This is a genomic window from Gemmatimonadaceae bacterium, from assembly GCA_016720905.1.
In the GTDB taxonomy this organism is placed as follows: Bacteria; Gemmatimonadota; Gemmatimonadetes; order Gemmatimonadales; family Gemmatimonadaceae; genus Gemmatimonas.
This window is the reverse complement of record JADKJT010000034.1, coordinates 230,687-288,357: the sequence shown is the minus strand read 5'-3', so window position 1 is coordinate 288,357 and position 57,671 is coordinate 230,687. Positions and strand designations below refer to the sequence as shown.

Below are 57,671 nucleotides of genomic sequence, written 5' to 3'. Positions count from 1 at the left end.
GACGCCCAATTTCTATGTGGTGGATGTGCCAACGAAGCAGAGCACCAAGGTGCAGCTGCCGGTGCGTTTCAACATCGCCAACATTGCCGGCTCCACGCGCGACTCCACGTGGGCGCCGGGTTCGGACAAGCTGTACATCAGCGGGTTGGCGCGTGCGTCGAAGGCGACGTATCTGGTGGAAGTGGATGCGGCCAGCGGCAAGGGCTCCCTCATTGCCAAGGACACCGGCAAGACCTACGTGGAGATTTCGAGTCCGCGTGATCCGGAAAGCTGGTATGTGCTGAAGAGTGGCGAGACGATCTGGTGGTCTGAGCGGGATGGCTACGGCCATTTGTGGTTGCTCAACCACGACGGCAGTGTGAAGAACCAGATCACCAGCGGCCCCTGGCAGGTGGGCGCGGTGGTGCATGTGGACGAGACCACGCGCACGGTGTGGTTCAGCGGTCGCGGTCGCGAAGACGATCAGCTGGTGTACAACACGCACTTGTACAAGGTGGGCCTGGACGGTGCGGGATTGACGCGACTGACGACTGAAGCCGCTAATCACGAACTGACGATGAGTCCGAGCGGCAAGTTCGTGGTGGACAAGTACAGCACCATCAACTCGGCGCCGGTATCCGTGCTGCGCGATGCACTCACGGGACGAGTGATTCGTCCCCTTGAGAAAGCCGATGTGTCGCAGCTGTCGGCGCTGGGATGGAAGGCGGCCATTCCGTTCACCACCAAGGCGCGTGACGGCCTGACGGACATTCATGGCGTGATGTACCTGCCGCCCAAACTGGACAGCACCAGGCGCTATCCGATCATCTCGCACATCTATCCCGGACCGCAGGTAGGATCGGTGGGGGCGTGGACCTTCAAGAACAGCGGTGAGCCGTTCGCGCTGGCCGAACTGGGTTTTGTGGTGGTACAGATCGATCATCTGGGCACGCCCGGCCGCTCGAAGGCGTTCCACGACAACTATTACGGCAACTTCACCGACAACGGCCTGCCGGATCACATTGCGGCCATCAAGCAACTTGGCGCGCGCTATCGGTTCATCGACCTTGATCGGGTGGGGATCTTCGGCCATTCGGGCGGTGGTTTTGCCAGCACCGACGCGATGTTGCGCTATCCCGAGTTCTTCAAGGTGGCGGTGTCCGGGTCGGGCAATCACGACAACCGCAGCTACAACATCTACTGGTCGGAGAAGTATCAGGGATTGCTGTCGCGCGACACCCTGCGGCGCGGCGATGACAACTTCACGCCGTCGGCCAACAAGTCGTATGCGTCGAATCTGCGCGGCCACTTGCTGCTGATGCATGGCGACATGGACGACAACGTGCATCCGGCCATGACGATCCAGCTGGTGGACGAACTGATCAAGGCCAACAAGACCTTCGACCTGATTATCGCGCCCAATCGTCCGCACTCGCTGAACGAGCCGTACTTCATTCGCCGTCGCTGGGACTACTTCGTGCAGTATCTGCTGGGCGCGATGCCGCCGGACAACTACAAGATGACGCCGGCGGGTGGGCAGGGCACCTTCGGCGCCGATGATGGGGCGTACGACAACGCCGCCCTGGACGACTTGTGGAATCGCAACGCCTTCGATGATATATGGCGAATGGGGCCGGTGATCACGCCGAACGGTGACGGCTGATGCGCAACCTGTACGCCGTGCTGGTGGGCATGATGTTGGCGTTCGCCCTGGTGGCGGTGGGTGATTCGCTGGCCGGCATGTTGTTCCAGATGCCCAAGGGGCTGGACCCCTACGACCCCGCCACCAAGGACGCGTTCAAGGCGGCGATGGCGCAAGCACCTTTGAGCGCGATGCTGGTGATGGTGGCGGGCTACTTCGTGGCAGGGATGGGGGGTGGGTATCTCGCGCGGAAACTCGTACGGACGCCAACCATGCGTCCGTCCATCATGGTTGGCGTGCTGCTGACCGCGGCGACGATTGCGAATTTCGTGATGATCCCGTCGCCGTTGGTCATGGTTGTGTTGGGAGTGCTGGCACCGGTGCCGGGGGCTTTTGCGGGTGGCAGGCTGGGTGGGGTGAAGACGGGAGACGGGAGATTGAAGACGGGAGACGGTTAGGGGTAGCTGCAACTTGGATCGGGCGAAAGATTGAGACATGCCAGAGATGTCTCCGACTTCCGACCGTGAAGCGCGCATTCTCGCCGATCTGCAGGACGCTGTCGGCCGGATGCACGTGATTGCCCAGGTACCACGTCTTGTCGTGGCGACCGGAACTCGCACGGAAGGTGCGCGTCCGATGGCTTGGCAGGTGCTGTTTGAGCGAAGCTTTGGTGGCGACGGGCCCAAATTGGAATACCGCGGCGTTCGCGCGGGGGCGCTGATGGACGTGCTGCACCAGGGCTTCGACAGCGAGCCCACGCTCGACGCCGGATGGTCACACGCGCGATTGGTGGACGCGATGGCGATGGGGCCGGTGATCCAGGCCTTTCGCGCCGACCGGTTGCCGGATGATGTGGCGCGAGCGTTGGTGGGGGTCCTGGTGTTCGAAGAAGACGGCTTGCGTCTGGACGGCGTGCGGGCCATCGCCGGCGAATTCGGGCTGCGCTGACCGGTGGCCCTCGTACCACTCTTTGATCACACGCTCCTGGGCGCGCCAACGCGCACCGCGCTGGACGCAGATACCGTTGCCGGCGAGACCCGCACATACACGTTTGGCGATCTTGAGCGGCGCAGCAACCACCTGGCCCAGGTGCTGCACGATCGGGGTATCGTGCGCGGCGACCGCCTCGCGTTCCTCCTGGCCAATCGCGTCGAGATCATCGATCTGTGGATCGCCTGCGCGAAGCTGGGTGTGATCGTGGTGCCCATCAACGTGCTGTATCAGTCCCGCGAGATTGCCCACATTGTGGGCGACGCGGACCCAACGGCGGTGGTAACGACCGCGGAGCGTGTTGCCGACCTGCCGGCTGGCGCGCGCGTGTGGGATGTCGACGCGCTTTCCGCGGCGGCCGAGCAGCTCACCGCCATGCACGAGCGTCCGGCGGTGGTGCGCGACACGGTGTGCGACGCTGATACACCGATGGCGTTGGTCTACACCTCAGGCACGACCGGTGCCTCGAAGGGCGCGATTCTCACGCACGGCAACTTTGCGGCCAACGGTCTGGTGCTGAACGCCGCCTGGGGCATGCACGCCGACGATCGGCTGCTGACTACCCTGCCGCTGTTTCACGTGCATGGACTGGGTAACGCGGTGCACAGCTGGCTGCTGTGCGGGTGTCACATGAAGCTGGTGGCGCGATTTGACGCGTCGAAGGCCGGCGAGTGGTTTTCGCGCTATGCGCCAACGGTGTTCTTCGGCGTGCCGACCATGTACGTGCGCTTGCTGGATCTCGATGCGGTGCTTGCCCGCGCGATCGGGTCGCGCACACGGCTGTTCGTCTCCGGTTCGGCGCCGCTGCCGTCGCACGTGCTGGAGGCGTTTCGTGATCGCTTTGGCCACGTGATTCTCGAGCGATACGGCATGACCGAGACGCTGATGAACGTGAGCAACCCCTACATCGGCGAACGTCGTGCCGGCACAATCGGCTTGCCGCTCGCGCTCACGGCGGTGCGCATTGTCGACGAGCAGGGCGCGGATGTGGCCGATGGCACGAGCGGTGAACTGTGGGTGCGCGGCCCCAATGTGTGCGCGGGGTATTGGCGGCGTCCGGACGCGACACGCAGCGCTTTTGCCGACGGATGGTTTCGCACCGGTGACATCGGGGTGCGCGCCAGCGACGGGTACATCACGCTGGAAGGGCGACGCAGTGAACTGATCATCTCGGGCGGATTCAACATCTATCCGCGCGAGATCGAGGAACTGTTGATGGAGCAGCCGGGGATACGCGAGGCGACCGTGGTGGGCGTGACGGACGTCGTGCGCGGGGAAGTGCCGGTGGCCTACGTGGTGAGTGACGAACCAATCGACGTGGACGGCCTGACCGCGTTGCTGCGAACACAGTTGGCATCGTTCAAGGTGCCACGCGCCTTTGTGCGTCTGGATGCTTTACCGCGCACCGCGCTCGGGAAAGTGCAGAAGCATCTCCTGCCACCGGTTTCGTGACATGAACCCTGCGGTCCTCTCGCTGGTGGCACTGCTGCTGGTCATTGCCGGCAGCCTCACGTCCCGCATCAACGTGGGCGTACTGGCGGTCGCCTTCGCGTGGCCCATCGCCGTGTTTGCAGCGGGATGGAAGGTGGACGCGGTGATGGCGACGTTCCCCAGCTCGTTGTTCCTGACACTGCTTGGCGTGAGCGTGCTGTTCGGTGTGGCGCAGGCGAATGGCACGATGGAAGCCGTGGCGCACGAAACGGTGCGGTTGTTGCGCGGCCGGGCGGCGGCCTTGCCGTTCCTGTTCTTCGCGTTGGCGTGTGTGATTTCCACGGCGGGACCCGGTGCGATCTCGGCCACGGCGCTGATGGCGCCCATTGCCCTGGGCATTGCGGTACGCGCGAAAATGCCCGTGCTGTTGGCCGCGCTGATGGTCGGCAACGGAGCGAACTCCGGAAATCTGTCGCCCGTGGGCGCCATCGGCATGATTGTGCACACGCTGATGGCGAAGGCCGGCCTGCAGGGGAACGAGTGGAACGTCTACGCGGCCAATTTCACGGCGCACGCCTTGGCCGCATTGCTGGCGTGGGTGCTGTTTGGCGGACCGGCGTTGCGCCGCGCCGCGGCAGTGGATATCAACGAGCGCATCGCGCCGCTCACTGGCCGACACTGGGGAACGCTGGGCACGATTGCGCTGTGGATTATCGCGGTCGTGGTCTTCAAGGTAAGTCCGGGACTGTCCGCATTCGTGGCCGCGAGCATCCTGATTCTGACGGGACTGGGCGATGACACGACGGCGATTGCCCGGGTGCCGTGGTCGGTGATCATGATGGTGTGCGGCGTGAGTGTCCTGATCGGGGTGCTGGAGAAGACGGGTGGCATGGACCTCTTCACCACCCTGTTGGCGCGTATTGCGACGCCGGGCACCGTGAATGGCACGATTGCCGGCATCACCGGTCTCATTTCCACGTACAGTTCCACGTCGGGCGTGGTGTATCCCGCGTTCTTGCCCGCCGTGCCGGGGCTGGTGCAGAAGCTGGGCGGTGGCGACCCCATGCAAGTGGCCATGAGCATCAACGTGGGTGCGGCGCTGGTGGACGTGTCTCCGCTGTCCACCATTGGTGCGCTGTGCATTGCCGCGCTCCCGCACGGTCAGGACAGCAAGCGACTGTTCCGACAGTTGCTGTTCTGGGACTTTTCCATGACCGTTGCCGGCGCCGTGTTCTGTCAGCTGTTCATCAGGTTCTTTGCCTGATGCCCATCACTCGTCGCGCTGTCTCTCGTTGTCGGAGATGAGCAGCGCCCCGAGGATCATGCTGAGCACGCTGACGCACACGGCGCCCAGCAGAGCCGGCACAAATCCACGGACGGTGAAGGCGATGTCCAGTCGCGCGGCGATCCACGCGGTGAGCATCAGCATGAGTGCGTTGATGACCAGCGTAAACAGCCCGAGCGTGAGGACCGTGATGGGAAACGAGAAGAAGCGCAGCACGGGCCGGATGAACGTGTTCACGACGCCGAACACCAGCGCCACGCCGACGAGTCCCGGCCAACTGCCCGAATAGCTGATGCCATCGATGAAGCGCGCCGCGCACCAGAGGGCTGCGGCGTTGATCAGCAAGCGAAGTAGTATCGTCATGCCCAAACATGCCGATTGACCGGCTGCCGCGCGAGTTGCGGAGCTACCGGGTGTGGTCCATCGCCCATCGGCTGCCCGACGGCGTGCGGGATGCGGCCTTTCGACAGCTCGTCCAACAGATCATGCGGGGACCACTGCACGAGAGCGAGGGGGTGCGCCTGCTCGTGGACGGCGAACTGGCCTTCCGCGCCATGCTGACGGCGATCGACAACGCGCGTGAGGAGGTGCTGCTGGAGACCTACATCCTGCGCGACGACAAGATCGGCGCGTCGGTGCGGGGGGCATTGGCGCGCGCCGTGGGTCGCGGCGTTCGTGTGTATGTGCTGGCGGATGCGGTGGGTTCGATGGAAACGAAAGAGGCGTTCTGGCAGGGACTGGAGGCGGACGGAGTCACGTTGCGGCACTTCCATCGGCTACGGTACTTGCCGTTCGAAGCGCTGCGACGTGATCATCGCAAGATTGTGGTGGTTGATCGCGCCATTGCGTTGACCGGAGGCATGAACATCGGCGAGGAGTACGGGTCATCGATCCGTCGTGGTGCCGGGGCATGGCGCGACACCCTGGTGCAAGTGGAAGGGACCGTCGCGGAAGCACTGGCTGCGGTGTTTGCGGAGGGGTGGGATCGCGCGCAGGGGCCACCGTTGCCGGGCCTCGAATACATCTCGTGGGCCGAAACTACGGACGCTGCGCCAGCTGCGGCCGCGGACGCCACTACTCGTGCCTGGAGTGCGCGCGCGCTACGCTCACGAGTGGAACGACGGATTGCGCTGCGGCTCGGGCAGCGACGTGATCGGCGTCGCGGGCGCCGTGTCCGGCGACCGACGGATGCTGCCGCCGAAGACAGTCCATCGACCGCACTCGTGCTCGACTCGCGTCCCGGCCGAGGCCAGCGCGAGGTGTTGGCGGTGCTGGCGGGTCTTGTTGGTGGCGCACGCAAGCGACTGTGGATTACCACGCCCTATTTCGCGCCACCGACACGCGCCTTGGCCCTGCTTCGCGCGGCGGCGCGTCGCGGCGTCGACGTCCGCTTGCTGGTGCCCGGCGAACAAACCGATGTGGCCCTGGTTCGCCATGCGGCGCACGGCGCCTATGCGTCGTTGCTGGATGCGGGCGTACGCGTGTTCGAGTATCAGCGCGCCACATTGCACGCAAAGACCGTGGTGGTGGATGGCCACGCGGGAGTCGTGGGCTCAACCAATCTCGATTTCCGGTCGTTCTGGTTGAACGCCGAGTGCAACGTGCTGATGTTCGACGATACGCTGGCGTCGGCGTTGGAACGCAGCTTCGGTGAAGACTGTGCACAGAGTGTGGAGATCACCTCGGGGACGTGGGCCACGCGCTCGTGGCGGCATCGGATTGGTGACTGGCTGGCGCGACAGATGCGGTGGGCGCTGTAATCGCGACCAAGGAGGCGTCTATTTTCGGTCCTCTTCGTCCGGTTTTCCCCGACATGTCCCACCAGTTACCCCGATAGAGCGCGGGAAGACCGGGGGCGACCATACCACTGTCGCCTACCAAGTTCGGGGAGCCTGCCGCTCCTCTGGTTGGACGGACGTGCCAGCACCCGGAGTCCCTACCTATGTCCGTCAACGCCAACGCCCCTGTGCCCGACGCCCTTGCCGTCCGCCCTGTGCACCAAGGTCCGGTGCTCGTCGCCTGCGACGGGTCGCCAGCCGCACAGGAATCACTTTTCAACGCGGCACGTCTGGCCGGCGAAGCGTTCGTCGGGCAGATCGAAATTCTGGGTGTCTGCGAGCCGACGCCGGCGGTGTCGGCCGGCATGGACGTCATTCCAGCACCGGTGGAGTTGGACGATCTGCGACGCGCGTCAATGCTGGATGACATTCGGCGCACGCTGTCGGTGTCGGTCGCCGGTGATCCGCAGTGGGCGGCGGAGGTGAAGATCGGGTCTCCCTCCCGCACGCTGGCCGAGGAAGCGCGGCGACGCGATGCATCGGTGCTGGTGATGGGGCTTGGACGACACAACCCGCTCGACCGATTGTTCGGGACCGAAACGACGTTGGCGACCCTGCGGGAATCGGCCGTGCCGGTGCTGGCGGTGGGAATGAACTTCCCGAGCGCCCCGAAGCACGCGGTGGTCGGAATGGACTTCAGTGCGGCGAGTCTCTACGCCGCGCGCATGGCGATGCGACTGGTGGGCACCGACGGTCGCATCACGCTGGTGCATGTGCGTCCGCGATTCGAGCATCCGTCAGCCGACTGGCAGGCGTGGGATGCGGACTACGGCAAAACACTGCCGCCACTGTTCGATCAGATTCGCGCGCAGCTTCACGCGCCTGATACCCTGCAGATCGAGACGGTGACGGTACGCGGCGATCCCGCGCCAGCCATCCTGGCGTTTGCCCAACAGGCCAACGCCGAACTGATTGCACTCGGCACCCAGCGGCACGGGTTCATCGAGCGCATGGTGGTGGGGTCGGTGGCCACGCGTGTCATGCGGACTGCGCGGTGTGCCGTGCTGGCGGTGCCGGCGGCCGCCGCCGTGGCGAATACAAACGCGGACGCCGGGAAAGCGGCCTAACGCGACGGGTTAGAACACCTTCACGTTGAAGTACCGCTTCGGGTTCTTCTTCACATCCGCCAGCAGCGCGCGCAACTCGATCACCAGTGAATCGCTGTTGCGATACAGCCGGGCGTCGTTCACCAGCAGGCCCAGCGAGCCCTGTCCGCTGTTCACCTTGGCGAACACGGAATCGGCGCGCGACACGGCACTGGCCAATCGCGAATCGGTCCGGTTGAGGCTCTCGGCGATTTCACGCAGCCGGGTGGCGGTGGCTACCAATTCGCGAGCGGCACTCTGTGAATTGGTGACGATGGTTTGCAACTCGCCCCGGCTGGTCGCGGAATCCACGCGGCTCGAGAATTCATTCAGCCTGTCGGCCGCGGCATTCACGGTCTTCAGCCCCGACTGCACATCGGTGCTGATCCGATCGAGGTTTTTCGACTGCGCATTGACGGTGCGCGCGAGGTCGCTGGAGAGCTGCGCGAAGTTGCGAATCGACTCGCGCAACTCCTTGGCCGCCTTGTCGTCGAAGGCCACCTGCACGCGATCAGCCACCTTGGCGACGTCTCCGGAGATTCGACCGGCCACCGAAGTGAGTTGCGCGATATCCGGCAGCATCGCACCGGCCAGTGTGTCTCCCGCAGTGCGTGCTTCGGCGAGCGCGGCGCGCAGTTCACGATCCGGGGGCACGCCCGCAAGCCCACTGACGGTGGCTTGCCACTCCCCGAAAAGACTTGACGCTACGAGCAGCACGACCGGATCGGCGGGCAGTTGAATGTCCCGGTCGATGGAGAGGGTGAGTACCACCCATCCGCGTTCCCCCAATGCGATGCTCTGCACCTGACCGGCGCGCACGCCTCGAATCACCACCGGGTTGCCGAGCGCCACACCGCCGACATCGCGTGTGCGGACGGTGAGCTCCGTCTTTCCACTGCCGAAATCAGCTTGTTTCACCCACAACACGACCGCAACGAGCACCGCCGTCACGATCAGGACGGTGGCACCTACCAGAAAATCCGAACCGCGTTTGTGGTCAGGCATTGGCGTTGAGTCTGATACACCACGAAGGCAGCATGCGATGCTACCGGATGGTGCGGCCGGCGAGCCACACCAGGGCCCAGAACGCATCGAGGACGAGGATCATTACCGCACTGATCACGACAGCGCGAGTGGCGCTGCGACCGACGCCCTGCGCGCCACCCTGTGTGGTGAGTCCCGCACGACAGCCAATAAGTGCCACCGCCGCACCAAAGCTGGCGGATTTCACCAGACCATACCGGACATCGAATTCGGTGAAGAAAATCCGCACACCCTTGAGAAACTGCGGTGTGGTGATGTCCAGCAGGCTGAGCGATGCCAACCATCCCGACGTCACCCCGACCAGCATGGCGGTGCCGACGACGATGGGGAACATGAGCGTTGACGCCCACACGCGCGGGACCACGAGGTAGCTCATCGGATCGAACGTCAGTGTCTCCAACGCATCGATCTGTTCCGTCACGCGCATGGTTCCCAACTCGGCGGCAATGTTCGCACCGACACGACCGGCCAGCGCGAGTCCGGTGAGGACGGGCGCGAGTTCCAGCGTGACCGTCTTTTGCACGAGCGTACCCACGAAATACGGCGGTACGAGGTCTCCCACGGAATAGCTGGCGAGCAGCGCGAGTACAATCCCGGTGAAGAGCGCGATGAAGATGCCGATAGGCAGCGACTCGACGCCCAGAATGCGCGCGTGCGTCGAGAACTCTCCGCGCCAGCTTGGCCAGTCGCCCGTCGCGCGGACCACATCGATTGCGAAGCGCGCTCCACGTCCAACGGCAGACATCCACCCCGTGAACAGGCGTCCGACCAACGTGATCAACGCGGCCGGCGCCGATTGCGCGCGCGCTTCGCTGTTGCTCACCATTGCCACCACAACGCGGCGCCGGTACTCGCGGCCAGCAGTAACAGGGCGAAGGCCGCGCGTAGTCGGAACCGCTCGCTCCCCAGCACGACCACGAATACCGTCTTCAGCAACGAGTTGGCGATGACGCCGATGGCGATGGCCAGTCCTGCCACGTGTCGCTGCGCGGCATCGTCGGCGAGACGCGACATCGACAGTGTGAGGGCATCCATGTCGGTGAGCCCCAGCAACGCGGCCGACGCGAGCACGCCCGGACTGCCAATGGTCGCGTGAACCCAGGCGATAATGAACAGCACGAACTGGAACGCGATCGCCATTTGTACCGACGTTCCAAGCGCGAGCGGATTGGGCAACGCCCGATCGGCGGGTGCCACCGTCGACTGACCGCTTGCCGTGGCGGCTGTCGGCAGCGGACGCGTTTCGCGCTCACGCCAATAGGCCACGGCGAGGACGACAACGCCGGCGACGAAGGCGGGCGCCAGCAGCGGCAGCAGTTCGACCAGCATACCGGGCTGCAGCACGCTGGCCATGATGAGCACGCGCGGCAACAGCACGGTGCACGCCGCGACGACACCGAACGCCAATGGCAGCGCGAGTGCCGCTTCGTGCCGACTGCGTCGACTGAAGGTGAACGTCACGGCCGTGGACGACACCATGCCGCCCAGCAGTCCGGTGATGCCAAGGCCTCGCGTTTCACCAACCAGACGTCGGGCGATATAGCCGGCAAAGTTGAGGGCACTGAACAGCAGCACGACCGACCAGAGTTGGCGCGGCTGAAAGGCGCCATACGGTCCGTACGCGCCCGCCGGAAGAATTGGCAGGACGACCAGGGCGAGCACTGCGAATTGCAGCGTGGCGCGCAGTTCGGCCGCGTCGATGCGTTGCAGCCAACGTTGGAGAGCGGATTTCTCCGCGAGCAACAACACGGCAAGCGCCCCGACCGCGGCGGCCAGCGTACGGCTGCCTGTGCCTGAAGCAATGCCGGTGGCCACGACCAGCATGGCCGCGACCTCGGTGGTGCCATCGGATGTCGTCCCGGGCCGGCGCATCGTGGCGGCGTACGCAATCGCAATGAACAGGATGGCGCCACCGATCACACAGCCGGCGATCACCGGTTGATTGAGACGGATGAACCAGCCGCCGAACCCGCCGATGGCCCCCAGCAGGGTGAAGGTGCGTAACCCGGCAAAGCGGGCATCGGGGCCGGTGGTGTGGCCCGACCATTCGCGCTCAAGCCCGACCGCCATTCCGACCAGAGCGGCGACGAGCAGGTCGAAGCCGAGAGAAGAGTCCATTGACAGGGAAAGTAAGGGGGATTGGGGGCTGGAGAAGGGAGACGGGGGAAGGGAGACTGGAGACGGGAGACGGGAGACGGGAGACACTGGGGGGGGAGGTGGGGGTTTGACAGGTTGCCGTCGCCTATTATCCTTTTATCCGGATACACGGATATGACTCAACCACGACTCTCCATCCACGAACGGCTGGCCGAATTGGCCGATGCCACCCGGTGCCGGCTGTTGCTGGCCTTGGAGCGCCATGAGCTCACGGTTGGTGAGTTGTGTTCCGCGCTGCAGTTGCCGCAAAGCACGGTAAGTCGGCACCTCAAGATTCTGGCCGATGAGCAGTGGGTGACGTCGCGGGCCGACGGGCCGAGTCGGTGGTATCGGTTGTCGCCCTCATTGGATGTCGAGGCGTCGTCGTTGTGGGCGTTGGTGCGTGCGCCGCTACGCGACGCGCCGGTGGCAGCGCAGGACGTGGCGCGACTCGACGCGGTGCTGGTGGCGCGTCGTTCGCGCAGCGAAGCGTTCTTCGCCACGGCGAGTGCGGAGTGGGATACGTTGCGCACGCAGATGTTTGGCGCGCGCGCCGACCTGCTGGCGACGCTGGCACTGCTGGACGCGTCGTGGGTGGTGGGCGATTTGGGGTGCGGCACGGGCGCGCTCACCGCAGCATTGGCCCCGCACGTGGCGCACGTGCATGCGATCGATGCCTCATCGGCGATGCTCTCGGCTGCACGCGCCCGGCTGTCTTCGCTGTGCAATGTGAGTGTGCACGATGGCTCGCTTGAGGAGTTGCCATTGGCTGATGCCTCCTTGGACGTGGCCGTCATGATGCTGGTGTTGCACCACGTGGCCGATCCCGCACGGGCGCTGCGAGAGGTGCGTCGCGTGTTACGTCCGCACGGGCGCGTGTTGATTGCGGACATGCGTGCCCACTCGCACGAGGAGTATCAGCCGCAGATGGGCCACGTCTGGCTGGGTTTTGACGCGCCGACGTTGGAACGATGGTTGTTGGAGGCGGGGTTCACCGGCATGCGTTTCACCCCACTGCCGGTCGATCCCGATGCCGCAGGACCCGCGTTGTTCACCGCCGTAGCCCGCATTTCACCCTAGAGGATTCGTACCGATGGTTACTGAAGTCATGACCGAGCACGGCGTGTCCACGCTCGCGGCCACCAATCGTCCGGCGTTCGCCGTGCGCGACCTGTCGCTGGCCGAATGGGGGCGCAAGGAAATTCGTCTGGCTGAGCAGGAAATGCCGGGACTCATGTCATTGCGCGGCGAATTTGCCGGCAAGGCGCCACTCAAGGGCGCGAAGATCATGGGCTCGCTGCACATGACGGTGCAGACCGCAGTGCTCATTGAAACGCTGGTAGCACTGGGTGCCGACGTGCGCTGGGTGTCCTGCAACATCTTCAGCACACAGGATCATGCGGCGGCCGCCGTGGCCGTGGGACCGCACGGCACGGTGAGCGCGCCCAAGGGCACGCCAGTGTTTGCGTGGAAGGGTGAGACGCTGGAGGAGTACTGGTGGTGCACCGAGCAGGCGCTGATGTGGAGCGACGGCACGGGACCGAACCTGCTGCTGGACGACGGTGGTGATGCGACGCTGCTGGTGCATCGCGGTGCGGAGTTTGAAAAGGCCGGAACGATACCGTCATTTGACAGCGACAACGAGCCCGAAGAGTGGGGCGTGATTCTCGATCTGTTGCGCGCGGAGCAGGCCAAGAACCCGGGCCGTTGGACGAAAGTGCTGGCGGGCATTCGCGGCGTGTCCGAAGAAACCACCACGGGTGTGCATCGCTTGTATGAGATGGAACGCGCCGGCACACTGGCGTTCCCGGCCATCAACGTGAACGATGCCGTGACCAAGTCCAAGTTTGACAATCTGTACGGCTGCCGTCACTCCATTGTGGACGGTTTGAACCGAGCCACCGACGTGATGCTGGCTGGCAAGATTGCCGTGGTCATGGGTTATGGCGATGTGGGCAAGGGCTGCGCGCAGGCGCTGAAAGGACAGGGCGCGCGTGTGGTGATTACCGAAATCGATCCCATCTGCGCGCTGCAGGCGGCGCTGGAAGGGTATCAGGTGACGACGCTGGAAGACATTGTCGACACCGCCGACATCTTCATCTCGGCCACCGGCAACAAGAACGTCATTGCGGTGGAGCACATGAGCCGCATGAAGGACAAGGCCATTGTGGCGAACATCGGCCACTTCGACAACGAGATCGACATGGCCGGTCTCAAGAAGGTGGAAGGGATGAAGCGCATCAACATCAAGCCGCAGTACGACGAGTTCGTGCTACCGAACGGCCGCTCGATTCTCATTCTGGCGGAAGGCCGCCTGATGAATCTGGGATGCGCGACGGGTCATCCGAGTTTCGTGATGAGCGCGAGCTTCACCAATCAGGTGTTGGCGCAGCTGGATTTGCATGCGAACGCCGACAAGTATGAGAAGAAGGTATTCACGCTGCCCAAGCATCTGGATGAGAAGGTGGCGCGGTTGCACCTGGACAAGCTTGGTGTGAAGCTGACGGTGCTGACGACCGAGCAGGCGGCGTATCTGGGTGTGGACAAGAACGGGCCGTTCAAGGCGGATCATTATCGGTATTAGGAAGTACTCAGTACCTGTGCAGTACCTAGTACCTAGTACCTGGTACCTGGTACCTGGTACTTGGTACCTGGTATCTGGTACCTCTCAACTTCCAACCTTTGGCTTGTTATGCACCAGCGGTACCGGGTGACCGAAGTACCATTGCGAGTCCTTGCGGTCCTCCTTGGTGACTGACGTCATGTTCTTGATAAAGGGCAGCAACTCCTTCTGCTGTGGCGTGACAATCTTGTCCGCCACATCGGCCTGATCCCAGAAAATGGGCCAGAAGCGTTTGGTGGCGGCGGTGACACTGTCCAGCGCCGCCTTGCCCACGGCGCCTTCGGGCTGCGTGGCCAGGAAGCGGCCCAGAGGGACATAAATCGCGCGCACCTTGTCTGAATAGAGCGAATCGGCGGTGATCAAGGCGGCAATTTGCGCTGCGTTCAGGAACAGCGAATCGCTTTCCGACAACAGGAGGCGATGCACGTTGGACGTGTTGCGCAAATAGATGTCGGTGATGGAATCGGCGCTGCGCCGCTCCCATCGTCCCTTGGTCTTTACGGGCTCGAGCGCCCGACGCAACTGCTGCATGTCGTACGGGACCGAAAAATCGAGTGAGAAGTCGACGGTGACCCGAAACGGTTGCCGACTGAGGGTGCGAAAGGCGCGGGTGTCACCGAAGCGTGGATTGACGTCGTACCGAAACCGTTGCGCGCTGGCGTCGAACGCTCGCGGGACAAGCAAGACGGGATCGGGAAGAGCGCGTGTGCCCCAGCCACGAAGGTTGTTGCTGCCATGCAGTGCCTGGTCGAGCCCGGCCAGCGGGTTTTCGAAGATCACGTTGGATTCAAGGCGGCGCCCGCGCACCTTGATCGGCAACCGCGGCTTGTATTGCAGGTTGAGCTGCTGGGTCCAGGTGCCACGGCAACTATTACGGCCCGCCACCGCACCCAGTTGACGCTCCAGGCACTCGCGCACATTCGACGGAGACGCGCCGAGCAACGCACGCATCTGGCTGGCTGTGCCGACATCGGTGGCTGTGGCCGGGTTGGGCATGAACGCGCGATCGTTGGCGCGGCCGTCACCGTTGATGTCGCCCTGAACAATGGGTGTGAACGGCAGTCCCGACTGCAATCGCGAGTACAGGGTGAACGAACCGACGTGCTTGACGCTCACGCCACCCTGCAGCACCACGGCGTGCCGCGCATCGTTCAGTCCAACCGCCCACTCGGTGGCGCGCGGATCGCCAAAGCCGGCGCCGTCGAATCCGCGGTACTGTTGTTTGAGCGATTGCAGGGTATACGACGCCGACGTGAAGAACTCCAACCTGGACCGCACGCGAAACACGTCGGGCATGACCGTGGCCGTCACTTGTCCACCGTAGCCGCGCAAATCACTGGTGCGCATGGCGACACGACCGAAGTCGTTGGAACGTCGCGACTCGCGCGCGGACACCGCGCCAGTGCCGGCATCAATTGCCGCCGTGGTCACGTACATCGGACGTTGGCTCTCGCTGGCCAACTGAAATCGCGAGATACCGGCGAAGTTGGCGTCCAGCGTGCTGGGTTGCGACAGGTCGTACGAGGCAAGGGCGTCCAGCTTGGTGACCACCTTGCCGAAGTTGCTGCCCCAACTGAGTGACGCGCGCCAACTGCGCGGCACATCGAACGACGGATCGACCAGCGTCACCGATGGCGCGCGCTCTGCCAGCGCTGCTCCACCATCGGTGCACGCGGTCGGCAGCACCGCACCCGGTGCAAGCAGCGACTGCCAGTTGGGTGTGGGGACGGCCGCACCGACGCAATTGAGCGTGAGCGTGCTGCCGGCGAGTCCGGCACCCACAATGGCGTCAGCGAGTGTACTGGGACGATACAGATCGCGAAACTCGCCAATACCTCCACGCACGTAACCCATGGTGTTGCGATAGAACACGCCAAGGCTGTTCATATTTGTGCCGTTGCCGTTGTCCTTGGCACGGCTGTACGTATACGAGAACCCCACGCGGGGTGACACGTGAACCCGGGACGGGGCCAGCCCACTGCGCACGCCGAGTGCGGTGTTCAGCGCCGCATTCACCGGCGGCGCGTCACCAAACGCATTGGCTTCCAGGCGGGCGCCGTACAGCATGCTGAAGAATTTTGACTTGTTCCACTGGTGCGCCATGGCCAATGCGCCATTCCATGAGGTGGCGTGGCGGTCGGGTTCTGTGAGGGTCCGTGAGTATGACGATGGCCGATTGGCTTCGAGATCGGCCAGTGAGTTGAACGTGTACTGGCCCAGCGCGTTGGGACGACCAACCTGCGACAGTCCATCGCCACGAAACCACGCCTGGGTTTTGAAGCGATGCTTGCTGCCCCGCACGTTCCACATCGTTTCGTTGGAGCCCTCCAGCGTCCACCGGCGATCATCGGTGGCAAGAAACGGATTGCCGCCCAATTGCAGCGCTGCAACATCGCTGGTGGCGGCATCGGAGGCCGAGCGCACCAGCACCGTTGCACCGGGGGCGTCGAGATACGGCGCGGTGACCTGGTGCACCCCGCTGACGCCGAGTCGATTCTGCGTGAGGATGTGATTGCCCACGCCGAAGTACTGACCGTGCACGAGCTGCGCCCCGGCCGTCTGCTCGGTTTGCTCACCACTGGACACCGGTGCCACGAGCGGTCCGAACCCGAGGGCGCCCTCTTGTGTGCGCGTCGCATACGTGGTCAATGAGAGCGTGCGCATGGTGTCGCGCACATCGTCCAGGCGACCCAGCCAGGTGATGGCATCCCGCCGACGTGCGGTGGGCGCACCGCTTCCGGCAATGGGCAGCCCGAGTGCGTTGGCGACTTGCTTGACGCGCGCCACGGAATCGGGCGCGATGCCGGCGCGTTTCCACGCGTCGACATCACTCGCTAGCAGCGACGCCGGGTCGCTGGCCGTACGGCCGACATCGAGTGCGACGTTGTAGGTGAGGATTTGGCGAATGGCTTCGCCATCGGCACCGAGACTGGCGCGAAATCCGCCGTTGACGAGTCCCAGCGATCGGCCGATCGCATCGGTCATTTGCAACTGGGGAGCATCGAATGTGGCGTAGCCGTTGCGGCGCTGAAAGTCGCGCGATCCGCCGCTGAGGCGGGAGTCGATGTTGGCGCCGGAAAATCCGCCGCGGGTGGGATCGAAAGTCGCGCCGGTGACGCGTGTATCAACGCGCGCAGCGCGGGGCAGTGATCCCCCGGGCAGGGCCATGCCATTCAACGTGACCAGATTCGAGGAACTGGCAGCGCCCAGCATGGAGGGACCGCCCGGTGTCATCGTGACGCCCGGCATGGTGCCGGCAATTGCGTTCAGGTCGCCGGCGGAACCGGGCGTGACGCGACCGTTCACGCCATCATCCCAACGTTCGCTGGCCCCGGTTTCCGGATTGTAGGGCGAGGCCGCATTCGAGGCGCGTACCGGTTTGTCCGCCTTGACCTTGACCGTGGCCAACAAGGTCAGGTCTCGGCCCAGTGTGAAATCGGCGACGAGTTCCCGCTCGTTGGCCAGGGCCTGCACGCGACGCCGGGCAGAGCGGAAGCCCGTGGCGGCCACGTGTACCAGATAGTCGCCGGTGCCCGGGTCGAAGCGACCGCTGTAGCGACCATCGGCGTCGGTGGTGGCGGTTTGCACCAACCGATCGGGGCCGCGCGTGATGGTCACCGTGGCACCGGCAAGCGCGTGTGCCGAATCGTCGAGCACTCGCCCGCGGATGGTTTCCGGAGCCGACTGGGCGGCCAGCGGACCTCCCGCAGCGAACAGCAGGGCGATGATGAATGCCCGCAGATGATGGGAAGCCATGCTGGGTAGGACGTTGGATGGTCCTGAATGGTTGCATGGTCTCGGGTGGCTGGTCTCGGTCCGTATGGTGTACGAGCTTTCAGGAGGCAGGCGATTCAGCCTGTCGTGCACTTCACTCGATCCCGCTCGATCATGATGCAGGCGTTGCGTACCATGCTGGGCTTCGCTGCGCTGTTCGCCAGCACGGCCAGGGCGCACGCGCAGGCGCCGGTGGCCACACCACACCGGGTTGTCCCTGGTGATACCAGCCTGCGTGCTGGCGACCTTCGGGTGGACACGCTGACGTATGCGCTGACTGGCTATCGCGACGGCGATGAGATCCCGGTGGGCACCATCACCGATATGATCACCCGCGAAGGCGGTGCCACGCCGCTGTTGCGGCGCGTGTTGATTGTGCAACGCGGCGATGCGCGCCTGATTGATTCCACGTTGTCGGATGCGCAAACGCTGGCGCCGCGCCAGCACCGTTCGTGGCAACCGCAGCGCCACCTGCAGTTGGATTTCAGCGGACTGCGCGTCCGTGGCAGCATCGGGCCACCGGACGCGATGGGTGCGGCGATTGACACCACCATTACGCGCTCCGCGTTTGACTCGGGCAACTGGGACCTGGTGCTGCGCGCGCTGCCGTTGGACTCAGGCTACGTGGCGACCTTTCCCGTGTACGATCTTGGAAACGGGTTTGCATCTGTATCAAGTGCGAGTGACTGGCGCCACCACCATGTATGGCGAGCGCGCCCACGTGGTGCTGTTCCTGTTGGGTGGGCAACAGGAGGTCACGGTGTGGATTGGCGCCACTACGCGGCGATTGCTGCAGGTGGAAACGCCGGTGGGGCCGACAACGATTTTGCGGCAGACGTTGCGGGTGGCGCGCACGCCGTAAGCGCTGTTAGCACACGCGTCAACGATTGGGCAGGAACGTGATAGGCAGTCGAACGCCAACATCCGACAGCGCCGCGTCGATGACCCAGGCGCGATAGAACGGGTCATCGAATATCACGGTGGTGTCGTCGCGCAGCAACACGGCGCGCTCGGTCAGCGCTTCGATGGTTTTGGAGATTCCACTCGCCTCGCCGAGCCCGTACTTGTCGCGAGTGTCCCGCTTGGTCAGTCCGGTGCCTTCAGCGGCAACCGCGCGCAGCACATTCTGCTGGAGACGGGTAAGCGATTTCCAATCGGCTTCGTAACTGGGATGACGTTGTCTCACGACGGCCCGCACGCCGTCATCGATGAGTGCCTCCGTTACCACAGCCCGCTCGCGAGCCAGTTCGGCGATCGACTCGGCCAGGGTACGCACATCCCGGGTACGTGGACCGGCGACATCGATAATGCGAAGACCCGCGCCGCTGCCATCAATCCCCATGATACGAAACCGCCGTTCGATCCACTTCGCAAAGTGATTCGATTCGATGGGGCCGATGTCGTACTTTCGTCCCAGATTATGCAGCGCGCCGCCGTCTTCAGCGTGCAGCTCCTGAATGAGACGGCGATCGGATCCGGCGAATGCATAGGTGACGTGTCTGTGATGCTGAATAGCCGCTCGCACCTGGCGCATCGCACTGACGCGCTGATTGCCCCGCCCTTCGCTGCCCAGTCGTTCTATCTCCTGAAACTCGTCGATGATCACGCTTAAGTGCGCCTTCTGACTGGTGGCAAGCTGTTCGAGCAAGTCAAGCGTTTCCACCAGCCGCTGCCGTTGCGTGCCAATCGGCGCGCCACGGAACTCAAGCTTGGGAACAGGAATCATGAGTCCGGTGGGAGATTCCGTGACTTCAAAGCCGAGTCTCAGCGTTCGACCCAACCGTGTGACGGTGTCTTGCCAGCGTCGGCCGAGCGTTGCGGCGGCGGCAGACGCAAGTCGCGTGGTCATGTCCTCGATGGTGGACGCCGTCCAGAGATCGACGTACAGCACCGGATGGCCAGCCTTGACCAGTTCGTCGCGGACCGCGAGCAGGATAGAGGTTTTGCCCATGCGGCGGAGCCCCGCGACCACGATATGACCGCGTGGTGTGCGCAGGCTTCTCGCGATTTCGGCGCGCTCCGTTTCGCGATTGGTGAAGTCCTCGCCGAGCACCGCCACACCGCCGCCGGCAAAACGGTTCGGCGCGGTGAGGGGATTGGCTTTCGCGGGGACGGCGCGGGGTTTCATCGGCAAAGGCGTAAACGTTCAATTAGAATAGGGCGTAACGTATCACTAATATTAGGTCGTAGTTAGGAAGGGCGCAACTACGACCTAATCTGACGGACCCCTCAGCGGCCCAGCTGGCCGAGCACCTCAGTGGCGACGCGTCGCACCCGTTCCTGCGCGGCCGCAATAGCGGCATCGAAGCCCACCGCGTTGACGGCCATGTCGGGGATCTTGGTCAGCGCTGCAACATAGTAGTCGCGCCACGCCTCAATGATGACGCGTTCGGCGGCCGCGGTCGATCCACTCTGGATGGCCTTGGCCGACAGGTCCCCTTGTGTGCGCAGTTCACGCACCGCCACGTCGGCCAGTTCGGTGAGTGCGGCCTTGGTAACGCCGGGTGTACCCGCCGTGAGCAGGAGGCCGGTGTTGAGCGCGCAGTTGCCGACATTGGTGAGGGTGGTGGCACTCACCATGTCCAGCCGATCGAGATCGGTGTGGTAGAACTGATCGGTAAAGTGCCAGAGTAGCACCGCGGGGATTTTCGCATTGAGAAACGGCGTGTGATCGCTGCCGCCCTCAAAGGGATTGGACTTGACCACCCAGCCGGTGGTGGCGGCACGATCGAGACAGCGTTGCCGCACAAAATCGTTGAACCAGTAGGCGCGAATGGCCGACGCGGCAATCGGACTGCCGCCCCATTCGGAGTGCTGATCTTCGCCACGTACCCACACGGCCGACGGGTCGGGCATCTTCTCGATGAGGAACGTGCCGCCGGTGAGGGCGGTGTTCTCGCCCACCATATCCAGCGACATGCCCCACTTCACGCCGGCCCGCCGCACGCTGTCTTCCTTGAGAAAGCGGTCGGTGGAACGAATTTCGTCGCCCCACAGAAACGTGAGTGTGCGCGCCGGATTGACCTGTCCGCGCTTGAACATCACGGCGGCGGTGCGTGCCATCTCGGCCAACAGTCCCACGCCGGACGCATTGTCGTTGGCACCAGGTTCCTGCACGTGCGCTGAATAGACAAAGCGTTCGGCGGGACGCAGCGCACCGCGAATTTCTGCCACCACGGTGCGTTCGGGACGCGACTCGAATTGTGCCTTCACCATAGCGCGCACTTGCACGGGGCCAGCGGAGAGCGCGGCCTTGAGTGAATCGCGCGACGCGGACGACACAAAGATCACGAAGCCACGATTGACCGTGTCCCGGGTGACGCTGGTGAATTGAATGGCCGTGGTGTTCTTGGTTTGCTGATTGTAGGCGGGCAGTTTCTGCGCGGCCAGCATACCCAACGCGCCCCGTTGCATCACCTTGGGGAATACCGCGCGGAAGTTGCCGTCCACCAGCGCGATGGCGCCGGTGAGATCCTGCTTGGCCAGCTCGGCGTCAGTACCGGCGCCAATATCAATGACGCGCGCGGTCACGCCGCCCTCGGGCGTGGACCACGAGTTGATGGCGATCATGTTGTGATTCGTGGCCCAGGTCATCAGCGGCGCGTTGCGTCCGATAATGGTGAGCGACGCATCGTCGGGCGTCCACGCTGGCGCGGTCATGGGTCGCGACTCCACGCGGAAGACGAGCCGATCTTTCGTTGTCGCGCGCGACTCGGGCACATAGCCGGCTGCCGTGAGCAGTGCCGCGACGGTATCGATAGATGCATCGAACCCGCGGTTGCCGGGGAGTCGGAAGAACTGCTCGACGAATCCCACCGTGGTGCGTGCACGGTCCCCGGAGAGCTCGCGGCTTATGGGCCCGCTGAGCGTGGCGAATGCCGGTGGCACGACGCGCTTGCTGGCGCTCGGTGTTTGTGCGGCGAGCGGACTGGTGCTCACGATACACGCCAGAAGCACCGCAGCAAGCGCACTCACCCGAAACGGCAACACGGAAGGATTTGTCATCCGCCACCTCGGCGGTTGAAAGACTCGTTCGTGGTCAGCGTTTACTGACAATCACGAAGCGCGTCCAGTTGGCAGGTACGTCTTCTATCGAGCGCGCGAGAATTTCGAGACCGTATCGCTGTGCGGCCGATTCGCCGGCCACCGCGCCGATGGTTCGATCACCCTGTGCTGCCACGTCGCAGGCCGCTCCGGCCGTGTCGGCGTGCGGTTCCGGGGCAAGCCATCCATGACGAGCACAAAAGATACGACACTGGGCAAGTGCCATGGGATGGCTTCGAATGACTCGCAGGTTGGCGAGTGATGCGCCAGGCGGCGCCATCAGGCAGAGATGGATGACCACCCGAAGTTCGCCGTGGCGGACCAACTGTGCCTCATGGGTGTCGAGCGCTTCGAGCGCGATGTGCACGGGTCCCGCGATGGCATTTTCTACGGGAATTGCAGCAAAGTCAGCGTTGTCGGACAGTACGCATTGGACAGTGCCTTCAAACGTGTCATTGGGAACCGAAACGGCGCCATCGGGCCATTGCTGTTGAATTGCCAACTCACTGAACGCGCCGAGTGCGCCCTGGAATGCCACACGGGGCCGCGGTGCGGCAGTGTTCACGATGCCGTCGTGGGAAACGGGAGAGGAAAGACGTGAGAATGAAGATGGGAGCGCTGCGAGTCAGCGAAGTACGCGCAGGTCTTCATCCAATTGGGCGCGCGGTCCCTTTGGGCACCACGGCGCGCCCGATTGTCCCGCGATCACTGCCGAACCAGATGGATCGCGTTGCCTTGTCGAACACCATGTGTCGCACCGTATTCGGCGTGGCCGGCCCAAGGTCGGTGCGCGAAAAGAATTTCGTCGAGCGGGGATCGAATCCCACCAGGCGATTGGGTTGCGAGCCGGTTTCGACAAACCACAAGCGGTCCTCGTCGTCGACCGTCATGGCGTAGGGGAGTGACACCGCGCCACCGGGCATGGGCCATTCGCGCACGTTGCCGCTGACGGGATCGAGCCGGCCCAGAAACCCGCGCGTGTAGTCCACGTACCATACGCCACCGTCGCTGGTGAGGGCGATGCGTCGGCCGCGGGCACGCGCGTCGGGCAGGACATACTCACGCACACGCAACGATGTGGGATCGATGGTGCCGATCTTGTTGGTGCCGAACAGGTTGAACCACGGGCGTCCGCTGCGATCGATGACAATGCCGTACGGTCGTGCCGCCGGTGTGGACATGGTGAGCAGCGAGACTTTGCCGGTGGCCGGCACGAGATGACCCACCATGTTGCTGTTCTGCAGCGTGAACCACAGATCACCCTTCGCGTCGAAGGCGATCGTGTGCGGGTCTTTGGCGGCGGGGTCGGGCATAGGATAGCGCGTGATGACCCCGGTGCGTCCATCGATGCGGCCGATCATGCCGTTGCGATTGCCGGTGTACCAGGCGTTGCCACGCTCGTCTATCGAAACGGAGTGTGGGTACGTTCCGCTGTCGATTTCAATGCGGGTGAAGGCGCCGGTTTTCGGATCGAGTCGGGCCACGTAATTGCCCGCTTGTCCTACAAACCAGACGCGACCGCTGGCATCGAGTGATGGATCCCGCGGGGTGGTCTTCTCCCACGGCACCGTCCATTCGGTGAGGCGCACGGTGTCGGCCGTTGTCGCCGTCGTCGGTTGCGCCGAGATCGCGCCTGGTACCATCAGCACGGCGCTGCATGAAAGGATGGCGAGGCGAGCGGGCAACGCAGTCATGAGTGAGGCCCTCGGTCAGGCGGTAGGTCGTGTGCGGGCACGTCTATTCGGGCGCCGTTGAAACCCGCTGGCACTAAGATAGAACTCGCCCGTACCGTGTGAAGGGGTGTCTGGCGTAACAAACGGACGTGCGACTGCGGTTAATCGCGCCGCAAGGTTGACCGGTTCTATTCAAGGGGTCTGGATCGCGCGATGGCGGTGCAGGCCCTTGGGATTCACTCCGGTGTACCAGACCCTCATGACCCATCCGGCAACCGCCGAGTCGCTTCCGAGCGCGTCCTCGTTGCACGGCGAGTCTGTCGCCTGGCGTCGCTGGCTGCTTCCGTTGACGTCACTGGTCATTCTCGTCATTGCCGGGATTGTCGTGCGCGATGAATTGCACACCACGACCTATCACGCCGTAATGCACACGCTGTCGACGTGGTCGCGTCGATCACTGCTGGACGCACTGGCGCTGACCGTGGCATGCTATGCGGTGCTGCCCCTGTATGATGTGCTCGGGCTGCGCTACGCGCGCACCCCGATTCCGCTGCGCAAGTCGCTGCAGGCATCGCTCTTCGCATACGCGTTCAGTCAAACGCTGGGTTTCGCGGCGATTACCGGCGGGGCGTTTCGATTGCGATTCTGGACCGAGAGCGGACTGACCACATCCGACGTGGCGCGCGCCGCGACGTTCTCCGCCATTGGTTTCTGGATCGGCTTGCTGGGCGCGTCCGGACTGGCGCTGACATTCGAGCCGCTACCGTCGGCCGCCATTGCGTATGCCTCGTCCACCGTGTTCCGCGCGATCGGTATCGGCCTGCTGGGTGTTGTCCTGTCGTATCTGGTCCTGGCCAGCGTTCGACGACGACCCATCGTCATTGGCGGTGTCGCACTCGCCCCGCCGGGGGTCGTCCTGACGGCGCTGCAGGTTGCCGTGGCCGCGGCGGACTGGACCCTGGCTGCTGCGGTGCTGTGGGCGCTGCTCCCAGCCACACCCGGTCTGGGATTCGTGGCATTCCTCGGCTCCTTTGCGTTGGCGCAGGCGATCGGCCTGGCCAGTCACGTGCCGGGCGGTCTGGGCGTGTTCGACTCCCTCATGGTTGTGTTGTTGACACCGGTGATTGGCGCACCGCTCGCGATTGCGGCGCTGGTCGCGTATCGCGCGGTGTACTACCTGCTGCCGTTCATGATCGCGGCGTTGATGCTGGCGGTCATGCTGGCGCGTCGACGTCAACGGGATCTCGCCAATGCCGCGCGGTTCACAGCACGACTGGCGGGGCGATGGGGGCCGACGGTCCTCCCGACAATCCTCAGTGCGGCGACTTTCATTGCCGGGCTGATTTTGCTGCTCTCCGGTGCCACCCCGGCGGAACGTTCGCGCGTGGCCGCGCTCGAGCGCATTCTGCCGCTGGGCGTCATCGAAGTGTCGCATCTGACCGGCAGTCTCGTCGGTGCGGCGCTGGTGGTGCTGGCGTGGGCGCTTCGTCGACGTCTCGACGCGGCGTGGGTACTGAGTGTCATTGCGTTGAGCGCCGGCATCGTCGCGTCGCTGCTCAAAGGTCTCGACATCGAGGAGGCGTTGATCCTGGCGACGGTGCTGACGGTTCTGATCCCCAGTCGGGCGGCATTTCACCGACGTGCCGCGCTGCTCGCCGAACCACTCGAGCCCGAATGGGTTGTCGCGATTGTGGCGGCCATTGGCGCGAGCGTGGCGTTTGGATTGTTCGCGTACCGACACGTGGAATACGACAGCGATCTCTGGTGGCGCTTCAGTCGGCACGCGGACGCGCCGCGATTCCTGCGTTCGACGTTCGTGGTACTGGGCAGCACGGTCATTCTGGCGTTCTGGCGCCTGATGCGACATGCGCCGGCCGATCCCGTGTTGCCAGACGCCGTTACCCTGATGCGTGCCAAGGGTATCGTGCTGCGCGCGTCCGATACGCGCGCGAATCTGGCATTGTTGGGCGACAAGGCGCTGCTGATGGACGATGCGGATCGATCGATGCTGATGTATGGCGTGGAAGGTCGAAGCTGGGTTGCGCTTGGGGATCCGATTGGTGATGTCGACGCCGGTGACGAGTTGGCGTGGCGGTTTCGCGAGTTGGCCGATCGACACGGCGGCTGGACGGTGTTCTACGAGGTCGGCACGTCCCGTCTGCCCCTGTACATCGATCTTGGGCTATCGCTGCTCAAGCTTGGCGAGGAGGCGCTGGTGCCCTTGGCGGATTTCAGTCTTGACGGCAACACGCGCAAAGGACTGCGCCGAGTCATGAAGGATGCGGAGAAGCGGCAGGTCACCTTTGAGATCGTCCATGAAACCGATGTTCCCCCGTTGCTCCCGACGCTCGCGTCGATTTCAGAGGCTTGGCTGGAGGAAAAGCATGTGCGCGAAAAGGGATTCTCCCTGGGTCGCTTTGATGCCGACTATTTGGCGCACCAACCGATCGCGTTGGTGCGGCATGCGGGGACGCCTGTGGCGTTTGCCAATGTGTGGCGCGCGGGCAATCGCGCCGAGCTGAGTGTTGACTTGATGCGCTGGACGCCGGTGGCGCCGCCGGGCGTCATGGACTTCCTGTTCACGAATCTCATGCTGTGGGGACACGCCGAAAGCTACGCCCACTTCAGCCTCGGCATGGCGCCGTTGTCGGGGCTTGAGTCGCGGGCGCTGGCCCCACTCTGGAACCGTGCCGGTGCGTTCGTGTTCAAATTCGGCGAGCACTTTTACAACTTCCGCGGCTTGCGACAGTACAAGGACAAGTTTGATCCCATCTGGGAGCCGCGCTATCTGGCATCGCCGGGGGGATTGGCGTTGCCGCGAATTCTTACCAATGTGGCCGCGCTGATCTCGGGCGGATTAGGAGGCCTGGTGCGCAAATGAAGCGACTCGTGCACGGACTCTCGCTGGTCTCAATGATTGCGTTGCACGTACCGACGATGGCGGCGCAGATATCGCCTGCTTCGTCGGTGGCCGACCTGCCGCTTATCTGGGTGGCACCACAGGGTGTCAGTGCACATGTCACCGCGGTGCTGCTCAGCGGTGATGGCGGGTGGGCGGAGCTGATCAAGGAGGTCGCGGACGGTCTTGCCGCGCACGGCATTGGCGTAGTCGGATTCAACTCGCGGGCGTGGCTGTCGAAGCCCAGAACACCGGAGGCCACGGCCGCGGCTGTGGTGCGCGCCATCGATGCGGCGCAGCGTCGATGGCCAGCCGATCGACTGCTGCTGGTGGGCTATTCCCGTGGCGCGGACATGGCGCCGTTTGTCGCCACCCGGTTACCTCAGCCGCTCGCGGCGCAACTTGCCGGCATTGCCATGTTCGGTCTGGCGCCGATGGCCAGTTTCGAATTTCATCTCATCGACTTGGTGAAGGACACGCGTCGAGCCAGCGACATTGCGATCGAGCCGGAACTCGAAAAGCTACGCGGCACGCGCATGGTGTGCGTGTATGGCACGGACGAGGAGACATCTGGTTGTCGCGACGACTCATCGGGGCTGATGACGAAGGATGCGCGCCCGGGTGGCCATCACTTTGACCGCAATAGCAGTGCGCTGGTGGCGCATGTGCTGGCCCTGCTGGTCAGGTGATTGTCAAACCAGAATCGGTCTGCTCAGTCTCGCAACAGGGTAACACGAAACGCTGCGCCCGTTGTGGTGTTGTCGAGGACGATCTGCCCGCCGTGCGCATGGGCTATGGCTTGTGCGATGGCCAATCCCAGCCCGGCGCCGCTGGCCGTTGGCACGCGACTCGTGCCTGACGACAGACCCTCCCCCGCGTCAACCGCACCCCGGACAAAGCGATCGAAGATGCGCGGGCGCAGCTCTGGCGGGATACCCGGACCGGAGTCGGCAACGACTATGACGACGTGCGACGCAGTGTTGCGGAACGCTACCGAAATGGCGCCATCCCGCGGTGTGTGCTTCAGCGCATTGTCCAGCAGGTTCAGCAACAGGCGTCGGAGCAGCACCGGATCCCCATCCACGAACACGGCATCGCGATTGTCACCAGCATGCTCGAGTGTCAAGCGCATATGCTGGTCGTCGGCGATGGTCCGCACACTACGAACGCTCGCCGCAAGCAACTCGCCAATGTCAACCCGCTCGCGTTGGTGAATGGGGCTGGCCGCATCGGCTCGCGCCAACAGAAAGAGATCGTCGATAATGCGGGACAGACGCACCGACTCGTCGCGAATGATCGCCAGGGCGTCCCGATACTCGGCTTCTGCGCGCGTGGGCATTTGCAGTGCCACGTCCGCTTCTCCGCGCACAATGGCGATGGGCGTGCGCAGTTCATGCGACGCATCAGCCACGAACTGCCGCTGAACACGAAAGGCGACATCCACGCGTGCCAGGAGATCGTTGACCACCGTGGCCAGGCGACCCAGTTCGTCGTACGGATTGCTGACGGGTAGGCGTTCGTCCAATGTAGCGGCGGAAATGCGCGCCGCCGACGCCGCCATTTCCTCCACGGGCGCGAGACTGCGTCGCGCCAGCAGGTAGCCGGCGAGGATGGTTACGGCGAGGGCGAAGGGAATGGCCAGCAGCAGCGTGGTGCGCACGCGGTCCAGCACGGCCACGTCCTCTTCATCGGAGCGCAGGACGCCAACGATGAGTGCGGGCTCCAGGGAATCGACGATCCCCGGGCCGACGCGGACGAGTGCGGCGCGCCAGATCTGATCGTCGATGGTCAGCGAGCGCAGCAGGGTCTCGTTGCCGAGCGGCTTGAGGCGCAACAATTCGCGCACAGGCGGTGACAGCGCCACGGTGTCGGGGTCAACCGGGGGCGTCGGCGCGATGTGCGCCCCGGGGCGCGTGTTGGTGCGTCGGCGGGTGGGCACGCGATTGGCGGCCACCACGCGCGCGCGTCATCCACGATGAGTACATCGAAATCGCCGATATGGAGCTCGCGTAAAGCGTCGCGTACGGCCGTCCGCACCACGCGCGTGCTGTCTGCGATACGGCGTGCACCCTGTCGTTCCGCGAGCACGGCACCGGCGATGGCGCGCGCCGACTCGCTGACGGTGGTGTTGGCGCGCGCTTGCAATACGCCGCGCATGGTGATCCACGAGGCGACGCCAAAGACACTCAACAGCAGCGCCAGCACACTGGCGTTCCAGAGCGTCAGTCGAAGCCGGATCGAGACGCGCACTGGCGTGGATCGGCCGTTGCTCATACCGTAATGCTCACGGGGGCGCCGTGGCCGAGAGCACGTATCCCGCGCCGCGACGTGTATGCAGCATGGCGGGCCACGGCGCCTTGTCGATCTTGCCCCGCAGGCGATTCACGTACACTTCGACGGCATTGGTAAAGGTGTCGTGATTGTCATCCCACACGTGGGCAACGATGTCGGCGCGTGACACGACTGTGTTTGCCCGTCGAGCCAGGAGTTCAAGCAGCGAGAACTCCTTGGCGGTGAGTGCAATGGGCATGCCAGCACGCGAGACGGTGTGCGCCAGCCGATCGATTTCGAGGTCGCCCACCCGCAGCACATCGGACTGGAGGTTTTCAGGACGACGCAGCAGGGCGCGCAACCGGGCCAGAAGCTCACCGAAATCGAATGGCTTGTTGAGATAGTCGTCGGCGCCACTGTCCAGCCCTGTAATGCGATCGGCGACCGCATCGCGTGCGGTGAGCATCATGACCGGCGTGCGCATGCCGCGGGCACGCAACTCCTTGAGCACGGCGAACCCGTCGAGGCCGGGGAGCATGACGTCGAGGATGATCGCGTCGTAGCTGTTCACAGCGGCCTGCACGATGGCATCCTTGCCGTTACCCACGACATCAACGGCATACGTCTGCTCGCGCAATCCGCGCGCAATCAGTGTGGCCAGCCGCGGATCGTCTTCGACAACCAGCAAGCGCATGGGATCGGCGTTAATCGGTGATTAAGGTGGCCACAGGTAGACTCTCCTTCGTCAACAGCGTCGCATTTCGCGATGGCCACGGACATAAAGACTAACCAGGAGTCTCCTATGAACCGCATCCGTTTCAGCCTTGTCGCCGCCTCGCTCGTATTTGCCGGCGTGGCCGGTGCCCAGCAGCCAACCGCCAAGAAGTTGGCTGACAAGCCCGTGGCTGTGAAGACGGCCGCGAAGCCGTCAACGGCGAAGGTCGACACGACCAAGAAGACGGACACCACCAAGCACGTCGCCAAGAAGGGGAAGAAAGGCGCGATGGCCAAGATGGACACCGCGAAGAAAGGGGTGCCCGCGACGCCGAAGAAGCCGAGCTGAGCGGCGACAACAACCGTCCCGTCCGACCCTATCGCGGGTTGGCGGGACGGGTTTTGGCGCGCTCATCCGCGCGTCGACGGAACCAGCTGGCCACGAGATAGAACTCATCGAGATCGTGTGACGGGATGTCGGCGCCGGAAGGATCCGGGCCGTCGAAGATTCGTCGCGCCAGCGTTTCAAGTTGACTGCGCGCCTTGGCCGTGGATGGGGCGCGAACCTCGGCTCGTACCGTGCCGCGCCGCACGAGATACACCATTCGCTGTCGTCCACGCCACGGGCGTGATACCGAAATGAGTCGGTCCATATTCGCGTGAAAGTGCTGTACGCGTTGATGCAACCAGCGCACGCGTTCCAAGCGGTCGCGCAACACGGCCGCGCGCTCGAACTCCAGCGCCGCTGACGCGGCCTGCATGGCGCGTTCCAGATTATCGACGGGCGCGTCGGATTTCCCTTCGAGGAAGTCGCGAATCTGCGTGGCCTGCGCGCGATACGCCGCGCCATCACCAGCGCCGATGCAGGGACCGGCACAGGTGCCGAGCTCGTGACGCAAGCAGCCGGGCGCCCGGGTGCGCGTGGGTCGCCGCGCCGACACAGCGCCGCCGGTCTCGCTGTCAAACCAGAGTGTCGACGTTTTGGCTGTTGGCGCGGCTTCTTCCAGCGCGCAATCGCGGAGCCCCGTGGCGTCGGCCAAGGCACGCACCGCTTCGCGCAGCATGGAGACTTTGCGAAATGGCCCGAACATCGCGATGGCGGACGGGTCGTCGGAGCGTGGGACGACCGTTACACCCGGAACCGCGCCGCCGGTGAGCGCGATATACGCCCGTGGCCAGTCGTCGGTCACCATCATGCTATTGAACTGCGGACGATGCTGCTTGATGAGCCGCAGCTCGCGAAGCAACGCGCTGAATTCGCAGTTGGTGTATTCCCACTCGATAGCGAACGCGTGGCGCAGAATACGAGCGGCCTTGTCCCGACGCTTTGTGGCGCGGAAGTACGAGAGCAGGCGCGTGCGCAGCCGGCGCGACTGGCCGACATACAATACCAAGCCAGTGGGCCCCAGCATGCGATAGACGCCCGGCGCATTGGCGCAATCGGCGCGCACGAGATCGCGCAACGCCCGGCGCTGCGCGGGCGTGGAGAGCGGGGGACGGACATGGAGACGGACGGGCGGTGCCACCATCGAACGTTACGTCGCTCGGCGCGACGAGGGAATTGCTAGTCGGTTTGGTCCATGTCCACCTGTCCGCTGAGTTTGCGGGACAAGTGTGACCAGCTCATGCCGACGGCCAGCAACAGCGCCGTGCAGATGAGGACGACGTAGGTGATGCCACGGGCGGAACTGGCGCTGACCACGCCAAAGTCGAGCAGCATCCAGACGATGCCGCCGGAGATGGCCAGGACGAGGGCCGATCCGGCGATACCGATGGAGCGACGGGTGGCGGTGAGAACACTACCCAGCCGGCCACCAACGCGATGCCGGCCAGGAACTTGACCGAGGCGGGACCGGTGCCCGGCGTGCCGCCCAGGAGTGGCGCGATGGCCCAATGGTAGAACGACTTCCCTTCGGGGTTGTAGGTCGCGAATACGAGGATGAGTGCCGAGACTGCGCGAAGCGCAATTCCGCCGATACTGGGTCCGGTGGCCATGGATGTGGTCGGGCGTGGGAAGTCAGTGGAATGGCGCGGTCAAGCCGCGTGCGTCGGCCGTCGTAGTATGAACCTGCGAAAGACTGCCGCGAGGCACCAGAGCGCCGTGACAATCACCAACAGGAACTTCACGGAAGCACAGGCTGCGGCGAGATGAGCCAAGGTATCGCTCGCGCCATGGTCAATCATGCGCCAGAGCGCGAGGTTCTCAGTGGCGTCGAGCGGAATACAGAGCAACACGGCACGACGGAGGACTGCGCCCACGCGATCAAAGGTGACGGCAGGCGGCACGCGAAGGAGCAGTGCCACGCCGGTGGCGAACATGAGGGGATAGGCCAGCAGAAATGCAAAGTCGATTCCCAGACTGACCTTGGCGATTTCGAGTGCGTCGGCCAAGCGCCAGGCGTCGAGGTAGGTGCTGGCTTGCGTGGCAGACCAAGCCAGTTCGTAGCCGACGATCCCGCCGGGGGTGTCCACCGTGCGCAGGGTTTCGTCGAAGCCGCGCAACTGGAGCATCAGGATAAGCGACAGGGTCGCGAAGAACAGCCAGGTGAGGAGGCGCATGTAGATTTATTCTGGCACGTGTACCACAAATTTGCCTGTTCCCGGTCGAACTCCTCACGACTCCATTCTGCCTATCCTCGTGGCGCTTGACCCGATGAGCCCCGATAGCGACTCGCCCCGTGTCTCCCGACGCGGCTTTCTGGCCCGACTGGCCGCGGTCTCCGGCGCACTGGCGCTAGGCACCAGCCTCCCCACGCAGGCGGCGGTTGCCGAAAGCACACGTGGACGTTTCTACGAGTTTGTCTTTGCGCGGCTGCGCTACAACTCGGGCGACTGGGACTACAACCCCAAGGTGTGCGCGAATCTGCTGGACGCGGTGCTGCAGTACACGCAGATCCCGGTGAACCAACAGGAGATTGTGATCACTGCCGACTCGGCCGAGCTTTCCGCGTTCCCGTTCTTGTTCATGACGGGCCACAGCTGGTGCGGTTCAGCGAGAAGGAGCGGCAAGGGCTGGTGCGCTACGTGGAAAACGGCGGACTCTTGTTTTCCGACGACTGCAATCACGACGTGAACGGACTGTACGCGAAGACGTTTGAATCGGAGATGACGAAAGCGTTCGGCCCGAACGCGATGCCCAAGTTGCCCAGACAGCACGCGTTGTACTCGAGCTTCTTTGACTTTCCGGAAGGACCGCCACGCACCACGCACGAGTTGAACGGGTGGGGCGACAACATTGTGCATGACTATCTGCGCGGTGTGGAGCGGCGCGGGCGCATAGGTGTGCTGTATTCCAACAAGGACTACGGCTGCGAGTGGGACTATGACTGGCGAAATAAGCGGTTTCGGACGAAGGACAATACGAAGTTCGGGGTGAATGTGGCGGTGTACGCGATGACGTGAGGGGAGACGGGAGACGGAAGACGGGAGACATCCAGCTGGCTGCATCAAGCCGGCCCCGGATGTCTCCCGTCTCTCCTTCTCCTGTCTCCCGTCTTACTGATCGAACGCCGCCCCCACCTGGATCTACCTAATCAAACGCCGCCCCTACCTGAATCTTCCTGATGCACAGCCACGGCGAGCCGTGCGAAATGCTGTTCGTCTGCGTGGGCTGACCCTTCGCGTCACCACCTGTGCCGTGCATCTGCCACTCCTTTGGCCCGGTGATGCCGTCGAGGTTGTTCCAGAAATCGGTGGTGATGGCGTTGTACGTCACGTCGGTGACCTGACGCGTGATCTTGCCGTTCTTGATTTCCCAGAAGATGTGGCCGCCGAACTGGCCGTTGTAGCGCTGCTGGTCGATGGAGTAGCTGCCGCGGCCGTCGATCATCACGCCATCCTTCACGTCTTCAATGAGCTGTTGACGCGTAGGTGAGTTGGCCGGTCCCGGTTCCACATGCACGTTGGGCATGCGCAGGAACGGATAGTCGCGCCAGGTGCTGCCGAACGTGCAGCCGCGGCTTTCCTTCTCGCCCATGAGGTGTGCCGTTTCGCGATTGGTGGTGAGACCCACCAGCACACCATCGCGAATGAGCGGCCACTTCTGCGTCTTCACGCCGTCGTCGTCAAAGCCCACCGTGCCCAATCCGGTGCTGGTTTTGTCGGCAGTGACGTTGAAGTGCTTGGAGCCGTACTTGAGTTTGCCCACATCGGAAATCTTCACGAAGCTTGTGCCGGCGTAGTTGGCTTCGTAGCCCACAATGCGATCAAGCTCAGTGGCGTGCGCCACGATCTCGTGAATGGTGAGCATCGCGTGCGACGGCGACAGAATGAGATCCTTCAGCCCGCTCGACCCCAGTGGTTTTGCCGTGCACATCTCCACCGCATCAGTAGCCACTTGCTCGGCCTGATCGAGGAAATCACAGTTCTCGGCGAATTCCCATCCACCGGTGCCGGCAACACCCGGATAGTTTCGCGTGCTGGTTTTGTCGCCCACCTTGGCCGTGACAGACATGGTGGGTGACGTGGTGTACAACTCCTGCTCGATGTAAGAGCCCTCGCTGCTGGCATAGTAGCGCCACTCGTACCCATGACTGGCCGTCACGTTCACCGCCGTGACGCCGACAATCTTGCTGGCCTTGTCGACGATGGCCTGCGCCCACGCCTGCTTGTCAGTGGCCGAAACCGACGAAGGATGCTTGATCATCGGCGTGATGTAATTCTGCTGGTACGCTTGCACCGGCGCCAACTTGAGATCGGCTTTCTTGGCGATGGCACTGGCTTTTGCCACTTCGGTGGCCACGCGGGTCACGCGACGAAGTTCGTCTTCGGTGACAATGGGGCTGGATGCAAATCCCCACACACCACTGTGCACCACGCGCACGCCAAAGCCGCCGGCCTGACGATCGGCATCGGTAGGAACGCCGACACCGCGCGCACCGCCACGTCCGCCGCCGCCACCACCACCGCGTCCACCGCCACCGCCGCCTCCGCCGCCAAACCCACCACCACCGCCAGCACCTGCGCCGGCGGTGCGGAAGCTGGCAGTGCCGCCGGGCAGTGACGAATTCATGGTGAAGCGCACGTCGGCGTAGGTGCAGCCGGCCAATTTCGCCTCACCCAGCACGATGTCGGCGAGACCTTTGAACTTCGTTTCCATGACCCGGCCTTTCGGCGAGTCGGCGATGATCTGTCCAAGCAGATCACGCGAATACAACGACAGCGCGGCACCGGCGCCAAACTTCTTGATGAAATCGCGACGAGAAGAGCTCATGATATATCCTGTCGTTTAGACGGCGGGGGAGACCGACGTCATATAGAACTCCTCGATCCGCACCGGCGGCACGAGCGCGGCGTTGCCGCTGTCGAATGATTCGCCCAACAACATCGGCACCGGCTTGCCTACGAGCGTGAGATTGTTGTAGGCAACCAGTGGTGACATGTTCCAGCGGAAATTCTGCGCCGGGCCAACGATCTCGCCGTTCTCAATGAGAAAGAGACCGTCGCGCGTCATGCCGGTATTGAGCAGTGGTTGTCCCTGCGACGGCACACCGCGGATGTACCAGAACGAGGTGACCAGCAGCCCACGCTTTGTCTGCTTCACCATCTCGTCGACGGTGAGATCGGTACCTACCTGCACGAGACTCTGATTGGTGGTTGCACCAGCGCCCGCGCCGAGTGTACGCAGCACGCCGTTCTCCACCCACGTGACCGGAGCGGCCGGTTTGTTGTCGGGGCCAATGGTGGACTGACGCAGAATCTGATTGCCGATGTCGCTCTTGAGCGTGAACATGTCGCTGAAGATCTTGTCACCGGGCTTCTTGCCCTGCATGAAATTGCCGGCGCCGCCGAGTCCACCAAACCCACCGCCACCGCCACCGCCGCCAGCGGCGATTGCCGCTGCTGCATCGGGAGGGAGACCGCCCGGCGGTCCACCCGCGCCACCACCCGGTGGGCCACCGCCACCGCCACGACCACCACCAAACCCGCCGCCACCGCCGAAGATATTGGTCATCAGCGACAAGAACCGGGCACTCGCACGCGACTCAAGGATGACCGTGTAGCGTCCCGGCTCGAGGGCCTTGGCCTTGCGACTGCGCAGCGCCTTGTTGGCGGCCGACTCCGTGAGAGCCTTCGCGTCGATCATGCTGAAGTCCTTCACGCCACTGATGGCGGCGAAGCCCGAACCGCTGCCGTCGGCCATGCGACAGGTGAGCACAAAGCCCAGATCGGCCGAGCGATAGTAGGCGAAGAGACCCTTGGAGTTCGCGCTGCAGTTGGCAATGTCGTTCTTGGGGATGTAGCCGGCACCCACCACACCCTTTGATGCGGCGACATCGAGGCTCTCCTTCACCAACCGCGCGCGTTCAGCGGGTCCCACGGCCACCATGTTGGGCAGCGCGGAATCGACCGGGATGTACTCCTGCAAGCCCAGCAATGCCGGCAGCATTGACGAATCGGTGGCCTTCTGCGCCTCGGCCATGGCTTCATCGACCATGGCCTTGAGGCCGGCGTCACTGGTGTCGCGCGTGCTGGCATTGCCGACTTTCTGGCCGATGCGCACCGTGGTGGTCACGTTGCGGTCGAACTGCACCAGATTGGTGGTGATGGACGAGTTGGCCCATCGGGTGCCGGATCGTTCACCGCCGGTGAACTGGACCTCGACGGTGTCGGCTTTCGCCATGTCGATCACCTTGTCGGTGATGGCTTTGACCTGTTCGCGTGTGTACATGCGGCGGGAGACGGGAGACGGGAGACGGAAGACGCGGCGTGCGGGACGGGTAGACACCTTACGTTCCATCGTAGCGCTTCGCTGACGGCGGGCGGAAGAGGGGCTGCCAATTAGCGACCTACGCCAACCCCCGTCGGCGTCGAATCCACCACTCGGCGGCCAGCGCGAACGCGAAGGGCACAATCCACCAGGGCGATCGCATGGGGTGCCATTCCGTCATGCGCGGGACGGGGCGCAGCACCCCGTCGAGGGCGGCCTGCAGCGACTGGAGGCTGTCGGCCGACACGACGGGTCCGCCGCGCGAGGACGCCCACGCAGCCAACAGTTCGGGATCGTTGTTGGCGTCCGCGGCCACACTGGGCGCTATAACCAGTGGCGTCCGCACCGTGTCGGCGCCCTGATGCACCAGCACCTCGTAGAGACCGGGTACCGCGGGCGCCCGAAATGAGGCGGTGTGCGGCGAGCCGCCATCAATCGCGTGGACCGTCAATTCGGAGGTCTCGGACGCGAGAGATGCGCGGATAGGCGCACCGTTCGCCGAGTCTCGCGGCACAATGGTCATTACCACAGTCGCGCGCGGCGTGACGAGGCGGGATGACAGACGGACGTCCAGCGGCACCAGTCGCTGACTCGCCGCTTCGTCGATGATGTCGCGCCACGTGGCATCGAAGGTGGATTGGGTCGTGTCGCGATAGCGCCAGGCGTCGAACGCGCCGCTGATAACCAGCTGCCCGAGACCCACGGGGACCCGCCACACCACTGTCTGCACATCCTTCGCATCGGTGCTTGCCGAGCGCAGCACGACAAGGGGCACGGCATTGACGCCGAGTCGCCGCGGCACGCCGACCGACATGCCCTTGAGCCTCACCGGTTCACGCCCGAAATCGTTGGACGCGGATGCGGTGAGTTCAGCAGGCACACGGCGGGATACGGTGTTCCACCCGCCGAAATCCTGGAGCGCATCGGCCGGACCATTCACCGCGTGATCGGCCAGCATCAGGACGCTGGCACCGCGCGCGCGCAGCAGTGTGGCAAGGCCATCGACATCGCGCGCGAGGAGCGCATCCGGGGCGCCGATGACAACCGCGTCGAACGCGCCGGTGCTGGCAATGGCGTCGAGCCCTGCGGGTGGTCGACCGGTTTGTCGACTGACATTGGTTGACGTGATGATGCGGCTGGTAACGGCAAACCGCGGATCACGCTCCAGCGCGCGTCGAACGAATGTGGACATCCACGACGGGCGTCGATCGAAGAAGAGCACCGACCACCGCTGCTCATGCACATCCACCAGCACATCACTGCGCACCGTGTCCGATTGTTCGGATACGAACGCTCGCGCCTGCACCACGGCCGGACCCACTGCCGACGGGACGAAGGCGAGTGGTATGGTGAGCACCGTGTCACGAGCGGTCGGGATGCGTTGCCTCGCGATGACGACGCCAGCGCGCGTGGTGAGCTCGACATGAATGGTGCCCGGCGTCGCGTCGCGGCTGTGCGTCGCCAACGTGATGAGTACGTCCACACGCGATTCCAGCATGGCTTGCGTCGGAGCGGTGATGCGACGGATCACCACTGAGGGCCTGCCCGATCCCGGTGCCACCACCACCACGGGCGATGCCATCGCGTTCGAACTGGCAGGAAGCCGTGCCCCCACCAGGACCGTGCCTATGGCGGAAGGGAGCGGCGCCGGGACCACGGTGTAGTCTCGCTCCAGCAACTGCCGAGTGCGTGCAATGAGCGCGCGGTCGGCCGTGGTGTCCGCCGCCACCAGCGATAGTATCGGCCGCGTGCGGCGCGAGGTGGTGACGGCCGGATCGACCACTGCGGCGACGGCGATGAGCAGCGCCACCGCACGCAGCAACCACTCGAGCCAAGAAGGACGCGGCACGTTACGGTCGCCCGCCACGCGTGGCGGCGCGGCCCGTATCGCGTCGTGCCGACTCAATCAGCGACTGGAGTCGACGCTGTTCTGAGGGAAGTGGCGCGGGCGCGGCGGGCCGCAAATCAACACGCTGGATGGTCGTGATCGCGGTCGCGGCGGAATCGAGGAGTGCCCGCACACGCGGCGAGGCTGACGACGCACTGAACGCCGCGCCCGCAGCCGCGAGCTGCGTGGCAATGCGCTGTGCCGCCGCCGATGAGGCGTCGATCTGCAGCACGCGTTCGGCGAGTGCAGTGAATCGTCCAGCGTCGGGTGTGGCTTGGTCGCCCAGTGCGATCACCTCGCTCAAAACGCCACGCCACGCCGCGCGCCGTGCATCGCGCTCGCCATCGGGTACGGACATGCTGCTGCGCGCGATGCTGTCGAGTCGCCCAGTGAGGCGTCGCGTGGGATCGAGCTGTTCACGCTGGGACAACGCCCGCATGAGGAAACGCGACCGGGCAAAGGCCTCCTGCAGCTGCGACAGTGCGCGCCTTTCGCTGACCAGCGCCGGTGCCAGATCGGCCGTATTGAGCGCCACCGCAGCGCGACTCATTGCGCGAACAGCAGCCAACAGTGCGGTGCGTCCGCGATTGACCATGCGCCCGGCCGCCAGATCACTTTCGCTTTCGGCCTCATGCGTTTCGTCCAGTTCGTCCATCGCCGCGTCACCTGTGACCTCCTGGGCAAATTCACCGCCCATCATGAACACGAACTCGGCGCGCACGCGCCGCTGTTCACTGGCGATTTGCGCGGCCTCGTCGGCCAGCGCAGCGGCAGGCACCGTCGCCCGCTTGGCGATCAGCCTTTCCGTCTTGAGGATGACCATCTGCTGGCTCAGCGCGTAGCGATCTTCATCCGGATCGAGCGAGAACCCCAAGGCGGCGATTCCGCCGGGCGCAGCGAGTTCGGCGATGTACGCATCGGATTCGACCGCCGGCGATCCCGGACGTCTGTCGGTCGCGACCGCGCGATACACTACCAGATCGCCCGGTTCCTGCAGCAGTGGCTCGAGCGCCAGCGCCGCGCGCGCCGACCATTGGGTCGCCTTCGTCCGCCCAATCGCGACGGGTACTTCACCCTCCGAGAACGAATATCGTTCGCCGGAACCCGACACCTTCGTGTACCGCAGTCGCAACGTGCCAACGGCGAGATCGTCATCGGCTTCAAGGCGCACATCGAGTGTGCGCCGGGCATCGGGGATGATCATGTCGCGCGCTGGTGCCACAATTCGAACCCGCGGTGCCTCGTCGGTCCGCACGGTCACTCCGATCAATCGGCGCGGTCCGACGCGTCCGTCCGTGGTGCGCGGTTCGAGAGCCACGAATCCATCCAGCGTCGCGGAGAATGTCATGCCAAACGAACCGCCCGCATTGCGGACGAGTGCCTGCGTGCCCTGTCGGGTGACGGCCACGATCGTGTCGGCGTTGGCCGCGATGGTGACCGTCACCACGCTGCCGGCCAGCGCGTCGATGCGCACCGGGTCACGCGCCGTGGTCACGGTCTGCCCCGCATAGTCCGGCGGTGCGATGCGCACCTCCACTCGCTGGATATCGATCCGACCCGTTACCGCAGCGATGATCGCAGCGGGCGAAGGCAACGGGCGATCGGAGTTGGTCCGCCGGCTGAGCGCCACACTGCCGGCCCACAGCAGCACGCTGCCAGCGAGCCACGTGATACGGCGCGCCGCAGGAAAGAGCGCGCGCACGTCGATGTCAGCCGAAAACTGTTCAGCGCGTTGTTGCACCAGCGAGGCGACCGCGCTGGTCACCTCGACGTGACGCTCACCGGACGGTGACAGCAGTTCGTGCGCGGTGATAAGCAGGTTGCGTGCGCCAGGCGCACGCTGCTCGATTTCGTGGGCCACCCGCGCCCTGCGCCGTGATGATCGCCACCATGCGAAGGCGGCCCCGACGGTCGCGCCCACGGCCAGCGCGACCACCGTCACCATGGTGCTGTCGGGTGTTCCGCGCCCGGTCAGGTATCCGCGTGCCTGCCAGAGCGCCGCCAATGCCACTCCCACGGCCGCGCCGCCAAGGGCGGCGAGCACGCCGATTCGCCGTGACGCGTGGCCAAAGAAGGTGCGCAGGACCGACGCGTCAGGCATCAGTAACTGCCGCGGTGGTCGACGGGACTGGTATCAGCGGCGCGCGTCGACGTATCCATGTCTCGATGCCCAACAGCAGGAGGACGCCGAGCCACAGAAACCGCGCATCGGAAGGTCCGCTGTCAGCACTGCCAGAAGGCACCGCGGAGGAGACGCGAGCGGCGGCCGCCGGAAGACGCTCCCACTGCCGGAGGCGTTCATCCGTTGGCGCTGCATCGCGGGTATCTCCCCCCGCAATGACGGCCGATGTCCTCGATGCCGACAACAACAGCGCGGCAGTCACCAGTGCTTCGGCCGGCGCGCGCGAGGTGAGCAACAGGCGTGCGTTGCCATTCGCGCCGTCAATGGACGCGGCCGTCACGACGGGCGCCTGATTGGCGGCCCGCACCACGACCACCTCCGGGCCCCGCAACGCGCTATCCGGTACGGCAAGGTCGGCCGCCGCGCTGACCAGCGTCGTGTCCCGATGCAGCGCGTACACGACATCTCCCATCCACGGTGCCGAGAGCGGTCGAGCGGATGCCGACCATGCGTGCCCACTGTCCGCCCCTGGGGACGCAATGACAATCACCCGCGCGGCCACGTCGGCTGACGATGCGTCTGTCAGCGCCGTGCCGCCGAGCGCGCGTACCGCGTTGCGCACGATGTTGGCGCGGGCCGGAGTGAGGGTGTGCGCCCACCGAACGAGGGGAACGACCGCATCGGACGCCGCTGCCGCACGCGCGAGGGTGTCCGGCACGGGCGCGCGCACCAATCGCACTGTGATGTCCGACGGAATTGAAAGGAGATCGAGCGAGTCGAGCGCGCCGGAAGGAAAATCGGAGACGATGATCAGCTCCGCGCGCCCGCGCTGCATCTCCAGCCACGCCACCGCCCCCGCGAGGGCCTCGCGCGGTGCTGCCGATTCGATGCGCACCGTGGTCGCGCGGTCGTCTTCCAGACCAGCAAGCTGTTGCTCGAGCGTCGAGCGCACGACGCGATCGCCGCGCCATGACGCCGTATCGATGACCATCGCGCGTGCCAAGGACGTCGACGCCAGGGAAGTGCCGGAACGCCAAAGCGGCTGCGCCAGCGCGGCGACGGCCACGGCCACCACCGCCATGCGCACGAGCAGCAACAGATGGTCGGTGAGGCGAGTGCGCCGCGTGGGCAACAGTCGCGAGACGTCAAGGAAACGCAGGGACGGGAATGCCTCGACACGCGCCGGGCGGCGACTGAACAGATGCACGAGGATCGGCAAGGCCACGGACAGCAATCCGATCCAGGCCCACGGATTCTGCCAGCGCACTAGCGGCTCCGCCGTATGAACGAGGCGATACGCTCAGCGCTGCGTCGCATGCTGCGCACTGGGCAGGCTTGGCGACGATTGTCGCGCCGAACGCCGCACCAGATAGTCGCGCAACGCGCGTTCGGGCGCGTCGCTGGTGTCCAGCAGGCCGTAGTCGATGCCTTCATGTTGCGCGAACGCGCGGCAGCGTTCAAGAAACTTTGTCATCGCGTCCCGATAGGCGGGTGCCGCGGTCGCCGGTTCAACGAGTCGGCGGGCTCCTGACTCCAGGTCGCGCAGTTCCACTTGCGTGGTGAACCGCAGCTCTCGTTCCTCCGGCGCAACCACCTGCAACATGGCCACATCATGACCGTGCCGAACGACGTGACGCAATTCCCGCTGCGTCTCCGACTCCTCGTCATAGAAATCCGACAGAACCATCAGGAGTCCGCGGCGCTGCAACAATTCCGCTGCGCGACCGATCACCGTTGCCGGCTGCCACGCCCCAACCGGGGACAATCCGTCGATCTTCGCAATGAGTGAGCGCAGGTGAACACGACCGCTGCGCGCCGGCAGGTACGTCAGTGCGCCCTCGGTCATGGTCATGAGACCGACCGCGTTGCCTTGTTCGGACGCCAGATAGGCGAGCGCCGCCGCCATGATGGATGCATACCGAAACTTCGAGAGCCCCGATTCCGGAAACGCCATTGAAGCGCTGGTATCGAGCACCACCATCACCGACACGTTGGTGGTCTCGCGGAACTGGCGCGTGTACAGCCGGTTGCTGCGCGCGTACACCTTCCAGTCGAGATACTTGAGATCGTCGCCGGCGCGATAGGGCCGGTGCTGCTGAAAGTCGGCACCATACCCGTGAAACGGACTGCGATGTCCACCCACGCGCAGCCCCTCCACCACGACACGCGCGGCGAGTTCGAGATCGTCAATGGCCGCGACTACGGCCGGTGAGAGCACCGTCATGCGTGTGACCGCACGGTCACCTACGGACGGACTGCGGCGAGCAGGAACCCGATCACCCGGTCGGCCGACACGCCGTCGGCTTCAGCGCGAAAGTTCACGAGCAATCGGTGACGCAACACCGGCAACGCGACGCGGGTCACGTCGTCCAGCGAGGGGACGGTGCGTCCATCGAGCAATGCGGCCGCCTTGGCGCCCAGTATCAGTGCCTGCCCCGCACGCGGCCCCACGCCCCAGCGCACCCACTGCCGCACCTCGGCCGGACAGCTTGCATCATCAGGGCGCGTGGCGCGAATGAGTCGCAGCGCGTAGTCCACGACATTGGCCGCGGCCGGGAGATCGCGCACCAGGCGACGTGCCGCCTCGAGCTCGGCACCTGTGGCCACCTGCGACACGGTGCGATCGGCGCCGGTGGTGGTGTCGGACAGTATGCGGCGTTCATCGTCGGCATCGGGATAGTCGATCACGACATTGAACATGAAGCGATCGAGCTGTGCTTCGGGCAGCGGATGCGTGCCCTCCTGCTCGATGGGATTCTCCGTGGCCAACACGAACAACGGTCGCTCCAACGGATAGCGCACACCGCCCACGGTCACCTGATACTCCTGCATGGCTTCGAGCAACGCCGACTGGGTGCGCGGCGGCGTGCGATTGATTTCGTCGGCGAGAATGATATTGGCGAACACCGGACCGGCGATGAAGCGCACGTGTCGCTTGCCGGTGGCCACGTCCTCTTCGATGACTTCCGTGCCGAGGATGTCGGACGGCATGAGATCAGGCGTGAACTGAATGCGGTTGAACTTGAGCTGCACCGCATCGGCCAGGGTCTTGATGAGCAGTGTCTTGGCCAGGCCGGGGACGCCGCGCAGCAGACAGTGTCCACCCGCCAACAGACAGATGAGCACTTCCTTGCGGACTTGTCGCTGTCCGATGATGACGCGACCGATTTCGTTGTCGAGACGGGTGGCGAGGGCAACCGCACGATCAAAAGACAGGGCGACTTCGTCCATGCGCTACCGGGCCCCTGACTTGGCCGGCGTGATGATCATGTTGCGATACGCCACGGGACCATGGTCGCCCTGCAGATAGATCGGACCCGGAGCGCTCTCATCGCTATCCAGTGCGCCGCCGGTGATGCCGGGGATGGTCTGGTCGCCAATGATGGTCTTGCCGTTGAGTACCACGGTGACGCGCCGTCCAATCAGCGTGATATCAAAGGTCTGCCACACGTCGGGGCCCCTGGCGACGTTCTCGTTGGGAACGAGGAATCCATAGATGCCGCCAAGGTGCACCGGAAGCGGCTCAAGATTGCCCACATCTTCCACCTGCACTTCATAGCGACCGCGCAAATAGATGCCGCTGTTGCCGCCTTTCGGGTACTTGAACTCGACGTGCAGCTTGAAGTCGTTGTACGTGGCGGTCGTGATGAGATTCGAACCGCCTCTCGCGTTCTGCAACACGCCGTCGACGGCCTTCCACTGGTTGGTGCCTTCACTGGGCTTCCAACCGGCGAGGTCCTTGCCGTTGAACAGCGGGACGGGTGCACCCCACACGACTGGCGCTGACCGACGCAACAGTGGCGCGCGCTTGCCGGTGAACGGCTGCTTCTCGCCGTTCGGGTTGGTGATGGTTCCGGTGAGCGCGTCAGATTCCAATACGGCTTCGAACTTGAGGTCCGTTTCCTCGCGATCCCACTGCGGGGGAATGGCGAATCGCATCGTGCCGTTGGCGAATTCCACCCGGGCGATGGGTCTGGCGCTGCCGCCCCCACCCACGAAACGGCCCACCAGCGTTCGAACCCCCGACAGGCTGACTTCAACCCATGACGGGTAGGCGCCCGCCGTCCCTTGGACGGTGAGATCCCATCGCCCGATGATTGGTGCGGTTGCCTGAGCCTGGGCGGTTCCGGCCACTGCGCCAACGAGCAGCGCGCACGCAGCGAGCGAACGGAGTGGAGCGATGATTCGCATGGGGAGGATCTTGGGTGAAAGGACGACAATCGTCGAAGAAGCAACGCTATGGGATGTCCCCGCGTTGGAACACCCCCAGGCACCGTTGACCACCGACGGCTCACGGCAGGGCCGCCGGTGCGCACGTCCCGTCCGTTCGTGAGCGCGTGCCGAGTCGTGTGGACCTATTCTGCAGTATGCGCACAAATCGCCGATCGTTCACCAGGATGGTAGTCGGACTGGCAGGAATATTGGCCGTGGCCAACGGATGTCACGGCCAGTCCCCCGCCGCGCCGGGCATCGCCACCGGCGGCACCCGCGTGCTGTTCATCGGCAATTCCCTCACCTATAGCAACAACCTGCCGGGCATGTACATCGCGCTGGCACGACTGGCGGGCAACGACAGTGTGCAGGCCGCCGTGGTGGCGTTTCCCGATTTCGCGCTGGAAGACCACTGGGCCGAAGGCACGGCCCGTCGTTCGCTGAGTCAACACAAGTGGGAGTACGTGGTCATGCAGCAAGGATCGTCGGCGCTGGCGGCGAGCCAGGTGAACCTGCGAACGTGGGCCACGCAGTTTGCCGCACCAATCCGGGCCGCCGGCGCGGTGCCGGTGATGTTCATGGTGTGGCCGACCGCAGACGTCCTGGGCAATTTTCCGTCGGTGCTCAAGTCGTATCGCGATGCCGCGTCGGCGATTGACGGAATCTTCGCGCCAGCGGGCGACGCCTGGACCGCGCACGGCGACCTGGCCGCACTGTACAGTGGCGACGGACTGCATCCGAGTATTCGCGGCACCTATACCGCCGCCCTGGTACTGCTCGAGCGCACGATCGGCATTCGACCAAGTCAGCTACCGGCCACCATTCCCGGCACCACTGTGGGGGAGGCCGACGTGCGGGCGTTGCAGCAGGCCGCGCAAGTAGCGCTCGATCGGAATCCCGCCCGACCAGGCGCGGTGGTGCCCGGCGACAAGACCCCGTGAGCGTTGCACGCGCCAGGAACGCCCGTCGGCATGTTGGCGTGGCGTTCGCCCTGGTTGTCGCGACCGGCTGCAGCGCAACGGCGCCGCGCACGGCGATGGCGCAGTCGGCGCGGGCCATCGTCGACTCGGCGTCACAGGCGCGCGCATCGTTCCGTGCCGCCGCGCAGGCAGCAACCCTGGGTGAAACACTCCCGTTGCTGCTGCGCGCCTCACGCGCCTGGCCGACGCAACCGGCCTATTGGACCGCCGCGGCGCGCATCGCGGCCCGCGTGTCGGACACGGCCGCGGTACGTGAGGCCGTTGAAGCGCTGGCGGATTTGCACGGGGGGGCGTCATTGCTGGCCGACTCGGCCGTGCAGCGGCTGACTCGCGAATCGCACCTTGGCGGTGCGGTGGATCGCTTACGACGCAATACGGCACCGCTGGCCGCGGGGCGGGTGGTGGCAACGCTGCGTGACAGTGCCGTCTTCGCCGAGGGCATTGACGCGAACCCGCGCACCGATGCGCTGTACGTGGCAAGCGTGCGGTACCGTACCATCTACGAAATCGGCGCGGATGGTCGCGTGCGCGATCTTCAGCTGTCGCGTGCCGCGCGTATTGGCGCGGTCCTCGGCGTTCGCGTGTCCCCCGACGGTCGGTCGCTCTATGCCACGACGGCGGGGCTTCCGATGATGCAGGAGTACACGGCCGCCGATTCGTCGCTGGCCGCGATTGTGCGAGTTCGCATCGCCGACGGGGCGATTGAGGCGCGTTGGGATGTCGCCGTGGATCAGTCACGGCATCTGCTTGGGGACTTGGCCATCGCCGCCGATGGCACCGTGTACGCCAGTGACTCGTATGCCCCGGTGCTCTATCGGTTGCGTGTCGGCGCCACGGCACTGGAGTCGATTCGTCACCCGCTGTTTCGCTCGCTCCAGGGGATTGCGGTTGTGCCGGGCGGTGCGCGCCTGGTGGTGGCCGACTACTCCCACGGATTGTTGTGCGTGGACCTGTCGACCAATTCCGTGACCCGCATTCTGGATGCACCCGGTTCGACGTCACTTGGCATCGACGGCATCGTGTGGCACAACGATGGCGTCATTGCGGTGCAAAATGGCATTGAGCCGGCACGCGTTGCCCGCTTCGTGCTTGACCGCACCCAAACGCACATCGTGCGCGTGGACGAACTGGACCGACAGCCAGCACTCGCCGATGAACCGACGATCGGCACACTCTGGCGCGGTGGGTTCGCGTATGTGGCGAACAGTCAGTGGGAAAAGTACGATGACCATCAGCGCCGTCCCGGCACCGTGTTGCAGCCGACGCTGATCGTCTGCGTGCCGTTGGCGTTGTCGACCGCGCGAACCGGTCAGGTCGCGACTGGTCGGAAGGGGATCCGCAACACGGCTTCGGCACCGCCCTCTTCGCGCACCTGCAGGGTGAGCGACGCGGCGTCTCCATAAAGCCGTTCGAGTCGGGCGCGCAGATTGGCAAGGCCCACGCCCGCCCCGTTCGAGGCGCGCGTCGGCATGTGCGGTCCCGGTCCGTTGTCGCACACGCGCAGCACAACATCGCCCGCATCACGTCCGGCGCTGATAACCAGCGTTCCCGCCCCTGACCGTTGGGCGATCCCGTGCACCAGCGCGTTCTCCACCAGCGGCTGGAGGGCAAATGCCGGCACGACCGTCTCGATATCATCGGCGAGATCCCAGCGCACGGAAAGCCGGTCGGCGAATCGCACCTGCTCGATGTCGAGATAGCGGCGTGTCAATTCGAGCTCCTGCGACAGCGGGACTTCCTGGGCATCACCCGATCGCAAGGTGGCACGGAGCAGGTCGGCCAGACGCACCACCGTCCGTTGGGCCAGCGCCGGGTCGCGGCCAATCAGCGTGACAACCGAGTTCAACGCATTGAACAGGAAATGCGGATTGAGCTGCGCCTGCAGCGCGCGCAGTTGCGCCTGCGCGAGATCCTCGCCCATGCGCGCCGCCACCACGCGCTGCGCCTGCCAGTTGGCATACCACCGAAACGCGATCTGCGCCCCGACGATGGCGCAGAACAGCACGACGAAGACGTCGCCGTACGAACGCACGCCGATGACGATCGTGCTCTCCAGTCCGCGACGTTGCGTCAGGCCGAAGGCAATGGACAGTTCCGCCTGCAGCAGGATCTGCACCACCACGACAGCGAGGCCAAGGGGCGCGTGAACGGCGAAGGCGCGCATCAGATGCGGGCGTTCGAACGGCGCCCGATCGCCGACCGTCCAGATGAGCATCGACCAGAGGCTCCACATGCCCCACATGCCCAGCTGCGAGACCAATAACGCGCCCAGCGACAAGCCGGGGTTGAGACGCGATGGTACCAACTGAAATCCGAGTGTGCCCACCAGCGCCGGTACAATCCAGAATCCCAGCAGGAACAGCCGAAAGCGTCGCTCCGGACTCACGAGGCGCTACACCTCGCCCGCCAGACGACGCGCCACGACCGCGCGATAGTTGCGACTGACCCGCAATTTCGTGCCGTCGCGCAGGATCATGATCTGATCACCGCCAAACCACGGCTGCAACTCTTTCATGGCGCGAATTTCCACGATGGTGCGACGATGAATGCGCATGAAGCGATGCGGATCGAGTCGCGACTCGATACTGCTGAGTGTCTCGCGCAACTGATACCGATCGCGCCCGACGTGCAGGATGACGTAGTTGCCATCCGACTCGATGTACTGCACGTCGGCCAGCATCACCACCATGGTGCGCTGATCCTGCTTCACCACCAGGCGGTCGGTCCACGCGGCCGTCGGACCGGCGGCTGGCGCTTGCAGCGTGGCTGCCACCCCACTGGTCGAGAGCAAGCTACTGAGGACGCGCGCCTGCGCGACCAGCTCCCCGGTGCTGTGTCGCGTGGTCACACGCTGCCAGGCGGCCGCAAAGCGCTCATCGTCGAACGGCTTGAGCAGATAGTCCACCGCCGCGACCTCGAAGGCACGAATGGCAAATTCATCGTGCGCGGTGACGAAGATTGTCGGCGGCATCCGTTCGGCGCCGATCGTTGCCACCACTTCAAATCCGCTGCGAGCGGGCATCTGGATGTCGAGCAGTACCACATCCGGCGCCCAGCCCTGAATCAATTCCACGGCCGTATCGCCGTTGCCCGCTTCCTTCAAGGTCGCAGACGGCGCAAGTGCGCGTGCAAGGTCGGCAATGCGTTCGCGGGCCAGTGGCTCGTCGTCAACGATAAGGACACGCTCAATCATGTGACTACGGCACGGTTGATCGGGGGGGGAGGACACTGGTTCAAGCCGGAAGCTGCAGCACCACCGGTGGCTGACGGAAGGACATCGGGGTGATCCGTGCGAAACGGGTGGTGAACGGCCCTTGCCCGTGGATCGGGGCGCCCTGATGTTGCAGTGATCCCGGGCTCGTTCGGTCCCGAGGTCTGGACGCTCCACCCGTCCCGTCTTTCGCGCGCTTCAGCACGAAAGCGGTTCGAGGGAGGCGTTGGCAACACACTTATGCGCATGCCACTCGCGCCCGTCATCCGTCGTGTCCCGGTCACCCTGCTGGAATCAGGGCGCGTCCTGTCGCCAACCCATCACCTGGCCTACGGCGTGAGTATCGTGGCGCAGGTGGCCATCGTGTGCGGCCGTGGTGCAACTCTCGCGTGGTGCTGCCCAACGAGGCACCCCTCTCGGACAAGCCGACGTTCCTGGCCCCGCTCGTTCAAGCGCGACCACACCCGGTGCAGGAGCAATTGAGCTATGCCGCGCTGGGCGGTACACCAGTGCCGGATCAGTTGCCGAAGGCAGGTGCGCCGCCGGCTGCCGCGGTGAAGGAACTGGCCATCGCCGACGTTGTCGGAGGCGGCGACAACAAGGTGCCATCGGAGGCCCACGTGGCCGAGGCGCTGCCGGTATTCTCGGAAATCGAAGTCGACTCGGCCGCGGCGCGCGATCCCGACAGCGAAGGACCGGTCTATCCTCCGACGCTGATGGCCAAGGGCATTGAGGGGTCGGTGCTGGCCACCTTCGTGGTCGACACCAGTGGACGACCGGATGTGGACACATACATCGCGCTGGAGTCCACCAATCCGCTGTTCTCGCTGGCGGTGCGTGATGCGTTGCCGCGCATGAAGTTCCGTCCTGCCAAGCGCAACAACGAGCCGGTGCGCCAGCAGGTGGAATTGCGTTTTTCATTCCGCGTGGTCAAGCCACCGGTCGTTGTCCCGAAGCGACCAGCGATGCCAGCGGACTGAACAACGGTGAGGGCAGGTCGGTCCATGGGAACCAGCGCCATTGCGCGCACTTGTCGGGTTCGCAGAGCTGTGGCTCGCCATCAAGACGGTCCGCGACAAGGAACAGCGTCACATAACGCCGGCCGATCTCCGGGAACGCATCGACACTCCACGGACCCGCGTGCCAGTCACCCAACAGGAGACCCGTTTCCTCGCGCAATTCCCGAGCGGCGCAGGCGGCGATATCCTCTCCGTCCTCGAGATGGCCGCCGGGCGGCGCCCACGTTCCCGCCCCGTGGCTGCCAAGGCGTTCGCCCAGTAGCACGCACCCGTCCCGCACGACCAGGATGCCGACGCCGATGCGGGTTTCAAGCGGCGTATTCATATTCACGCGACCGATACCGCGAGGTTGACATGGCGAAGAGTTGGCAGGAAAAGTACGACAGCGGACACCCGCCTTGCGAAGGGTTGTCGTCTCTTCAGGGGGGGGGCGGGCCCCCCCCCCCCCCCCCCCCCCCCCCCCGGGGGGGGCGGGGCCGCCCCCCGCCCCCCCCGCCCCCCCCCCGCCCCCCGGGGGCCCGCCCCCCCCCCCCCCCCCCGCCCCCCCCCGGGCCCCCCCCCCCCCGGGGGTCCCCGCCCCCCCCCCGCCCGGCCCCCGCCGGCCGGGCCCGCCCGGGGGCCCCGGGCCCCCCGCCCCCCGCGGGTCCCGGCGGGCGGCGCCCCCCCCCGCCCCCGCGCCGCGGCACCCCCCCCCGGGGCCCGGTTTCATTCGGGAGCAACGGGCACACGAAGCGGCGGATTAACGCTGGCGATTGACGGACGTCCAGGCCGGGCAGGTGCGGGCGGTTTCGGCGCGTGGCGCGTTGCTGGACGTCGGGAGCGGTGCCGCTACCGCCATGAGTTCGATATCGAACACGAGATCGGTGCGCGGCGGGATGGCTGGTGGTCGACCACTGGCACCATACGCCAGGCGATACGGTACGAACAGGCGACGGGTACCGCCCACCTGCATGGCCGGTAGTCCTTTCTCCCAACCCGGCATCACGCTCCCTGTACCCAACTCGAACACGATTGGCGATGGTGTTTGTCCGTTGGGCAGCGGTGTGCGCGACGATTCAAACAGGCGACCGTCGGCCAGCGTGCCGACATAGTGCACATACAGACACTGCCGTGTGGTGGCGCGCGCCCCGGTGCCGATGCGCGTGTCAACGAGGCCAAGGTTGGCCTCCGTCGCAGACGATGTGGACGGCGGTGTCGCCGGCGCCGATGCACACGCCGCGGTCAAGGCCACGGAGACGCCGCCGACCGCCGTCGCGATAGTTCGACGCACTGGTCGGCGCGCGCGCACTGTGGATGACACCATCATTTTCCGATCGCCGCCTTGCCCAACACCGACAGGTCGTCGCTGCCATGACCGTCGGCAATGAGACTGTCCATACGCGCCGCAATGCCGGGGAGTGTGGCGAGTGGCAATGCCCCGGCCGTTTCCATCATCAAGCGCACATCCTTGCGGGCCATGGCCAGCTCGAAGCTGGCCGCATAGTTGCCCGCCGCCATGTTGCGTCCGCGTCCGGCGATGGTGGTGAACGGATTGACGAAGTCCAGCACGTTCAGTGAGTCCAGTGGCGGCACGTCCGCGCTGGCCGCGATGGAGAAGACATCGGCCACCAACGCGCTGACCCCAATGATGAACGCGTTGCCAAACAGCTTGTACGCGGCGGCCAGGTCGGGGCGCTCACCGAAGTAGTGCACCTTGGTGGCCATGCGTTCCAATGCCGGCTTCACGGCCTCGAACAGTTCGGCGGGACCCGCAGCGAGAATGGACCCTTCACCCTTTCGCGCCGCCGCCGGGCCGATGAACACGGGGCAGTGCAGGTAATGCACACCGGCCGCATTCAGTCGCCGCGCGCGCTCGGCCGTGAGCACCGGTTGTGTGGTGGTGTGGTCAACGATGATGGCGTCGGACGACAGCCCAGGCCGGAGCGCCGCAATCACCGCTTCGACGACGGCATCATCCTTCAGGACCAAGTGCACGCGATTCGCACCAGCAACCGCGTTGGCCGGGGAATCGGCGACCGACACCCCAAAGCGTGTCAGTGCCTGCGCCTTGCTGGCGGTTCGGTTCCAGACCGTGATGGAGTCGCCGCGCGCCGAAGCGGCTTCAATGAAGGCCGAGCCCAGCAGGCCTGTTCCGAGGAATGCGATGGAGGTCATGGGGAGTAAGATGCAGGGATGGAACCCACACGGGTATAAGGGGATTACTGATTAGCGGTGAAGATCACGACCGTCACCTGGACCACTCGACTGCCATGTCCGACTACACCAAGCCTTCGCCTGACGAACTCGCGCGTACCCTGACGCCCGAGCAATACGCCGTAACCCAGCAGTGCGGCACCGAACCGCCTTTTCGAAACGCCTATTGGGACAACCATGCGGCTGGATTGTACGTGGACGTGGTGACCGGCGAGCCGCTCTTCGCCTCAACCGACAAGTTCGATTCCGGCAGCGGGTGGCCCAGCTTCACGCGGCCGGTGGCACCGAACGTCGAGGAGAAAGTGGACGTATCGCATGGCATGCGGCGGGTGGAAGTCCGCTCGCGCCACGGCGATTCGCATCTGGGTCACGTGTTTCCGGACGGCCCGCGCGCGGAAGGCGGACTGCGCTACTGCATCAACTCCGCATCGCTACGCTTCATTCCGGTGGCCGAGCTGGAGCCGGCCGGATATGGGGAGTTCAAGGCGATCTTCAGTGAGAACGCCAAGTGATGACGTCTCCTGATGCCGGGACGCCGGCCACGGAGGTGGCGCTGCTGGCCGGCGGCTGTTTCTGGGGTGTCGAGGAGATTCTGCGGGCGGTGCCCGGCGTGGTGGCAACGGAAGTCGGATACACGGGTGGCTGGTTACCCAATCCCACGTACCACGACACGCACGACAGCAAGTCCGGTCATGCGGAAGCGGTGCGCATCACGTTCGATCCGTCGGTGCTGTCGTATGAGTCGTTGCTGGAAGACTGGTTCTTCAAGCTGCACGATCCCACCACGAAGAATCGTCAGGGCAACGATACGGGAACGCAGTATCGTTCGGCCATCTTTTATGCGTCACCGGAGCAGCAGGCCACCGCGGAGCGCGTGAAGGCGCGCGTGGACGCATCGGGAAAGTGGCCGCGCCCGATTACCACGGAAATCGCGGAAGCGTCGACGTGGTATCGCGGCGAAGAGTACCATCAGGACTATCTGCAGAAGAATCCTGGCGGGTATACCTGTCACTGGATGCGCGAGTAACTCGCGGCAGCGCGTCCTGCAGCCGATGCCGACGTCGCCGGCGCGCGTTCATTGGCCGGTGCGACAGTCTACGCGTGTCCCGCTCTGCGGCTCGTAGCACAATCGTCCCTCCCGACCCGCCTGCTGTCGATCGCGCGGCCAGATGGTCCACCGCGGCGCGGTTGTGCCATTTTGCAATTGGACCTGTTCGAGTCGGGCCCGATCGAGATCACTGGTGATCCCCTCGGCGCGCATGGCCGCCAGAATCCGGTCCAGCTCGACAATCTCCAGTGACAACGCCGGCGTTCGGCTCGATCCGCCATTCTGCCGATAGGTCCACGCCGAGTCGGGTGCCTCGCGCGACGCATCGAGGCTGGCGACGCGGCTTGCTGAGTACAGGCGAATTCGCAAGGGACATGCGCCGTCGCGTCCGGAGGAGCAGTTGAGGTCAATGGACGTCACCACCGCGTCGGTCACCCACTCACGGCGCGCGCGGGCAAGCTCTCCAGCAACCGAGCTGATCACGTTGGGAGGGACGACGCGAGGTGGTGGTGCCGAAGGCATCGGCGTGTCGCCGCGTCGAGACCGATCACGCGTCGCCTGATTGCCCGACGAACCATCACGGGGCAGCACCCCTGCGGTTCGATTGCCCGGGGTCTTCGCGTCGTCGGCGAATCGTTCGGCGAGTGTCCGCACGGTCCACACGGCACCTGCTGCCAGCAGCGCCACCAGACCGAGCGCGCCGGCCGCGCGCAGCGCCGCCCGTTTGAAACGCCCCGCAACCGGAACCGAGTGCTTGACGGCGTCGAACAGGGCATCCACGTCGTGACGCCAACGCATGTCACTCACTTCAAACGCCTGGCGTCGGGTGAGTGCGCGGAGCGGTGCCGGCAACCACGAGTCCGTTGGCATCTTGGCGCCTTCGCAGAGCACTGGGATGACCCGGGCCCGCGAATCGGCCAGCGCGGTCGCCACTTCGAGGTGAACAAAGTCATTGGGGTCGTCGATGCGTCGCGTGCCATCATCATTGATACCGGCCCAACGCGGACCCATGGCCACCAGCACTACCACGGACTCGGCGAGTCCTTGCCGCAGCACGTTGACGAAATCGTCCCCGGGGGCAATACCGCCCACGTCCATGAACACGCGGTGAGCGCCAAAGACGCGCACGAGCTCGTCGTGCAGTCGTCCGACGTGACCTGCCGTGTCACCGCGCCGGTAGCTCAGGAAGATCTTCTTGCGACGAGGCATGTCGTTACGCGGGGAGACGCGGGAAGCAACGGATCATCCTGGTGGATTCACGGGTCGCGCCAGATAGTCGACTCGCCATCCCGCCAGATCTTCGCCCATGACATCGGCCACCGACAGCGCCAGCTCGCCCAGTGCGTTGCTGGCCAGGGGCAGCGTGAGGTCGAGTTCGGCCAGTCGCTGCGCAAAGCGTTCCAGTTGCTGGGCACTGGCTTCGGTGCGGATGCCGATTTCCTGATATCCCGCCTGGCTGGCGAAGCCGTGCAGTGCCGCGCCGAACGCGGGGCCGAGAATACCGATCCCCGTCAGCGCGACCACCACAGCGGGTTCCAGATGCAGCAGGTGCAAGTGCTCAAGGACATGCCCCAACGCCGCGCCCAGCGCCAGCAGCAGCGGAATCCATGGCATCAGGTGCAATCGATGTTCGGCGCGATGGGCGACCTCGTGTGCCGAGCGGTTGTACTCAAGTTGTGCTGCCACAAGATCGTGAGTGATTTGGTTGGCCAGTGCGCCAACGGTAGCGGCGTCGAGATGCACAGGCGCAAGTCCCGCTTCGCGCGCCAACGCGCGATACCACCAGTTCACCCAGGCCGGTCGTGGATCGGTGAGGATGGCGTGCGTGGGAACGCGGATGACCGGCGAACTGCGCCCCAGCGGCCAGAGAAATCCGAGATGCCGGATGCGTTCGGCCAGCAGCCGATAGTCCAACCACTTTTCATGAAAGCGGAGGCTTCGACTGCGCGTGAAAAACGCAGTAAGAATCGCCAGCAGAAGCAGTTCGCCCAGCGCGAAGGCCAGCTTGTACCGATCACCGACGACACTGCCGGCCCAGGCACACACGACCGCAAAAGGCGCGAAGAAGAGGATGGTGGCAAACGTCGAGCGATGTCGGGCCCCATACGCCGACGCAAAATAGTCGGCGCGGCGAAAGGCCGGATCAATCAGCATGCCGCGTCGTTCACTGACTGCGAGCGCCGTGGGGATCGCGTCCCAGGGGATCGCCACCGCATCGGGTGACTTCGGGATGGCACCGCCGCTGGCGATGTTGCCCGTACCGGCCAGCACCCATTGCACGACCCCATACACGCGCGCACCCAACTGCCGCACGATGATACCGGGCGGCGACTCATTGACGTACTCGGTGAGCGCGCGATGAATGGCAAATGACGCGCGTTGGCGAACGTGCGCCTCGTGACGAGGCCGGCCGGCGACGGCGTGCTCGCGCGCGTGATGCGAATCCGGGGCTTCGAGTAAACGGGTCACGACCTCATCAATGGCGCTCCAGATGTCTACAGCGAAGGTCTCGGCGCCAATCGCATCCAGCAGGGCCACATGACCTGGCGTCACCGAATGCACGTGAATCACCGGCAAGCCCTCAGCGCGCGCATGTTCGATGACGTGCGTGGTTCCGGCATCGCCTCGCGCGTCGCGCCCGTCCCAGACCGCAATCATCAGGTCGCAATTCCAGACCAGTCGACGGTTGGTTTCGATCAGCGTGGCCTCGTGTCGTGCCTGGCGCTCGCCCGGTTGCGGTTGGTCCGCCAGCGGCACTCCGTCGAGGATCAGCCGGGCCCGGGCACCATCCCACAGCGTGCGCGTGGGCGTGCCCGGCGCACATCGCGTGGCATGCGAGGCGAGGTCGTACGGTGCGACAATGTCGAGCGCGAAGCCGATCGCGGGTTCGCTCGCCACCATCGCAGCGAGCTCGTCCGCACCCTCGGCGAGTGCACTTACCAGCGACAGTAGCGGCGGCTCGGCCGAAAACAGCCCTGCGTGCCGGCGCTGCACGAGGTCGGCTGCGGCTCGAACACGTATGAATACCGTGCGTAGTGAGCGCTGCACGTCGTCGGCGTTGCTCCGATCGAGGCGCTCGTCCGCCGCGTGATGCGACTCGCGCCATCGGTGACCCGTGATCCCCACACGAAGACTCAGTCTTGGCCGTCCCGCGGATTCGCGCATGCGCAGAACTTGGTGACTACTTCGCGAAATCGGCAAGTCAGGGGCTATATTCGCGATCATCCTCCCAGGGATCACGCCACGTCTGCCGCAATGCCCGCACCCTCCTCGCAGCCACCGGCACCACCACCCACTCGACGCGCGCTTGACGCGCACGAGAAAGTGATCATTGGAGTCACCGTGCCGGGACTGATGGTCGTGGCGATTGCCCTACTGACACTGCCTTCGCCGGATGCCGGTGATGCACGCGTGGCGCCGATGGTGACTGCAGTCAGGGCACCGGTGGCCGCACCGGTGGTCGACTCGGCGCGCCAGGTCGACTCTGTCGTCCCGGCGTTGCCGATTGCCCCGAAGCCGACGGCCGTCACCAAGCCGGCGCTTGCAAAGGCCAAGGAGCAGGCAAAGGCACCTGCCCCAACGCCTGCTCCGTCGAAATCCGCAGCCAAGGTGCCAACTCCGCCACGGGTCGCCGACAATCCCACCCGTCGCCGCGGATCACTCTGTGAGCAGCACGTTACCGCTGGGGCATGGAACGATGCGTTTGACGCGTGCGCCAGCGAGGCGGCAAGCGGGAAGGCGCTGGCCCAGCGACAATTGGCAATGCTGTACCTCGAAGGTCGGGGAACGGGGCGCAGCGACCAGCAGGCCACGAAGTGGTTCACCGATGCGGCCAACAATGGAGACATCGAGTCGATGTTTCAATTCGCGCTCGCGCTTGAGCGCGGGCGCGGCATCAAGAAGGACCAGTCGGCCGCACTGCGTTGGTACACACGCGCCGCGGACGGTGGACACGCGGCGGCGCAATACGCACTGGGACAGGCGTACGAACGCGGACGACTCGGCGCGCGCAAAGACAAGCGTCAGGCGCTTGAGTGGTATCGCAAGGCCGCCGACCAGAATTTCGGCGACGCCGCGGACAAAGTGCGCGCCCTGACCCGCTGAACGAGCGCATGGTGTCAGTGTCGCGAGCGCTGTCCCCGAGTTTATCGGCCGCCGTCGTCACCGGATGGATCGGTGGCGCCGTGGCATGGGCCATCGCGAGCGGCTGGACCGACAGCACGACATGGCTGTCGTCGTACGACCGGATTGATCAGCTGGTCGCGTTGACCATTGGTGCGTGCAGCGGTGCGGGGGTTCTCACCATGCGGGCACGGCATCGACGCGAACCACTGATGCCCGCATTGGTCGCCGGCGCACTGATGGGCGGCGTTGGCGCACTGGTCGCGGCCAGTCTCGGCCTGGCTTTGCGCGGGAGCATGTCCCCCAGGGGATTTGTGCTTGAGCGCATGGCTACCTGGTCGCTGATGGCGGCATGCGCGGCCGCCGCGCTCTCGTGCTATTCGCGCACGCGGCATCTGGCGTCGACTGCCGAGAGCTTCGCATTGGGTGCGTTGGGTGGAGCCGTGGCCGGTGCGACGCTCAGCTTACCCGGTCCGACTGAACTGTGGTGGCCAGTGGCCATGACGTGGTGTGGTGCCGCAATCGGATTTGCCGCGGTGGGTCCGGCCCTGTGGCGCGCACCAATCGTGGTGCAGGTGCTTCCTCCGCGCGATGAGCGGCCGTCCATGTGGTCCCTGCATGAATGCGCGATTGAAGAAGGGTGGTCGAGAGGGCTTGCCGAGTCGCAGGTGGGATGTGTCGACGGCGCTGTGTACGTGTATCCACCGCCCGCAGGCGCGGTACTCAATGGCTATCCGTT

Annotated in this window: 50 protein-coding genes and 1 pseudogene (2 of these 51 running past the window's edge); 22 read left to right on the top strand and 29 right to left on the bottom strand. The window is 64.8% G+C overall.

Annotation, left to right across the window (positions count from 1 at the left end; genetic code table 11):
* The 5 genes in view from IPP90_22520 to IPP90_22500 are tightly spaced (at most 46 nt apart) and all read left to right on the top strand, a layout consistent with a single transcriptional unit that may run on beyond the window.
* On the top strand, positions 1-1,642 hold the 3' portion of the coding sequence (locus tag IPP90_22520; GenBank protein ID MBL0173411.1) for a DPP IV N-terminal domain-containing protein. 794 nt of this gene lie to the left of the window's left edge; 1,642 of the gene's 2,436 nt are visible here — the last part of the coding sequence; its start codon lies off the left edge, out of view; its stop codon occupies positions 1,640-1,642.
* Positions 1,642-2,079, top strand: a complete 438-nt coding sequence (locus IPP90_22515) for a hypothetical protein (protein ID MBL0173410.1) — start codon at positions 1,642-1,644, stop codon at positions 2,077-2,079. Before IPP90_22520 ends, IPP90_22515 begins: the two co-directional genes overlap by 1 nt.
* 46 nt (positions 2,080-2,125) lie before the next feature.
* Positions 2,126-2,569: a hypothetical protein gene (locus IPP90_22510; GenBank protein ID MBL0173409.1), complete on the top strand. Its 444-nt coding sequence runs from the start codon at positions 2,126-2,128 to the stop codon at positions 2,567-2,569.
* A gap of 3 nt (positions 2,570-2,572) precedes the next feature.
* A complete protein-coding gene (locus IPP90_22505; GenBank protein ID MBL0173408.1) occupies positions 2,573-4,063 on the top strand; it encodes an AMP-binding protein in 1,491 nt (496 codons plus the stop codon).
* A gap of 1 nt (position 4,064) precedes the next feature.
* Positions 4,065-5,306 (top strand): C4-dicarboxylate ABC transporter, encoded by a 1,242-nt coding sequence (locus IPP90_22500; protein MBL0173407.1) that lies wholly within the window; start codon positions 4,065-4,067, stop codon positions 5,304-5,306.
* 6 nt (positions 5,307-5,312) lie between these two features.
* Here IPP90_22500 and IPP90_22495 read toward each other — a convergent pair whose 3' ends face one another.
* The gene (locus tag IPP90_22495) at positions 5,313-5,690 is read right to left on the bottom strand and encodes a phage holin family protein (GenBank protein MBL0173406.1); all 378 of its coding nucleotides are present in this window, start codon (positions 5,688-5,690) and stop codon (positions 5,313-5,315) included.
* Positions 5,691-5,698: 8 nt separating this feature from the next.
* On the opposite strand from IPP90_22495, the gene IPP90_22490 reads away from it, so the two are divergent.
* Together IPP90_22490 and IPP90_22485 are read left to right on the top strand one after the other, a co-directional pair.
* Positions 5,699-7,087: a hypothetical protein gene (locus IPP90_22490; GenBank protein MBL0173405.1), complete on the top strand. Its 1,389-nt coding sequence runs from the start codon at positions 5,699-5,701 to the stop codon at positions 7,085-7,087.
* A 182-nt stretch (positions 7,088-7,269) separates the two neighbouring features.
* Complete coding sequence (locus IPP90_22485; protein MBL0173404.1) at positions 7,270-8,232, top strand: universal stress protein; 963 nt, start codon at positions 7,270-7,272, stop codon at positions 8,230-8,232.
* Positions 8,233-8,241: 9 nt separating this feature from the next.
* Here IPP90_22485 and IPP90_22480 read toward each other — a convergent pair whose 3' ends face one another.
* From IPP90_22480 to IPP90_22470, 3 genes are read right to left on the bottom strand one after another with little or no spacing between them, the layout of a single operon-like run.
* Positions 8,242-9,255 carry an MCE family protein gene (locus IPP90_22480; protein MBL0173403.1) on the bottom strand — a complete coding sequence of 338 codons (1,014 nt, stop codon included), beginning with the start codon at positions 9,253-9,255 and terminating at the stop codon, positions 8,242-8,244.
* A 40-nt stretch (positions 9,256-9,295) separates the two neighbouring features.
* Positions 9,296-10,117: an ABC transporter permease gene (locus IPP90_22475; protein ID MBL0173402.1), complete on the bottom strand. Its 822-nt coding sequence runs from the start codon at positions 10,115-10,117 to the stop codon at positions 9,296-9,298.
* Entirely contained in the window at positions 10,114-11,412 is a 1,299-nt protein-coding gene (locus IPP90_22470) for an MgtC/SapB family protein (protein ID MBL0173401.1), read from the bottom strand. Before IPP90_22470 ends, IPP90_22475 begins: the two co-directional genes overlap by 4 nt.
* A 153-nt stretch (positions 11,413-11,565) precedes the next feature.
* Between IPP90_22470 and IPP90_22465 the strand changes: the two genes are divergently transcribed.
* Complete coding sequence (locus IPP90_22465) at positions 11,566-12,510, top strand: metalloregulator ArsR/SmtB family transcription factor (protein MBL0173400.1); 945 nt, start codon at positions 11,566-11,568, stop codon at positions 12,508-12,510.
* Between the two features lie 13 nt (positions 12,511-12,523).
* Positions 12,524-14,014 (top strand): adenosylhomocysteinase, encoded by a 1,491-nt coding sequence (locus tag IPP90_22460; GenBank protein MBL0173399.1) that lies wholly within the window; start codon positions 12,524-12,526, stop codon positions 14,012-14,014.
* 84 nt (positions 14,015-14,098) lie between these two features.
* On the opposite strand, the gene IPP90_22455 is transcribed toward IPP90_22460, so the two are convergent.
* Positions 14,099-17,809 (bottom strand): carboxypeptidase regulatory-like domain-containing protein, encoded by a 3,711-nt coding sequence (locus tag IPP90_22455; GenBank protein MBL0173398.1) that lies wholly within the window; start codon positions 17,807-17,809, stop codon positions 14,099-14,101.
* A 132-nt stretch (positions 17,810-17,941) separates the two neighbouring features.
* Between IPP90_22455 and IPP90_22450 the strand changes: the two genes are divergently transcribed.
* Positions 17,942-18,730, top strand: coding sequence for a hypothetical protein (locus IPP90_22450; GenBank protein MBL0173397.1), 789 nt, complete (start codon positions 17,942-17,944; stop codon positions 18,728-18,730).
* Here the strand turns inward: IPP90_22450 and IPP90_22445 are convergent.
* The 4 genes from IPP90_22445 to IPP90_22430 all read right to left on the bottom strand — a co-directional run bounded on the left by IPP90_22445 (position 18,708) and on the right by IPP90_22430 (position 23,565).
* Positions 18,708-19,955 (bottom strand): ATP-binding protein, encoded by a 1,248-nt coding sequence (locus tag IPP90_22445; GenBank protein MBL0173396.1) that lies wholly within the window; start codon positions 19,953-19,955, stop codon positions 18,708-18,710. The genes IPP90_22450 and IPP90_22445 overlap by 23 nt on opposite strands.
* Positions 19,956-20,056: 101 nt before the next feature.
* Positions 20,057-21,832: a M28 family peptidase gene (locus tag IPP90_22440; GenBank protein MBL0173395.1), complete on the bottom strand. Its 1,776-nt coding sequence runs from the start codon at positions 21,830-21,832 to the stop codon at positions 20,057-20,059.
* A gap of 34 nt (positions 21,833-21,866) precedes the next feature.
* Positions 21,867-22,436 carry a hypothetical protein gene (locus tag IPP90_22435; protein ID MBL0173394.1) on the bottom strand — a complete coding sequence of 190 codons (570 nt, stop codon included), beginning with the start codon at positions 22,434-22,436 and terminating at the stop codon, positions 21,867-21,869.
* Between the two features lie 82 nt (positions 22,437-22,518).
* Positions 22,519-23,565 (bottom strand): lyase, encoded by a 1,047-nt coding sequence (locus IPP90_22430; protein MBL0173393.1) that lies wholly within the window; start codon positions 23,563-23,565, stop codon positions 22,519-22,521.
* A gap of 238 nt (positions 23,566-23,803) precedes the next feature.
* Between IPP90_22430 and mprF the strand changes: the two genes are divergently transcribed.
* Both mprF and IPP90_22420 read left to right on the top strand, forming a co-directional pair.
* Entirely contained in the window at positions 23,804-26,425 is a 2,622-nt protein-coding gene (mprF, locus tag IPP90_22425; GenBank protein MBL0173392.1) for a bifunctional lysylphosphatidylglycerol flippase/synthetase MprF, read from the top strand.
* A complete protein-coding gene (locus tag IPP90_22420; GenBank protein ID MBL0173391.1) occupies positions 26,422-27,132 on the top strand; it encodes a hypothetical protein in 711 nt (236 codons plus the stop codon). Before mprF ends, IPP90_22420 begins: the two co-directional genes overlap by 4 nt.
* Before the next feature lie 23 nt (positions 27,133-27,155).
* Here the strand turns inward: IPP90_22420 and IPP90_22415 are convergent, their stop codons facing one another.
* Positions 27,156-28,400, bottom strand: a complete 1,245-nt coding sequence (locus tag IPP90_22415) for a HAMP domain-containing protein (protein MBL0173390.1) — start codon at positions 28,398-28,400, stop codon at positions 27,156-27,158.
* Positions 28,401-28,418: 18 nt separating this feature from the next.
* Here IPP90_22415 and IPP90_22410 point away from each other — a divergent pair, with 18 nt between their 5' ends.
* Positions 28,419-28,724, top strand: a complete 306-nt coding sequence (locus IPP90_22410) for a hypothetical protein (protein ID MBL0173389.1) — start codon at positions 28,419-28,421, stop codon at positions 28,722-28,724.
* Between the two features lie 3 nt (positions 28,725-28,727).
* Here IPP90_22410 and IPP90_22405 read toward each other — a convergent pair whose 3' ends face one another.
* Positions 28,728-29,408, bottom strand: a complete 681-nt coding sequence (locus tag IPP90_22405; GenBank protein ID MBL0173388.1) for a response regulator transcription factor — start codon at positions 29,406-29,408, stop codon at positions 28,728-28,730.
* A gap of 108 nt (positions 29,409-29,516) precedes the next feature.
* On the opposite strand from IPP90_22405, the gene IPP90_22400 reads away from it, so the two are divergent.
* On the top strand, positions 29,517-29,777 hold the full coding sequence (locus IPP90_22400) for a hypothetical protein (GenBank protein ID MBL0173387.1): 261 nt from the start codon (positions 29,517-29,519) through the stop codon (positions 29,775-29,777).
* Between the two features lie 28 nt (positions 29,778-29,805).
* Here the strand turns inward: IPP90_22400 and IPP90_22395 are convergent, their stop codons facing one another.
* The 3 genes from IPP90_22395 to IPP90_22385 all read right to left on the bottom strand — a co-directional run bounded on the left by IPP90_22395 (position 29,806) and on the right by IPP90_22385 (position 31,987).
* Positions 29,806-30,957 carry a UvrB/UvrC motif-containing protein gene (locus IPP90_22395; GenBank protein ID MBL0173386.1) on the bottom strand — a complete coding sequence of 384 codons (1,152 nt, stop codon included), beginning with the start codon at positions 30,955-30,957 and terminating at the stop codon, positions 29,806-29,808.
* Between the two features lie 35 nt (positions 30,958-30,992).
* Complete coding sequence (locus IPP90_22390) at positions 30,993-31,322, bottom strand: hypothetical protein (protein MBL0173385.1); 330 nt, start codon at positions 31,320-31,322, stop codon at positions 30,993-30,995.
* Positions 31,323-31,462: 140 nt separating this feature from the next.
* A complete protein-coding gene (locus IPP90_22385; GenBank protein MBL0173384.1) occupies positions 31,463-31,987 on the bottom strand; it encodes a hypothetical protein in 525 nt (174 codons plus the stop codon).
* 94 nt (positions 31,988-32,081) lie between these two features.
* On the opposite strand from IPP90_22385, the pseudogene IPP90_22380 reads away from it, so the two are divergent.
* A pseudogene (locus IPP90_22380) lies at positions 32,082-32,830 on the top strand (DUF4159 domain-containing protein).
* A gap of 127 nt (positions 32,831-32,957) precedes the next feature.
* Here the strand turns inward: IPP90_22380 and IPP90_22375 are convergent.
* The 8 genes from IPP90_22375 to IPP90_22340 all read right to left on the bottom strand — a co-directional run bounded on the left by IPP90_22375 (position 32,958) and on the right by IPP90_22340 (position 44,338).
* A complete protein-coding gene (locus tag IPP90_22375; protein MBL0173383.1) occupies positions 32,958-34,640 on the bottom strand; it encodes a TldD/PmbA family protein in 1,683 nt (560 codons plus the stop codon).
* Between the two features lie 15 nt (positions 34,641-34,655).
* Positions 34,656-36,098, bottom strand: coding sequence for a hypothetical protein (locus tag IPP90_22370; protein ID MBL0173382.1), 1,443 nt, complete (start codon positions 36,096-36,098; stop codon positions 34,656-34,658).
* 118 nt (positions 36,099-36,216) lie between these two features.
* The gene (locus tag IPP90_22365; GenBank protein ID MBL0173381.1) at positions 36,217-37,986 is read right to left on the bottom strand and encodes a hypothetical protein; all 1,770 of its coding nucleotides are present in this window, start codon (positions 37,984-37,986) and stop codon (positions 36,217-36,219) included.
* A gap of 1 nt (position 37,987) precedes the next feature.
* A complete protein-coding gene (locus IPP90_22360) occupies positions 37,988-40,126 on the bottom strand; it encodes a hypothetical protein (GenBank protein MBL0173380.1) in 2,139 nt (712 codons plus the stop codon).
* Positions 40,119-41,414, bottom strand: a complete 1,296-nt coding sequence (locus IPP90_22355) for a BatA domain-containing protein (protein MBL0173379.1) — start codon at positions 41,412-41,414, stop codon at positions 40,119-40,121. Before IPP90_22355 ends, IPP90_22360 begins: the two co-directional genes overlap by 8 nt.
* A 33-nt stretch (positions 41,415-41,447) precedes the next feature.
* Entirely contained in the window at positions 41,448-42,371 is a 924-nt protein-coding gene (locus IPP90_22350; GenBank protein MBL0173378.1) for a DUF58 domain-containing protein, read from the bottom strand.
* 20 nt (positions 42,372-42,391) lie between these two features.
* Positions 42,392-43,378, bottom strand: a complete 987-nt coding sequence (locus IPP90_22345) for a MoxR family ATPase (GenBank protein ID MBL0173377.1) — start codon at positions 43,376-43,378, stop codon at positions 42,392-42,394.
* Between the two features lie 3 nt (positions 43,379-43,381).
* Complete coding sequence (locus IPP90_22340; protein MBL0173376.1) at positions 43,382-44,338, bottom strand: DUF1080 domain-containing protein; 957 nt, start codon at positions 44,336-44,338, stop codon at positions 43,382-43,384.
* A gap of 176 nt (positions 44,339-44,514) precedes the next feature.
* Between IPP90_22340 and IPP90_22335 the strand changes: the two genes are divergently transcribed.
* Positions 44,515-45,300 carry an SGNH/GDSL hydrolase family protein gene (locus IPP90_22335; GenBank protein ID MBL0173375.1) on the top strand — a complete coding sequence of 262 codons (786 nt, stop codon included), beginning with the start codon at positions 44,515-44,517 and terminating at the stop codon, positions 45,298-45,300.
* On the top strand, positions 45,297-46,742 hold the full coding sequence (locus IPP90_22330) for a hypothetical protein (protein MBL0173374.1): 1,446 nt from the start codon (positions 45,297-45,299) through the stop codon (positions 46,740-46,742). Before IPP90_22335 ends, IPP90_22330 begins: the two co-directional genes overlap by 4 nt.
* On the opposite strand, the gene IPP90_22325 is transcribed toward IPP90_22330, so the two are convergent.
* Together IPP90_22325 and IPP90_22320 are read right to left on the bottom strand one after the other, a co-directional pair.
* The gene (locus IPP90_22325) at positions 46,649-47,725 is read right to left on the bottom strand and encodes a histidine kinase (GenBank protein MBL0173373.1); all 1,077 of its coding nucleotides are present in this window, start codon (positions 47,723-47,725) and stop codon (positions 46,649-46,651) included. The genes IPP90_22330 and IPP90_22325 overlap by 94 nt on opposite strands.
* A 6-nt stretch (positions 47,726-47,731) precedes the next feature.
* On the bottom strand, positions 47,732-48,532 hold the full coding sequence (locus IPP90_22320; protein ID MBL0173372.1) for a response regulator transcription factor: 801 nt from the start codon (positions 48,530-48,532) through the stop codon (positions 47,732-47,734).
* Positions 48,533-48,939: 407 nt separating this feature from the next.
* Between IPP90_22320 and IPP90_22315 the strand changes: the two genes are divergently transcribed.
* A complete protein-coding gene (locus IPP90_22315) occupies positions 48,940-49,530 on the top strand; it encodes a TonB family protein (protein ID MBL0173371.1) in 591 nt (196 codons plus the stop codon).
* Here the strand turns inward: IPP90_22315 and IPP90_22310 are convergent.
* The 3 genes from IPP90_22310 to IPP90_22300 all read right to left on the bottom strand — a co-directional run bounded on the left by IPP90_22310 (position 49,481) and on the right by IPP90_22300 (position 51,723).
* Positions 49,481-49,894, bottom strand: coding sequence for an NUDIX domain-containing protein (locus IPP90_22310; GenBank protein MBL0173370.1), 414 nt, complete (start codon positions 49,892-49,894; stop codon positions 49,481-49,483). The two genes, IPP90_22315 and IPP90_22310, sit on opposite strands and share 50 nt — an antisense overlap.
* A gap of 414 nt (positions 49,895-50,308) precedes the next feature.
* Entirely contained in the window at positions 50,309-50,872 is a 564-nt protein-coding gene (locus IPP90_22305) for an FKBP-type peptidyl-prolyl cis-trans isomerase (GenBank protein MBL0173369.1), read from the bottom strand.
* Positions 50,872-51,723 carry an NAD(P)-dependent oxidoreductase gene (locus IPP90_22300; protein ID MBL0173368.1) on the bottom strand — a complete coding sequence of 284 codons (852 nt, stop codon included), beginning with the start codon at positions 51,721-51,723 and terminating at the stop codon, positions 50,872-50,874. Before IPP90_22300 ends, IPP90_22305 begins: the two co-directional genes overlap by 1 nt.
* A 95-nt stretch (positions 51,724-51,818) precedes the next feature.
* Between IPP90_22300 and msrB the strand changes: the two genes are divergently transcribed.
* Both msrB and msrA read left to right on the top strand, forming a co-directional pair.
* On the top strand, positions 51,819-52,274 hold the full coding sequence (gene msrB, locus IPP90_22295) for a peptide-methionine (R)-S-oxide reductase MsrB (protein MBL0173367.1): 456 nt from the start codon (positions 51,819-51,821) through the stop codon (positions 52,272-52,274).
* Positions 52,274-52,789, top strand: coding sequence for a peptide-methionine (S)-S-oxide reductase MsrA (gene msrA, locus IPP90_22290; protein ID MBL0173366.1), 516 nt, complete (start codon positions 52,274-52,276; stop codon positions 52,787-52,789). Before msrB ends, msrA begins: the two co-directional genes overlap by 1 nt.
* Before the next feature lie 48 nt (positions 52,790-52,837).
* Here msrA and IPP90_22285 read toward each other — a convergent pair whose 3' ends face one another.
* Positions 52,838-54,019, bottom strand: a complete 1,182-nt coding sequence (locus IPP90_22285; GenBank protein ID MBL0173365.1) for a toll/interleukin-1 receptor domain-containing protein — start codon at positions 54,017-54,019, stop codon at positions 52,838-52,840.
* A gap of 33 nt (positions 54,020-54,052) precedes the next feature.
* A complete protein-coding gene (locus tag IPP90_22280) occupies positions 54,053-55,975 on the bottom strand; it encodes a hypothetical protein (GenBank protein ID MBL0173364.1) in 1,923 nt (640 codons plus the stop codon).
* 90 nt (positions 55,976-56,065) lie between these two features.
* Between IPP90_22280 and IPP90_22275 the strand changes: the two genes are divergently transcribed.
* Together IPP90_22275 and IPP90_22270 are read left to right on the top strand one after the other, a co-directional pair.
* Positions 56,066-56,914 carry a sel1 repeat family protein gene (locus IPP90_22275; protein ID MBL0173363.1) on the top strand — a complete coding sequence of 283 codons (849 nt, stop codon included), beginning with the start codon at positions 56,066-56,068 and terminating at the stop codon, positions 56,912-56,914.
* An 11-nt stretch (positions 56,915-56,925) separates the two neighbouring features.
* A protein-coding gene (locus tag IPP90_22270; GenBank protein MBL0173362.1) for a hypothetical protein crosses the window boundary here: on the top strand, positions 56,926-57,671 show its 5' portion. The gene runs 85 nt beyond the window's last position; the window shows 746 of its 831 coding nt (coding positions 1-746); the start codon lies at positions 56,926-56,928; its stop codon lies beyond the right edge, outside the window.

Excerpts from the sequence above, each read along its gene's own strand:
- IPP90_22485 (MBL0173404.1), top strand. The coding sequence starts at position 7,270 with ATGTCCGTCAACGCCAACGCCCCTGTGCCCGACGCCCTTGCCGTCCGC.
- IPP90_22455 (MBL0173398.1), bottom strand. The coding sequence starts at position 17,809 with ATGGCTTCCCATCATCTGCGGGCATTCATCATCGCCCTGCTGTTCGCT.
- IPP90_22340 (MBL0173376.1), bottom strand. The coding sequence starts at position 44,338 with ATGCGAATCATCGCTCCACTCCGTTCGCTCGCTGCGTGCGCGCTGCTC.
- IPP90_22275 (MBL0173363.1), top strand. The coding sequence starts at position 56,066 with ATGCCCGCACCCTCCTCGCAGCCACCGGCACCACCACCCACTCGACGC.
- IPP90_22440 (MBL0173395.1), bottom strand. The coding sequence starts at position 21,832 with ATGACAAATCCTTCCGTGTTGCCGTTTCGGGTGAGTGCGCTTGCTGCG.
- IPP90_22405 (MBL0173388.1), bottom strand. The coding sequence starts at position 29,408 with ATGCGCTTGCTGGTTGTCGAAGACGATCCGCGGCTGGCCACACTGATT.
- IPP90_22360 (MBL0173380.1), bottom strand. The coding sequence starts at position 40,126 with ATGCCTGACGCGTCGGTCCTGCGCACCTTCTTTGGCCACGCGTCACGG.
- IPP90_22395 (MBL0173386.1), bottom strand. The coding sequence starts at position 30,957 with ATGGTGGCACCGCCCGTCCGTCTCCATGTCCGTCCCCCGCTCTCCACG.
- IPP90_22335 (MBL0173375.1), top strand. The coding sequence starts at position 44,515 with ATGCGCACAAATCGCCGATCGTTCACCAGGATGGTAGTCGGACTGGCA.
- IPP90_22480 (MBL0173403.1), bottom strand. The coding sequence starts at position 9,255 with ATGCCTGACCACAAACGCGGTTCGGATTTTCTGGTAGGTGCCACCGTC.
- msrA (MBL0173366.1), top strand. The coding sequence starts at position 52,274 with ATGACGTCTCCTGATGCCGGGACGCCGGCCACGGAGGTGGCGCTGCTG.
- IPP90_22280 (MBL0173364.1), bottom strand. The coding sequence starts at position 55,975 with ATGCGCGAATCCGCGGGACGGCCAAGACTGAGTCTTCGTGTGGGGATC.
- IPP90_22370 (MBL0173382.1), bottom strand. The coding sequence starts at position 36,098 with ATGTACACACGCGAACAGGTCAAAGCCATCACCGACAAGGTGATCGAC.
- IPP90_22300 (MBL0173368.1), bottom strand. The coding sequence starts at position 51,723 with ATGACCTCCATCGCATTCCTCGGAACAGGCCTGCTGGGCTCGGCCTTC.
- IPP90_22490 (MBL0173405.1), top strand. The coding sequence starts at position 5,699 with ATGCCGATTGACCGGCTGCCGCGCGAGTTGCGGAGCTACCGGGTGTGG.
- IPP90_22515 (MBL0173410.1), top strand. The coding sequence starts at position 1,642 with ATGCGCAACCTGTACGCCGTGCTGGTGGGCATGATGTTGGCGTTCGCC.
- IPP90_22510 (MBL0173409.1), top strand. The coding sequence starts at position 2,126 with ATGTCTCCGACTTCCGACCGTGAAGCGCGCATTCTCGCCGATCTGCAG.
- IPP90_22465 (MBL0173400.1), top strand. The coding sequence starts at position 11,566 with ATGACTCAACCACGACTCTCCATCCACGAACGGCTGGCCGAATTGGCC.
- IPP90_22285 (MBL0173365.1), bottom strand. The coding sequence starts at position 54,019 with ATGCCTCGTCGCAAGAAGATCTTCCTGAGCTACCGGCGCGGTGACACG.
- IPP90_22375 (MBL0173383.1), bottom strand. The coding sequence starts at position 34,640 with ATGAGCTCTTCTCGTCGCGATTTCATCAAGAAGTTTGGCGCCGGTGCC.
- msrB (MBL0173367.1), top strand. The coding sequence starts at position 51,819 with ATGTCCGACTACACCAAGCCTTCGCCTGACGAACTCGCGCGTACCCTG.
- IPP90_22400 (MBL0173387.1), top strand. The coding sequence starts at position 29,517 with ATGAACCGCATCCGTTTCAGCCTTGTCGCCGCCTCGCTCGTATTTGCC.
- IPP90_22385 (MBL0173384.1), bottom strand. The coding sequence starts at position 31,987 with ATGCGCCTCCTCACCTGGCTGTTCTTCGCGACCCTGTCGCTTATCCTG.
- IPP90_22410 (MBL0173389.1), top strand. The coding sequence starts at position 28,419 with ATGAGTACATCGAAATCGCCGATATGGAGCTCGCGTAAAGCGTCGCGT.
- IPP90_22445 (MBL0173396.1), bottom strand. The coding sequence starts at position 19,955 with ATGAAACCCCGCGCCGTCCCCGCGAAAGCCAATCCCCTCACCGCGCCG.
- IPP90_22350 (MBL0173378.1), bottom strand. The coding sequence starts at position 42,371 with ATGACGGTGCTCTCACCGGCCGTAGTCGCGGCCATTGACGATCTCGAA.
- mprF (MBL0173392.1), top strand. The coding sequence starts at position 23,804 with ATGACCCATCCGGCAACCGCCGAGTCGCTTCCGAGCGCGTCCTCGTTG.
- IPP90_22470 (MBL0173401.1), bottom strand. The coding sequence starts at position 11,412 with ATGGACTCTTCTCTCGGCTTCGACCTGCTCGTCGCCGCTCTGGTCGGA.
- IPP90_22450 (MBL0173397.1), top strand. The coding sequence starts at position 17,942 with ATGATGCAGGCGTTGCGTACCATGCTGGGCTTCGCTGCGCTGTTCGCC.
- IPP90_22420 (MBL0173391.1), top strand. The coding sequence starts at position 26,422 with ATGAAGCGACTCGTGCACGGACTCTCGCTGGTCTCAATGATTGCGTTG.
- IPP90_22320 (MBL0173372.1), bottom strand. The coding sequence starts at position 48,532 with ATGATTGAGCGTGTCCTTATCGTTGACGACGAGCCACTGGCCCGCGAA.
- IPP90_22305 (MBL0173369.1), bottom strand. The coding sequence starts at position 50,872 with ATGGTGTCATCCACAGTGCGCGCGCGCCGACCAGTGCGTCGAACTATC.
- IPP90_22345 (MBL0173377.1), bottom strand. The coding sequence starts at position 43,378 with ATGGACGAAGTCGCCCTGTCTTTTGATCGTGCGGTTGCCCTCGCCACC.
- IPP90_22460 (MBL0173399.1), top strand. The coding sequence starts at position 12,524 with ATGGTTACTGAAGTCATGACCGAGCACGGCGTGTCCACGCTCGCGGCC.
- IPP90_22495 (MBL0173406.1), bottom strand. The coding sequence starts at position 5,690 with ATGACGATACTACTTCGCTTGCTGATCAACGCCGCAGCCCTCTGGTGC.
- IPP90_22430 (MBL0173393.1), bottom strand. The coding sequence starts at position 23,565 with ATGACTGCGTTGCCCGCTCGCCTCGCCATCCTTTCATGCAGCGCCGTG.
- IPP90_22310 (MBL0173370.1), bottom strand. The coding sequence starts at position 49,894 with ATGAATACGCCGCTTGAAACCCGCATCGGCGTCGGCATCCTGGTCGTG.
- IPP90_22500 (MBL0173407.1), top strand. The coding sequence starts at position 4,065 with ATGAACCCTGCGGTCCTCTCGCTGGTGGCACTGCTGCTGGTCATTGCC.